At 68.1% G+C, this 55,798-nt stretch carries 64 protein-coding genes (2 of these 64 only partly in view); 31 read left to right on the forward strand and 33 right to left on the reverse strand.

What is annotated here, in order from left to right:
* The 5 genes from SK571_RS24510 to SK571_RS24530 all read left to right on the forward strand — a co-directional run.
* On the forward strand, window positions 1-725 hold the 3' portion of the coding sequence (locus tag SK571_RS24510; RefSeq protein ID WP_319986614.1) for a glycosyltransferase. The gene continues 598 nt to the left of window position 1, outside the view; only the last 725 of its 1,323 coding nucleotides appear in the window; its start codon lies off the left edge, out of view; it ends in the stop codon at window positions 723-725.
* Between the two features lie 99 nt (window positions 726-824).
* Window positions 825-1,397, forward strand: a complete 573-nt coding sequence (locus tag SK571_RS24515) for a biotin transporter BioY (protein ID WP_319986429.1) — start codon at window positions 825-827, stop codon at window positions 1,395-1,397.
* 94 nt (window positions 1,398-1,491) lie between these two features.
* Complete coding sequence (locus SK571_RS24520; RefSeq protein ID WP_319986430.1) at window positions 1,492-2,070, forward strand: hypothetical protein; 579 nt, start codon at window positions 1,492-1,494, stop codon at window positions 2,068-2,070.
* Between the two features lie 22 nt (window positions 2,071-2,092).
* Window positions 2,093-2,881 (forward strand): TIGR04222 domain-containing membrane protein, encoded by a 789-nt coding sequence (locus SK571_RS24525; protein ID WP_319986431.1) that lies wholly within the window; start codon window positions 2,093-2,095, stop codon window positions 2,879-2,881.
* A gap of 45 nt (window positions 2,882-2,926) precedes the next feature.
* Entirely contained in the window at window positions 2,927-4,930 is a 2,004-nt protein-coding gene (locus SK571_RS24530; protein WP_319986432.1) for an ATP-dependent DNA helicase, read from the forward strand.
* On the opposite strand, the gene SK571_RS24535 is transcribed toward SK571_RS24530, so the two are convergent.
* The 6 genes from SK571_RS24535 to ctaD all read right to left on the reverse strand — a co-directional run bounded on the left by SK571_RS24535 (window position 4,899) and on the right by ctaD (window position 11,352).
* A complete protein-coding gene (locus tag SK571_RS24535; RefSeq protein WP_319986433.1) occupies window positions 4,899-5,495 on the reverse strand; it encodes a VOC family protein in 597 nt (198 codons plus the stop codon). The two genes, SK571_RS24530 and SK571_RS24535, sit on opposite strands and share 32 nt — an antisense overlap.
* Before the next feature lie 67 nt (window positions 5,496-5,562).
* Window positions 5,563-6,135 (reverse strand): VOC family protein, encoded by a 573-nt coding sequence (locus SK571_RS24540; protein WP_319986434.1) that lies wholly within the window; start codon window positions 6,133-6,135, stop codon window positions 5,563-5,565.
* 22 nt (window positions 6,136-6,157) lie between these two features.
* The gene (locus SK571_RS24545) at window positions 6,158-7,468 is read right to left on the reverse strand and encodes a phospholipase D-like domain-containing protein (RefSeq protein WP_319986435.1); all 1,311 of its coding nucleotides are present in this window, start codon (window positions 7,466-7,468) and stop codon (window positions 6,158-6,160) included.
* Between the two features lie 108 nt (window positions 7,469-7,576).
* Complete coding sequence (locus tag SK571_RS24550) at window positions 7,577-8,269, reverse strand: peptidyl-tRNA hydrolase (RefSeq protein ID WP_319986436.1); 693 nt, start codon at window positions 8,267-8,269, stop codon at window positions 7,577-7,579.
* Window positions 8,269-9,483 (reverse strand): phosphoserine phosphatase SerB, encoded by a 1,215-nt coding sequence (serB, locus tag SK571_RS24555; protein WP_319986437.1) that lies wholly within the window; start codon window positions 9,481-9,483, stop codon window positions 8,269-8,271. Before serB ends, SK571_RS24550 begins: the two co-directional genes overlap by 1 nt.
* Before the next feature lie 81 nt (window positions 9,484-9,564).
* Entirely contained in the window at window positions 9,565-11,352 is a 1,788-nt protein-coding gene (gene ctaD / locus SK571_RS24560; protein WP_319986438.1) for an aa3-type cytochrome oxidase subunit I, read from the reverse strand.
* A 133-nt stretch (window positions 11,353-11,485) separates the two neighbouring features.
* Here ctaD and SK571_RS24565 point away from each other — a divergent pair, with 133 nt between their 5' ends.
* The gene (locus SK571_RS24565) at window positions 11,486-12,001 is read left to right on the forward strand and encodes a DUF305 domain-containing protein (protein ID WP_319986439.1); all 516 of its coding nucleotides are present in this window, start codon (window positions 11,486-11,488) and stop codon (window positions 11,999-12,001) included.
* A 16-nt stretch (window positions 12,002-12,017) separates the two neighbouring features.
* Window positions 12,018-12,797: a phosphotransferase gene (locus tag SK571_RS24570; protein ID WP_319986440.1), complete on the forward strand. Its 780-nt coding sequence runs from the start codon at window positions 12,018-12,020 to the stop codon at window positions 12,795-12,797.
* Here the strand turns inward: SK571_RS24570 and SK571_RS24575 are convergent.
* The 6 genes from SK571_RS24575 to SK571_RS24600 form a co-directional block, all read right to left on the reverse strand.
* Window positions 12,794-13,528: an LPXTG cell wall anchor domain-containing protein gene (locus SK571_RS24575; RefSeq protein ID WP_319986441.1), complete on the reverse strand. Its 735-nt coding sequence runs from the start codon at window positions 13,526-13,528 to the stop codon at window positions 12,794-12,796. The genes SK571_RS24570 and SK571_RS24575 overlap by 4 nt on opposite strands.
* A gap of 193 nt (window positions 13,529-13,721) precedes the next feature.
* The gene (locus tag SK571_RS24580) at window positions 13,722-14,438 is read right to left on the reverse strand and encodes an LPXTG cell wall anchor domain-containing protein (protein ID WP_319986442.1); all 717 of its coding nucleotides are present in this window, start codon (window positions 14,436-14,438) and stop codon (window positions 13,722-13,724) included.
* 198 nt (window positions 14,439-14,636) lie between these two features.
* The gene (locus tag SK571_RS24585; protein WP_319986443.1) at window positions 14,637-14,825 is read right to left on the reverse strand and encodes a hypothetical protein; all 189 of its coding nucleotides are present in this window, start codon (window positions 14,823-14,825) and stop codon (window positions 14,637-14,639) included.
* A 474-nt stretch (window positions 14,826-15,299) separates the two neighbouring features.
* Window positions 15,300-15,470, reverse strand: a complete 171-nt coding sequence (locus SK571_RS24590) for a hypothetical protein (protein ID WP_319986444.1) — start codon at window positions 15,468-15,470, stop codon at window positions 15,300-15,302.
* A gap of 23 nt (window positions 15,471-15,493) precedes the next feature.
* Complete coding sequence (locus tag SK571_RS24595) at window positions 15,494-16,774, reverse strand: aKG-HExxH-type peptide beta-hydroxylase (RefSeq protein ID WP_319986445.1); 1,281 nt, start codon at window positions 16,772-16,774, stop codon at window positions 15,494-15,496.
* Window positions 16,775-16,897: 123 nt separating this feature from the next.
* Window positions 16,898-17,050 (reverse strand): hypothetical protein, encoded by a 153-nt coding sequence (locus SK571_RS24600; RefSeq protein WP_169746011.1) that lies wholly within the window; start codon window positions 17,048-17,050, stop codon window positions 16,898-16,900.
* 156 nt (window positions 17,051-17,206) lie between these two features.
* On the opposite strand from SK571_RS24600, the gene SK571_RS24605 reads away from it, so the two are divergent.
* Together SK571_RS24605 and SK571_RS24610 are read left to right on the forward strand one after the other, a co-directional pair.
* A complete protein-coding gene (locus tag SK571_RS24605) occupies window positions 17,207-18,004 on the forward strand; it encodes a FadR/GntR family transcriptional regulator (protein ID WP_319986446.1) in 798 nt (265 codons plus the stop codon).
* Between the two features lie 91 nt (window positions 18,005-18,095).
* Window positions 18,096-19,229: a hypothetical protein gene (locus SK571_RS24610; RefSeq protein ID WP_319986447.1), complete on the forward strand. Its 1,134-nt coding sequence runs from the start codon at window positions 18,096-18,098 to the stop codon at window positions 19,227-19,229.
* A 1-nt stretch (window position 19,230) separates the two neighbouring features.
* Here the strand turns inward: SK571_RS24610 and SK571_RS24615 are convergent, their stop codons facing one another.
* The gene (locus tag SK571_RS24615) at window positions 19,231-20,352 is read right to left on the reverse strand and encodes a hypothetical protein (RefSeq protein ID WP_319986448.1); all 1,122 of its coding nucleotides are present in this window, start codon (window positions 20,350-20,352) and stop codon (window positions 19,231-19,233) included.
* A gap of 200 nt (window positions 20,353-20,552) precedes the next feature.
* Between SK571_RS24615 and SK571_RS24620 the strand changes: the two genes are divergently transcribed.
* The 5 genes from SK571_RS24620 (at window position 20,553) to SK571_RS24640 (ending at window position 26,164) form a co-directional block, all read left to right on the forward strand.
* On the forward strand, window positions 20,553-21,536 hold the full coding sequence (locus SK571_RS24620; protein ID WP_319986449.1) for a LacI family DNA-binding transcriptional regulator: 984 nt from the start codon (window positions 20,553-20,555) through the stop codon (window positions 21,534-21,536).
* A gap of 109 nt (window positions 21,537-21,645) precedes the next feature.
* Window positions 21,646-22,983, forward strand: coding sequence for an ABC transporter substrate-binding protein (locus tag SK571_RS24625; protein WP_319986450.1), 1,338 nt, complete (start codon window positions 21,646-21,648; stop codon window positions 22,981-22,983).
* On the forward strand, window positions 22,984-23,841 hold the full coding sequence (locus tag SK571_RS24630) for a carbohydrate ABC transporter permease (RefSeq protein ID WP_319986451.1): 858 nt from the start codon (window positions 22,984-22,986) through the stop codon (window positions 23,839-23,841).
* Window positions 23,838-24,671: a carbohydrate ABC transporter permease gene (locus tag SK571_RS24635; RefSeq protein WP_319986452.1), complete on the forward strand. Its 834-nt coding sequence runs from the start codon at window positions 23,838-23,840 to the stop codon at window positions 24,669-24,671. The genes SK571_RS24630 and SK571_RS24635 overlap by 4 nt, the downstream gene beginning before the upstream one ends.
* Window positions 24,672-24,682: 11 nt before the next feature.
* Entirely contained in the window at window positions 24,683-26,164 is a 1,482-nt protein-coding gene (locus tag SK571_RS24640) for a glycoside hydrolase family 13 protein (RefSeq protein ID WP_319986453.1), read from the forward strand.
* 38 nt (window positions 26,165-26,202) lie between these two features.
* Here the strand turns inward: SK571_RS24640 and SK571_RS24645 are convergent, their stop codons facing one another.
* From SK571_RS24645 to SK571_RS24660, 4 genes are read right to left on the reverse strand one after another with little or no spacing between them, the layout of a single operon-like run.
* On the reverse strand, window positions 26,203-27,078 hold the full coding sequence (locus SK571_RS24645; protein ID WP_319986454.1) for a hypothetical protein: 876 nt from the start codon (window positions 27,076-27,078) through the stop codon (window positions 26,203-26,205).
* Window positions 27,075-27,410, reverse strand: coding sequence for a type VII secretion target (locus SK571_RS24650; protein ID WP_319986455.1), 336 nt, complete (start codon window positions 27,408-27,410; stop codon window positions 27,075-27,077). Before SK571_RS24650 ends, SK571_RS24645 begins: the two co-directional genes overlap by 4 nt.
* Window positions 27,411-27,415: 5 nt before the next feature.
* Entirely contained in the window at window positions 27,416-27,877 is a 462-nt protein-coding gene (locus SK571_RS24655) for a YbaB/EbfC family nucleoid-associated protein (RefSeq protein ID WP_319986456.1), read from the reverse strand.
* Window positions 27,878-28,363, reverse strand: a complete 486-nt coding sequence (locus tag SK571_RS24660) for a DUF6346 domain-containing protein (protein ID WP_319986457.1) — start codon at window positions 28,361-28,363, stop codon at window positions 27,878-27,880. It abuts the gene before it with no gap.
* 276 nt (window positions 28,364-28,639) lie between these two features.
* Between SK571_RS24660 and SK571_RS24665 the strand changes: the two genes are divergently transcribed.
* The 9 genes from SK571_RS24665 (at window position 28,640) to SK571_RS24705 (ending at window position 37,005) form a co-directional block, all read left to right on the forward strand.
* Window positions 28,640-29,401 (forward strand): DeoR/GlpR family DNA-binding transcription regulator, encoded by a 762-nt coding sequence (locus tag SK571_RS24665; protein ID WP_319986458.1) that lies wholly within the window; start codon window positions 28,640-28,642, stop codon window positions 29,399-29,401.
* A 67-nt stretch (window positions 29,402-29,468) separates the two neighbouring features.
* Complete coding sequence (locus SK571_RS24670) at window positions 29,469-30,815, forward strand: ABC transporter substrate-binding protein (protein ID WP_319986459.1); 1,347 nt, start codon at window positions 29,469-29,471, stop codon at window positions 30,813-30,815.
* Window position 30,816: 1 nt separating this feature from the next.
* On the forward strand, window positions 30,817-31,746 hold the full coding sequence (locus SK571_RS24675) for a carbohydrate ABC transporter permease (RefSeq protein ID WP_319986460.1): 930 nt from the start codon (window positions 30,817-30,819) through the stop codon (window positions 31,744-31,746).
* On the forward strand, window positions 31,743-32,558 hold the full coding sequence (locus SK571_RS24680) for a carbohydrate ABC transporter permease (RefSeq protein ID WP_319986461.1): 816 nt from the start codon (window positions 31,743-31,745) through the stop codon (window positions 32,556-32,558). The genes SK571_RS24675 and SK571_RS24680 overlap by 4 nt, the downstream gene beginning before the upstream one ends.
* Entirely contained in the window at window positions 32,555-33,544 is a 990-nt protein-coding gene (locus SK571_RS24685) for a zinc-dependent alcohol dehydrogenase family protein (protein ID WP_319986462.1), read from the forward strand. The genes SK571_RS24680 and SK571_RS24685 overlap by 4 nt, the downstream gene beginning before the upstream one ends.
* A gap of 119 nt (window positions 33,545-33,663) precedes the next feature.
* Window positions 33,664-33,888, forward strand: a complete 225-nt coding sequence (locus SK571_RS24690; RefSeq protein WP_319986463.1) for a hypothetical protein — start codon at window positions 33,664-33,666, stop codon at window positions 33,886-33,888.
* 53 nt (window positions 33,889-33,941) lie between these two features.
* Entirely contained in the window at window positions 33,942-35,741 is a 1,800-nt protein-coding gene (locus tag SK571_RS24695; protein ID WP_319986464.1) for a sensor histidine kinase, read from the forward strand.
* A complete protein-coding gene (locus SK571_RS24700) occupies window positions 35,738-36,403 on the forward strand; it encodes a response regulator transcription factor (protein ID WP_319986465.1) in 666 nt (221 codons plus the stop codon). The genes SK571_RS24695 and SK571_RS24700 overlap by 4 nt, the downstream gene beginning before the upstream one ends.
* A 56-nt stretch (window positions 36,404-36,459) precedes the next feature.
* Window positions 36,460-37,005, forward strand: a complete 546-nt coding sequence (locus SK571_RS24705) for a radical SAM protein (RefSeq protein WP_319986466.1) — start codon at window positions 36,460-36,462, stop codon at window positions 37,003-37,005.
* Here SK571_RS24705 and SK571_RS24710 read toward each other — a convergent pair.
* Together SK571_RS24710 and SK571_RS24715 are read right to left on the reverse strand one after the other, a co-directional pair.
* On the reverse strand, window positions 36,992-37,165 hold the full coding sequence (locus SK571_RS24710; RefSeq protein WP_319986467.1) for a DUF397 domain-containing protein: 174 nt from the start codon (window positions 37,163-37,165) through the stop codon (window positions 36,992-36,994). The genes SK571_RS24705 and SK571_RS24710 overlap by 14 nt on opposite strands.
* Window positions 37,140-37,985, reverse strand: coding sequence for a helix-turn-helix domain-containing protein (locus tag SK571_RS24715; RefSeq protein ID WP_319986468.1), 846 nt, complete (start codon window positions 37,983-37,985; stop codon window positions 37,140-37,142). Before SK571_RS24715 ends, SK571_RS24710 begins: the two co-directional genes overlap by 26 nt.
* Window positions 37,986-38,152: 167 nt before the next feature.
* On the opposite strand from SK571_RS24715, the gene SK571_RS24720 reads away from it, so the two are divergent.
* Complete coding sequence (locus tag SK571_RS24720) at window positions 38,153-39,331, forward strand: HNH endonuclease signature motif containing protein (protein ID WP_319986469.1); 1,179 nt, start codon at window positions 38,153-38,155, stop codon at window positions 39,329-39,331.
* 76 nt (window positions 39,332-39,407) lie between these two features.
* On the opposite strand, the gene SK571_RS24725 is transcribed toward SK571_RS24720, so the two are convergent.
* Window positions 39,408-40,343 (reverse strand): asparaginase, encoded by a 936-nt coding sequence (locus SK571_RS24725; protein ID WP_319986470.1) that lies wholly within the window; start codon window positions 40,341-40,343, stop codon window positions 39,408-39,410.
* 80 nt (window positions 40,344-40,423) lie between these two features.
* Here SK571_RS24725 and SK571_RS24730 point away from each other — a divergent pair, with 80 nt between their 5' ends.
* Window positions 40,424-40,897 carry a GNAT family N-acetyltransferase gene (locus SK571_RS24730; RefSeq protein ID WP_319986471.1) on the forward strand — a complete coding sequence of 158 codons (474 nt, stop codon included), beginning with the start codon at window positions 40,424-40,426 and terminating at the stop codon, window positions 40,895-40,897.
* Here the strand turns inward: SK571_RS24730 and SK571_RS24735 are convergent.
* The 6 genes from SK571_RS24735 to SK571_RS24760 form a co-directional block, all read right to left on the reverse strand.
* Entirely contained in the window at window positions 40,878-41,555 is a 678-nt protein-coding gene (locus SK571_RS24735) for a polysaccharide lyase family 7 protein (RefSeq protein WP_319986472.1), read from the reverse strand. The genes SK571_RS24730 and SK571_RS24735 overlap by 20 nt on opposite strands.
* A 110-nt stretch (window positions 41,556-41,665) precedes the next feature.
* Window positions 41,666-42,229 (reverse strand): 1,2-dihydroxy-3-keto-5-methylthiopentene dioxygenase, encoded by a 564-nt coding sequence (locus tag SK571_RS24740; protein ID WP_319986473.1) that lies wholly within the window; start codon window positions 42,227-42,229, stop codon window positions 41,666-41,668.
* Complete coding sequence (mtnB, locus tag SK571_RS24745; RefSeq protein ID WP_319986474.1) at window positions 42,226-42,822, reverse strand: methylthioribulose 1-phosphate dehydratase; 597 nt, start codon at window positions 42,820-42,822, stop codon at window positions 42,226-42,228. Before mtnB ends, SK571_RS24740 begins: the two co-directional genes overlap by 4 nt.
* On the reverse strand, window positions 42,819-43,475 hold the full coding sequence (mtnC, locus tag SK571_RS24750; protein WP_319986475.1) for an acireductone synthase: 657 nt from the start codon (window positions 43,473-43,475) through the stop codon (window positions 42,819-42,821). The genes mtnB and mtnC overlap by 4 nt, the downstream gene beginning before the upstream one ends.
* Entirely contained in the window at window positions 43,472-44,473 is a 1,002-nt protein-coding gene (locus SK571_RS24755) for a s-methyl-5-thioribose-1-phosphate isomerase (protein ID WP_319986476.1), read from the reverse strand. Before SK571_RS24755 ends, mtnC begins: the two co-directional genes overlap by 4 nt.
* Window positions 44,473-45,573: an acyl-CoA dehydrogenase family protein gene (locus SK571_RS24760; RefSeq protein ID WP_319986477.1), complete on the reverse strand. Its 1,101-nt coding sequence runs from the start codon at window positions 45,571-45,573 to the stop codon at window positions 44,473-44,475. The genes SK571_RS24755 and SK571_RS24760 overlap by 1 nt, the downstream gene beginning before the upstream one ends.
* Window positions 45,574-45,713: 140 nt before the next feature.
* Here SK571_RS24760 and SK571_RS24765 point away from each other — a divergent pair, with 140 nt between their 5' ends.
* The 3 genes from SK571_RS24765 to SK571_RS24775 all read left to right on the forward strand — a co-directional run bounded on the left by SK571_RS24765 (window position 45,714) and on the right by SK571_RS24775 (window position 48,492).
* Window positions 45,714-45,917, forward strand: coding sequence for a cold-shock protein (locus SK571_RS24765; RefSeq protein WP_030479286.1), 204 nt, complete (start codon window positions 45,714-45,716; stop codon window positions 45,915-45,917).
* 271 nt (window positions 45,918-46,188) lie between these two features.
* Complete coding sequence (locus SK571_RS24770; protein WP_319986478.1) at window positions 46,189-47,385, forward strand: PI-PLC domain-containing protein; 1,197 nt, start codon at window positions 46,189-46,191, stop codon at window positions 47,383-47,385.
* 30 nt (window positions 47,386-47,415) lie between these two features.
* Window positions 47,416-48,492: an aminotransferase-like domain-containing protein gene (locus tag SK571_RS24775; RefSeq protein ID WP_266039638.1), complete on the forward strand. Its 1,077-nt coding sequence runs from the start codon at window positions 47,416-47,418 to the stop codon at window positions 48,490-48,492.
* On the opposite strand, the gene SK571_RS24780 is transcribed toward SK571_RS24775, so the two are convergent.
* On the reverse strand, window positions 48,458-49,282 hold the full coding sequence (locus tag SK571_RS24780) for a glycosyltransferase family 2 protein (RefSeq protein WP_319986479.1): 825 nt from the start codon (window positions 49,280-49,282) through the stop codon (window positions 48,458-48,460). The genes SK571_RS24775 and SK571_RS24780 overlap by 35 nt on opposite strands.
* Before the next feature lie 104 nt (window positions 49,283-49,386).
* Here SK571_RS24780 and SK571_RS24785 point away from each other — a divergent pair, with 104 nt between their 5' ends.
* Genes SK571_RS24785 through SK571_RS24795 form a run of 3 tightly spaced genes read left to right on the forward strand, consistent with a single transcriptional unit; the run spans window position 49,387 to window position 50,564 of the window.
* Window positions 49,387-49,836 carry a MarR family winged helix-turn-helix transcriptional regulator gene (locus SK571_RS24785; protein ID WP_319986480.1) on the forward strand — a complete coding sequence of 150 codons (450 nt, stop codon included), beginning with the start codon at window positions 49,387-49,389 and terminating at the stop codon, window positions 49,834-49,836.
* Complete coding sequence (locus tag SK571_RS24790; RefSeq protein ID WP_319986481.1) at window positions 49,833-50,228, forward strand: DUF5313 family protein; 396 nt, start codon at window positions 49,833-49,835, stop codon at window positions 50,226-50,228. Before SK571_RS24785 ends, SK571_RS24790 begins: the two co-directional genes overlap by 4 nt.
* 12 nt (window positions 50,229-50,240) lie before the next feature.
* A complete protein-coding gene (locus SK571_RS24795) occupies window positions 50,241-50,564 on the forward strand; it encodes a hypothetical protein (RefSeq protein WP_319986482.1) in 324 nt (107 codons plus the stop codon).
* Here SK571_RS24795 and surE read toward each other — a convergent pair.
* The 6 genes from surE to SK571_RS24825 all read right to left on the reverse strand — a co-directional run.
* Window positions 50,527-51,282 (reverse strand): 5'/3'-nucleotidase SurE, encoded by a 756-nt coding sequence (gene surE / locus SK571_RS24800; protein WP_319986483.1) that lies wholly within the window; start codon window positions 51,280-51,282, stop codon window positions 50,527-50,529. The genes SK571_RS24795 and surE overlap by 38 nt on opposite strands.
* Window positions 51,283-51,286: 4 nt before the next feature.
* Window positions 51,287-52,192 carry a 1-phosphofructokinase family hexose kinase gene (locus SK571_RS24805; protein ID WP_319986484.1) on the reverse strand — a complete coding sequence of 302 codons (906 nt, stop codon included), beginning with the start codon at window positions 52,190-52,192 and terminating at the stop codon, window positions 51,287-51,289.
* 58 nt (window positions 52,193-52,250) lie between these two features.
* A complete protein-coding gene (locus SK571_RS24810; protein ID WP_319986485.1) occupies window positions 52,251-52,436 on the reverse strand; it encodes a hypothetical protein in 186 nt (61 codons plus the stop codon).
* Window positions 52,437-52,459: 23 nt separating this feature from the next.
* Window positions 52,460-54,187: a family 20 glycosylhydrolase gene (locus tag SK571_RS24815; RefSeq protein ID WP_406602025.1), complete on the reverse strand. Its 1,728-nt coding sequence runs from the start codon at window positions 54,185-54,187 to the stop codon at window positions 52,460-52,462.
* A 98-nt stretch (window positions 54,188-54,285) separates the two neighbouring features.
* On the reverse strand, window positions 54,286-55,374 hold the full coding sequence (locus SK571_RS24820; RefSeq protein ID WP_319986486.1) for an FAD-dependent monooxygenase: 1,089 nt from the start codon (window positions 55,372-55,374) through the stop codon (window positions 54,286-54,288).
* Window positions 55,375-55,457: 83 nt separating this feature from the next.
* Window positions 55,458-55,798, reverse strand: partial view of an SAM-dependent methyltransferase gene (locus SK571_RS24825; protein WP_319986487.1) — the final stretch only. 472 nt of this gene lie beyond the right edge of the window; only the last 341 of its 813 coding nucleotides appear in the window; its start codon lies off the right edge, out of view; its stop codon occupies window positions 55,458-55,460.

Raw genomic sequence — 55,798 nt, forward strand, 5'->3', positions numbered from 1 at the left:
TCGCGGCGATCCAGATGTCCCGCGGCGCCACCGGCACGATCTCCATGGGCGGCAACGGGCAGTTCACCCGTCTGTCCGCTTTGGACTCCATCGCCGGGCCGACCGGAAGCCCGTGGCGCGGGTCGTTGCTGGAGGACTTCGAGCTCGGCGTGCACCTGCTGACGGCGGGCTGGCACACAGGCTTCTCGTTGGACACTCACGTGAACCAGGAGGCGCTCTACTCGTTGCGGCGGTTCCTGGCGCAACGCACGCGGTGGGGCCAGGGCACCATGCAGTGCATGCGCTATCTGCGGCGCATCTGGGACTCCGACCACCTGACCACGCTGGGCGCGGCCGAGATGATGTACTACCTCGCGCAACCGTGGATGCAGTTGCTGGGCACGCTGATCTACCCGATTCCGATGGCGATGATGGCGTACCGGTTCGCGGTGTCGCCCTCTGACGTCGTGACGTGGTTCTTCGACGGCGCCTGGATCTTGTTCACCGTGTACGGCGCGTTCGGGTTGCTGCCGTTCGTCCTGTGGGGACCGGTGTACCGCGCACGCTGTGAACCCGTCGGCTTCTGGAAGTCCGTTGCGTACGGGTTCGGCTACGCGCTGTACATCTACACCTTCTACATCACGTCGTGGCGGGCGTTGATCCGTTTGGTGCGCGGCAACAACGGTTGGACCAAAACGCGTCGCAACGAGGAGCGGGTGGCGGGCAAGGTCGCCCTCGACGTCTGATCCGCATGTGTGACCGGTCACTTTGTGGAGATCGAACAAAGACGTTCTCGAGCCCGCGTGGTTAACCTCGGTTCACTCGATTCCGTCTGGGAGGGAACCGTGACTCTCGCACTCGCGCCTCGTCGCACCGTGCTCGCCGACTTCGTGCCGGGCGCCGTGGCCCGTGACCTCGCGCTCGTCGTCGCCGGTGCCGCCTTCACCGGTCTCGCCGCTCAGGTGGCGCTGCCGATTCCCGGCAGCCCGGTTCCGCTGACGGGCCAGACGTTCGCCGCCCTGCTCGTCGGCGCCTCGCTCGGCTGGCAGCGCGGAGCGACCTCGATGCTGCTGTACCTGATCGCCGGAGTCGCGGGCGTGCCGTGGTTCCAGGGCGGCTCGTCCGGTGTGCCGGTCTCGCTCGGCTACGTCGTCGGCTTCGTGTTCGCCGGTGCTCTCGTGGGCTACCTGGCCGGCCGAGGTGGCGACCGCACGCCGTTGCGGACCCTGGGCACGATGGCGCTGGGCAACCTCGCGATCTACTCGGTCGGCGTGCCGTGGCTGATGGCGATGACCGGGATGTCGCTCGGCAAGGCCCTGGCCGTGGGCGTGCTGCCGTTCCTGATCGGTGACGCGCTGAAGATCGCGCTCGCCGCCGGCGTGCTGCCGGGAGCCTGGGCACTCGTCCGCCGCCGGTAGCTTGGACCGGGTGGTGACACCTGGGGAATACCTCTCGTTCTTGGATGCGCGCCTGCCCGGTCTCGTGGCAGGCGCGCATGTTCATGGGTCGCGAGTGCTCGACGACGTCGTGCACGACTCCGACCTGGACATCGTGATCGAGCTTTCGGCGCCCGCCGACGTGCCCGCCTTCGAGGGAGCCGACGTCGCGGTCGTGCCGGCCGGTTCGCTGGAGAAGCCGGTGTTCGACGTGACGCCGCTGGCCGGCGAGATCACTCCCGTGCTGTGGCAACAACTGCGGACCGTCGGTCAGACCGTGCGCGGCACACGACCCACCTGTCCGGGCACTGCCGCTGACGTCGAGGCCTACTGCCGCGACAACCTCGTCAGCTACTGGAAGCTGGACTTCGACCGCCTCCGCGAGGTGCTGCCGTCCCTCGACCTCGGAGCGGCGATTCCGCGCGACTCGCTGCTGTGGGTCGGCCTCGGCCCGGCCCGGCTGTGGCACACGATCCGGACCGGTGAGATCGTCAGCAAGTCGCGCGCCGGCGAACTGGCCGCCGCCCGCTGGCCGGACCTGCCGATCCTGGACCTCGTGGCGTCCCGGCAGGGCGCGGACGTGCCGCTGACGGTCGCGCACGCCGCGGCCTCGCTCGAACTGTTCGACCGGATCATGGCCGACGTAACGACGTGAGGTCCGCGGCCGAGAAATCCGCGTGACCACGCATACCCCCGAAGAGCTGGGCTGCCTGGCCGGCGGCCCGGCCCGCGCGGCCGAGGTGGCCCTGGCCCGCCTGATCCAGGCCGGCCTGGTCAGGGTCTCGCGCGAGGGCGTGCTGAGCGCCGTCCACGTGCCCGGCGCACGCCCGGCGACCCCGCTGGAGGCGCAGATCCTGAGCGGCCTGCGCCACGGCCGCCACCTGAACGACGTCATCCACGGTGCGTTCAGCTCGGCCGAGGCGGCAGGCCTGCGCGCCCACCTGATCAATCGCAAGTTGCTACGGCGCCGCCGCTCCCTGCGACCCCGCCTGTACCCGTGGCTGTTCATGCTGGCGCCCCTGCTCGTCGTGGCGGGGTTCGTCAATCTGGTGTGGCCGGATCTCCCGCAGGAACTCCTGCCGCAGCTGGGCGAGTTCCCGTTCTGGTACTTCTTCGTGGCCGGAGGGCTCGCGTTCGTCCTCGGCTCGGTGCTGGCCGTGCGGGACCCGGGCCGGCTGCGCACCAGGGCCGGCTACGTCCTGATGAAACGGGCGCAGCGCCGGGTGAGCCCGCACGACCCGGTCCGCGCGGTCGCCGTGCACGGGCTGCGCGGGCGGATCGGCGGGCTTGCGATCGCCGGGATGTTCGGGCTCAGCGCGGTCGTGGTCGGGACGCTGCCCGGACGTGACACGACGGGCAGCAGCAGCTGCGGCGGTGGCTGTTCGTCGAGTTCGTGCGGCAGTGACGGCGGGGGTGACGGCGGAAGCAGCTGCGGCGGTGGGTGCGGCGGCGGTGGCGGCGACTGAGCGGGTCTGACGGGACTGTCGGACCCTCCGGGTACGGTCTGTCCCGTGCCTGAAGTTCCCCCCACCCTGAGCCTGCTCGAAACCGCCGTCCACGCCGTCGGTGGCGCGGAGCGTCCTGGTCAGGTGGAGATGGCCGAGGCCGTCGACCACTCGATCCGCACGGGCGAGCACCTCGCGGTGCAGGCGGGCACGGGTACCGGCAAGTCGCTGGCGTACCTGGTGCCGTCGATCCGGCACGCGGTGGCCGAGGACGAGACGGTGGTGGTCTCGACGGCCACCATCGCGTTGCAGCGGCAGCTGGTGGACCGGGATCTGCCTCGGCTCTCCAAGGCGCTCAAGAAGGACCTGGGGCGTGAGCCCACGTTCGCGATCCTCAAGGGCCGCAGGAACTACCTGTGCATGCACCGCGTGCACAACGGCGCGCCGGACGAGCCGGAGGAGGACGCGCTGTTCGACCCGTTCGCGGTGTCGAAGCTCGGGCGCGAGGTGAAGCGGCTGCACGAGTGGTCGTCGGACACCGAGACCGGGGATCGCGACGAGCTCGTGCCCGGTGTCAGCGAGCAGGCGTGGCGGCAGGTCAGCGTCACGGCTCGGGAGTGCCTCGGCGTGTCGAAGTGCCCGATCGGGTCCGACTGCTTCGCGGAACGGGCGCGGGCCGAGGCGGGCAAGGCGGACGTGGTGGTCACGAACCACGCGATGCTCGCCATCGACGCGCTGGAGGGCTACCAGGTCCTGCCCGACCACGACGTGGTGGTGATCGACGAGGCGCACGACCTGGTCGACCGCATCACCTCGGTGGCCACGGAGGAGCTGAGCGGGGCGTCCGTGGGCATGGCCGCGCGACGGTGCGGGCGGCTCATCGACCAGGACATCGCGGACCGGCTGGCCGAGGCGAGCGACGGGCTCGCGATGATCCTGGAGGACATGCCGTCCGGCCGGCTGGACGCGCTGCCCAGGGCTCTCGCGGGTGCGCTGGCGGCGACGCGCGACGCGGCGCACAACTGCATGTCGGCCATGGGGTCGGAGCGCAAGGAGGACCCGGACGGGGCGACGGCGCGCAAGCTCGCGCTGGCGTTGCTGGAAGAGGTCCACGACTGCGCGGTGCGGGTGCTGGAGGCGTTCGACGAGGAACGCGACGTCGTGTGGGTCTCGGGCGACTTCAACCAGAAAGCGCCCTCTCTGCGGGTGGCTCCGCTCGGTGTCGGCGGGTTGCTGCGGGAGCGGCTGTTCGCCAAGCGCACCACCGTTCTGACGTCCGCGACGCTGACCCTGGGCGGCGCCTTCGACACGATGGCGCGCCAGTGGGGCCTGCCGCCGTCGGAGAAGGTCCGCAAGATCGAGGGCGCGGCGACCGAGAAGGACATCGACGGTCCCAAGTGGAGCGGTCTCGACGTGGGCTCGCCGTTCCAGCACGGCACCAGCGGAATCCTCTACGTGGCAAGGCATCTGCCGGCGCCGGGCCGTGACGGCCTGCCGCCGGAGTACCTCGACGAGATCGAGGGCCTGGTGAACGCGGCGGGTGGCCGCGCGCTCGGCCTGTTCTCCTCGATGCGGGCGGCCAAGGCCGCCACCGAGGCGCTGCGGGACAAGCTCGAGTACCCGATCCTGTGCCAGGGCGACGACGCGACGGGCCTGCTGGTCAAGAAGTTCTCCGAGGACGAGCGCTCGTGCCTGTTCGGCACGCTGTCGCTGTGGCAGGGCGTCGACGTGCCGGGGCCCAGCCTCCAGCTCGTGATCATGGACCGCATCCCGTTCCCGCGCCCGGACGACCCGCTGGCCTCCGCCCGCCAGAAGGCGGTGAGCTCACGCGGCGGCAACGGCTTCCTGACCGTCGCCGCCACGCACGCCGCGCTGCTGATGGCTCAGGGCGCCGGCAGGTTGCTGCGCTCGATGTCGGACAAGGGCGTGGTGGCCGTCCTCGATCCGCGCATCGCGACCGCTCGCTACGGCGGCTTCATCAGGGCCTCACTCCCCCCGTTCTGGACGACCTACGACCCGGAAGTGGTGCGCGGCGCTCTCAAGCGCCTGGACGAGGCTCAGACCCCTTGATCCGCTCGACGAGCTCGTCGCGGTAGGCCTGGGCCTCCGCCAGTTCCGGTTCGGAGCCGTCGGCCCGGGCGAGCGCGCCTTCGAGGATCTTCAACCCCTGCCGCTCGTCCCCCTTCGCGTCCGCCTGTCGTGCCGCGTTCTCCATGGCCTTCGCGAGTTTGGTGCGCGCTTCGGGTTCCTGCACGGCCTTGCTGATCCGGATCCAGTTGCCACCCGGATCGACGACGGCGAACCCGGTGTAGCGGTCGTTGCGCAGCCGCGGCCGGGTCATCCGCGGAATGCCGGAGATGAGCACCTTCCCGTGCACGGCGCGCATTCCCGCCGCGAACGCCTCGTACAACGGACCGGTGTCCTCGACGATGACCGCGCACGTGCTGTGCGACTGCTCCGGAACGTGCCCGTCCAACCCGTAGAAGTGCAGGTTGATGTCTTCAAGCCGCAAGCAGACGTACGGGTTCGGGCGCGTCTGCTGGTAGGTGATGGAGAAGCCGAGCATCTCGTAGAAAGCCGACATCTCGTCGATGTCGACGCAGGGCAGGAGCGGGATTGTCAGTTCGTTCGCCACCGCCCGAAGCTAAGCCCGGCCCTGCCGAAACGACACGGAGCTATTTGCTCAAGCGAACGACAATCAACTACCTGCGTAGATCAAGCCGTTCAAGCAGCTCTTCGCGGAACTCCAGCGCCGAGGCCCGCTCCTCCTCCGAAGCGTGCACCTCCCGCGCCAGCGCCTCTTCGATGATCTTCAACGCCCGCCGCTCGGCCGCGTGCGACCCGGCCAGCGTCACCGCGCTGTTCAACGCCCGCGACAGCCCGTTGCGCCCGTTCTCCCGTTCCCGCACCGCGGGCACGACCCGGATCCAGTTGCCGCCGGGGTCGACGAACAGGAACCCGTCCCGCCGGGGCCGAGTCATCCGCGGAATGCCCGTGATCAGCACCTGCCCGTACACGCCGCGCATCCCCGCCGCGAACGCGTCGTGCAGCTCACGCGGGTCCTCGACCTGGATCAGGCACGAGCTGTACGACTGCTCGGCCTGGTAGCCGGGGATGCCGAAGAAGTGGAGGTTGATCTCCTCCCGCCGCACCGACAGGTACGCGTTCGGCCGGTGCTGCCGGTACGTGACCGTGAAGCCGAGCATCACGTAGAACTCGGCCACCTCGTCGATGGAGGCGCACGGCAGCAGCGGGATCGTCACCTCGTTGGCCACGTCGCCAAACTAGACCCGGAGATCAGCCGTCGACCAGCAATCCGCGTAACGGTCCTTGCAATCTTCCGGCACGGCGGGACACACCGGGCAGCGACGTCACCCGCGCCGGACGTTCCAGGGCCGGGCGCCACATCGTGTCCACCACCTCGTGCACAGGACCGGACACGTCCCCCTCCAGCCCGTCCAGGTGCTCCGCCCACAGCTTCAGCCGAGTCGCCCGCACGACCGCGGCGTCGTCGGTCACCACGTTGACCTCGGTGTCGTTGAACAACGAGTGCTCGTTCAGGTTCGCCGAGCCGACGGACATCCACTTGTCGTCCACAATGCACAGTTTGGCGTGCACGTAGACCGGCGCATCCCCGTGCGAGACAAGGGTTGCGGCGAGAACCCGCTTGCCGGGATCGGCGTCGAGCATCCGGCCGAGCTGTCCGCGGGTGGTGTCGGCGCCGTTGCTCGGCTTCTGCGGCAACACCAGCACCAGCCGGAAGTCCGGTGACGGCGGGTTCTTCAGCTTCTCCAGCAGCACCTCGGTGATCTCCGGCGACCACAGGAACTGGTTCTCCACGTACACGAACGACTCCGCCGCCCGCAGCGCCCGCAGGTACGAGTCGAGCAGGCTGAAGTCGCCGTGCGGCGAGAAGTCGTAGGTCTTCTCCGGAATCGTGCGGACGAGCTGCACCGACGACGACCCGGCCTCTGGCGGCACCTCGGGCGAGGGCAGCGTCTCCCCCGCGATCTCCAGCCAGCGCGCGGCGAAGTGCGAGGCCACCTCCGCGACGACCGGGCCCTCCAGCTTCGCGATGTGGTCGTGCCAGCCGAGGTCGCGCGGCGGGTGGTCCGGCGAGTCGTGGCGGTCTCCCTCCACCGCCGTCATGTCGAGGCCGCCGACGAACGCCACGTCGTCGACGATCACGATCTTCTCGTGGTGGCAGTGCAGGGTGCGTTCGCGCGCGTCGAGCTCGCAGCGGATCGCTCCGCACTCCAGGAAGGCCTTCTGCGCCGCGGCGGCCCGCTTCCGCGTCGGTTCGAAGAACGGCACGGGCGGGCCCGCCCACAACAGGACGCGCACCGGCACCCGTTCCGCTGCCGCCGACAGCAGTTCGCGCAACTGCGGCGCACCGGGTTCCCGGGTCAGCTGGAAATCGGGTGACGCGTGCCAGTTCGCGATGTGGATGTACTTCTGCGCACCCTCGATCGCCTTCGCGATGGCGGGGAACGCGTTGGCCCCGTCGACCAGGACCTCGATGTTGTTGCCGTGCTGCACAGGCCGGCGCGGGGTGAACCATCCCGCGCCGTCGCCTTCGAGCACGTCGCCCCATCCCAGGTTCCGCAATCTTCGCGTGTGATGGGAGCACAGCAAGTTCTCCAGCCCGTCTCCGAGCCGGGCGTCAAGAACGTCGAGTAAGCCCACGAAAGGCGGATTTACCCGTTTCAAGCGCTTCTAAACGGCGAGCACCGTCGTCGTGCCCGGCTCGACCTCCGTGAAACCCGCGTCCCGCACCGCCACGACGTCGCCGCGGTGGATCAGCGAGTCCCACTCCGCCACGGACGGCGTCCGCACGGCACACCGGTAGTCCAGGTCCGCCCACGCCTTGAGCTCGACCGCGGAGAGGTGCGGCGCCAGCAGCATCGACGCGTGGCCGACCTGGGCTGCGAGCTTGCCGGCGGACATCTCGACGCGCGGGTTCACGTAGAGCAGCCGCGCGCCCTCAGGCACGGGTCCGGGCTCGTCGACAGGCAGGTCGGAGCCGGAGATCTGCAGTTTGGCGACCTCCCGCGGCGTCTCGGACACCAGCACGGGCAGCAGCGAACGGACCGACGCGCCGTCGACCGTCACGGTCACCCCCGGTAGCTCCTGCACGGCGTCCCACTGCACGCCGCGGGCCCGCCGCGACACCTTGCGAATGCGCCCGGCCACCCACGCCCGCACGGCCTCGTGCCACTCGCCGTCGACATCGGCACGCGGGTCGAGGCACACCGCGACCGCCGAAGCGGCCGCGGCCTCCAGCAGCGCCGTCCTGGACGGCGGGTCGACGCGTTCGATGCGCAACACCATCGGCATCGCGCGGACTTCGGACTCTCCCAGATCAAATGCGGCTGCGTAGTTCGGCGAGGCGATCAGGTCGAGGATCATCACAGCCGGGTCAGCTCCAGGCCGTCCGCGGCGTCCGCGGCCTCCACCTCGGCCCGCGTCACACCGAGGATGAACAGCACCGCGTCCAGGAACGGGTGCGACAGCGCCGTGTCGGCCACCTCGCGCAGCGCGGGCTTGGCGTTGAACGCGATGCCGAGGCCCGCCGCGTTCAGCATGTCGATGTCGTTCGCGCCGTCACCGACCGCCACGCACTGCGCCAGCGACACACCGACCTCCTCGGCGAACCGCCGCAGCGCCACGGCCTTGCCCGGCCGGTCGACGATCTCCCCGACGACCTGCCCGGTCAGCTTGCCGTCCACGACCTCCAGCGTGTTCGCCGCGCAGAAGTCCAGCTGCAGCTCGTCCGCGAGACCCGTGATCACCGACGTGAACCCGCCGGACACCACGCCGCAGTAGAAGCCGAGGCGCTTCAGCGTCCGGATCGTCGTGCGCGCGCCGGCCGTGAGCTCAAGCGAGGACCCGACCTCCTCCAGCACCTTCTCGTCGAGGCCTTCCAGCAACGCCACCCGGCGCCGCAGCGACTCCGCGAAGTCGAGCTCGCCGCGCATCGCGGCCTCGGTGATCTCGCGCACCTGCTCCTCGCACCCGACGTGCGCGGCCAGCATCTCGATCACCTCGCCCTGGATCAGCGTGGAGTCGACGTCGAACACCACCAGGCGCTTGGCCCTGCGGGTCAGCCCGGCGCGTTCGACCGCGATGTCGAGGCCCACCCTGACCGACACGTCGGCGAGCGCCGACCGCAGCGCCGCGTCGTTCTCCATCGTGTCGTCCGCGACCGAAACGCGCAGCTCAAGGCCCGTGACGGGGTAGTCGGCGACACCGCGGATCGCGTCGATGTTCACGCCGAGCGACGCCAGCCGGCGCGCGACCTCGGTGAACGCCTTCGCGGTGACCGGGCGGCCCAGCACGATCAGCACGTGCGAGGACTCCAGGCGGGCGGTGCGCTTCGAGTCCGCGCCGATCTCGATCTCCACGTGCATGGAGACGGTGGCCATGGCCTGCTCGACCGACTCCTGCAGGCCCTCGGGGTCGTGTTCGGTCGTGACCAGCGCGCCGAGCACCAGCCTGCCCCTGATCACGACCTGTTCCACGTCGAGCACCTCGACGCCGTGCCGGGTCAGCACGGCGAACAGCACCGAGGAGACGCCGGGCTTGTCGGGGCCGGTCACGGTGATGAGCACGGGCGTTTTCACGTCGTCGTCTCCTCGTAGACGCGAAGAGCCCCGACCGCGTGGAAGCAGCCGGGGCTCGTCGTTGAACCTGTTACTCGCAGGTTACTTGTGGTCGTCGTCATCCTTCTCGGAGGCCGTACCCGACTTGATCGCGGACGCGGCCATCTCCGACAGCGCCGGCTTGGCGTCCTTGTGCTGGATCGTCTTGCCGGTGAAGGTCACGTGGCCCTCGTTCCGGATCCGCTCGATCATGTGCGGGTAGTGCAGCTCGAACGCCGGGCGCTCCGAACGGATCCGGGGCAGCTCGGTGAAGTTGTGCCGCGGCGGCGGGGACGAGGTGGCCCACTCGAGCGAGTTGCCGTAGCCCCACGGGTCGTCCGCCGTGACGACCTCACCGAAGCGGTAGCTGCGGAAGACGTTCCAGATGAACGGCAGCGTCGACGCGCCCAGGATGTAGGCACCGATCGTCGAGATCATGTTCAGCGTCGTGAAGCCGTCGGACGCGAGGTAGTCGGCGTACCGGCGCGGCATGCCCTCGTTGCCCAGCCAGTGCTGGACGAGGAACGTCGCGTGGAAGCCGAGGAACGTCGTCCAGAAGTGCAGCTTGCCGAGCGGCTCGTCCATGAAGCGGCCGGTGATCTTCGGGAACCAGAAGTAGATACCCGCGAAGGTCGCGAACACGATCGTGCCGTAGAGCACGTAGTGGAAGTGCGCGACGACGAAGTACGTGTCGGACACGTGGAAGTCGATCGCGGGCGCCGCCAGCAGGATACCGGACAGACCACCGAAGAGGAACGTCACGATGAAGCCGATGCTGAACAGCATGGGCGTCTCGAACGTCAGCTGCCCCTTCCACATCGTGCCGATCCAGTTGAAGAACTTCACACCGGTCGGGACCGCGATGAGGAACGTCATGAAGGCGAAGAACGGCAGCAGCACGGCGCCGGTCGCGTACATGTGGTGCGCCCACACGGCGACGGACAGGGCCGCGATGCCGAGCGTCGCGTAGACCAGGCCGTTGTAACCGAAGATCGGCTTGCGGCTGAACACCGGGAAGATCTCCGACACGATGCCGAAGAACGGCAAGGCGACGATGTAGACCTCCGGGTGCCCGAAGAACCAGAAGAGGTGCTGCCACAGGATCACGCCGCCGTTGGCGGGGTCGAACACGTGGGCACCGAGATGGCGGTCGGCCAGCAGGCCGAGCAGCGCGGCGGTGAGGATCGGGAACGCGAGCAGCACCAGCACCGACGTCACCAGGATGTTCCAGGTGAAGATCGGCATCCGGAACATCGTCATGCCGGGCGCGCGCAGGCAGACCACGGTGGTGATCATGTTCACCGCGCCGAGGATGGTGCCGAGACCACCGACCACCAGGCCGGAGATCCACAGGTCGGCACCCGCGCCGGGCGAGTGGATGGCGCTCGACAGCGGCGTGTACGCGAACCAGCCGAAGTCAGCCGCGCCACCGGGGGTGACGAAGCCCGCCATCACGATCAGGCCACCGAAGAGGTAGAGCCAGTACGAGAAGGCGTTGAGCCGCGGGAACGCCACGTCGGGCGAGCCGATCTGCAGCGGGAGCACGAAGTTCGCGAAGCCGAAGACGATCGGCGTCGCGTAGAGCAGCAGCATCACGGTGCCGTGCATCGTGAAGAGCTGGTTGAACTGCTCCTGGCTCAGGAACTGCATGCCGGGACGGGCCAGCTCGGTCCGCATCAGCATGGCCATCGCGCCGCCGACCATGAAGAAGGCGAACGAGGTGACCAGGTACATGATGCCGATTTGCTTGTGGTCCGTGGTGCGGAACATCCGCAGCAGGAAGGACCCCTTGACCGCAGTGCGCGTCGGGTAAGGACGCGTTGCGATCGGCTGCGGGGCTACGGCCGTCACGGTACCTCCAGGCCTTGGTGGGACCAGTAGTTCGGGAAACTCCCCGGATATTAGACGGAGCCGATCAGCTCCATTCGGGTGGGCCATGGCCGGTGGCCAGCGGCGTAGCGCACGTCACACGTATCCTGCCGCCGTGCTCCGATTGCTCGCTGTCGCTTCTGTCCTGTTGCTGGCCGCCTGTGGCTCTCCGGCCACGCACAACTCCGCGGACGTCTCGTTCGCCCGGGGAATGGTGCCGCACCACGAGCAGGCGCTGGAGATGTCCGGGCTCGTCGCGTCCCGGACGGAGAACCCCAGGGTGATCGATCTGGCGAAGCGCATCGCGGACGCCCAGAAGCCCGAGATCGACCGCATGAACGGCTGGCTTCGCGCGTGGAACGCGCCCGTGCAGGCGTCGTCGCACACCTCGCACGGCCACGCGGAGAACCACGGCATGGTCGAACTGGGCAACCTCGCCGACCTGGACGGCACCGAGTTCGACCGCCAGTGGCTGTCGCTGATGATCCAGCACCACAGGGGCGCCGTGGAGATGGCGCAGAAGCACCTGGGGGCCGGCACCGACCCGGAGACGCGCAAGCTCGCTCAGGAGGTCGTGAGCCACCAGGAGAAGGAGATCGCGGAAATGGAGTCGCTCCTCCCTCAGGGCTGATGCCAGCCTTCTGGCCGTGAGCGCTCTAGCAGCCGCCGTGTCTCTCGCGGCCTCGCACGGCGTGGTCTGTTCCGACCCCGTCGTGCTCAAACAGGGCAGCAACCTCCTCGTGCACCTGCGCCCGGCCCCGGTCGTGGCCCGGGTCGCCGCGCGCACGGCCCTGGTGAGGCCTTCAGTCGCGGATCACTTCGCCCGCGACCTGTCGGTGTCGTCGTTCCTGGCAGGACGCGGCGTGCCCGTCGTGACGCCCTCGGCGGAGCTCCCCGCCGGGCCTCACGTGTCCGATGGCTTCGTGCTCTCGTTCAGCACGTACGTCCCGCACGACCCCACGGCGCGACTGCCCAGGCAGGACGTCCTGAAGCTCCTGCCCGACCTGCACGCCGAACTGAGGCTCTACGAGGGCCGGCTGCCCACGCGCGGCCCGCTGGACGACGTGGACAACGTCCTGGCCTACCTGGACGTCCTGGGCGTACCTGACCTGGCCAGGTTCCGGAAGTGGCGCGACGACCTGCTCGCCGCCTGGCCCGCGCACCACAACGGCGTCCAGCCGCTGCACGGCGACTCACACCCCGGCAACCTGCTGATGACTCCGTCAGGCCCGGTCTGGAACGACTTCGAGGACACCTGGCACGGCCCGCTCGCCTGGGACCTGGCGTGTTCCGCGGACAAAGAAGAAGCCGCCCAACGCACCGTGGAGATCTACGGCGGCGGGGCGGCTCCTTCAGACGTGGAGTTCCACGCGGAGACACGACGCATGTTCGGCACGCTCTGGGGCGTGCTCATGCAGTGGTCTTAGACGCGACGCCTGCGCATCACGAGCACCATCGCGGCACCAGCGGCCACGAGCGCGGCACCAAGGCCGAGCATCCACGCGGACCCGAACCCGGTGGCAGCGAGGTCGTCCACCTCGGCGACGGGTACAGGCGCGACGGTGGTCGTCGTCGTGGGCGCGACCTCAGCGGAAGAAGACGACGTGGTCGGCTCGGAGCTAGAAGTGGACGTCGGCGTCGACGAGTGGGTCACGGTCGACTCGGACGTGGTGGTGGTCGTCGTGGTCGTCGTGGTCGTGGTCGTCGTGGTGCTGGTGGGCGGCTGCTCGACAGCGACACCGCAGCCGAACCACTGACCGATCTCCGGAAGGTTTCCGCCGTCGACGACCGGAGCGCGCAGTTCGTTCCACGGCGCTTCGCCGAGCTTGTCGGCCAGGTAGACGTTGAACACGTCCCCGGCCTTCACGAGCATGCCCGTGACCTCCACGTCCTCGGGCAACCCGGTGATGTTCAGGTGCTGCTGGTTGTCGCCGCCGGTGTAGACGAACTTCCCGGGCAGGACCACGTTCCCGCTGAGCCCGCCCACGGTGCAGGCCTCAGGGTGGTTGACGTCGATGAACTGGGAGAACGGCTGCGCGCGCGGGTCGTCCGTGGTCACCTCGTCGGCGAACGCACTGGTCGCCAGCACGAGCGAGGCCACAGCGGCCAGGGCGGCCGAAGCGAGCAGGCCGGAACGTCTCAGGGGCGTCAAACGCATCGGGTCACTCCGTGGGGGTCGGCGGATGCCGCGATCTAAGACGATCGACGTCCCCCGAACGGGTTAGGTGACGATCAACAGTGCACCCTGTGGCCGAGTTGTTATTGCTCCGTGAGGTGCAACCCCAAACGAAAAAGCCGCCCACGCGCCGTAGTGATCTACGGCGGCGGGGCGGCTCCTTCAAAGCGTGGTCTTAGGCGCGACGCCTGCGCATCACGAGCAGCACAGCGGCGCCACCGGCGACGAGCGCGGCACCGAGGCCGAGCAGCCAGGCGGACCCGAATCCGGTCGAGGCCAGGTCGTCCTCGTTGGCGACCGGCACAGGCGCGACCGTCGTGGTCGTGGTCGGCGCGACCTCACCGGAGGTGGTGGTCGTCGTCGTGGTGCTCGTGGTCGAGCTCGGGGACGACGACTGCGTGACCGTCGACGTGGAAGTCGTCGTGGCCGTGGTCGAGATCGTCGTCGTGGTCGTGTCCTTGATGCCGCAGCCGTACCAGTGGCTGATGGCCGGGACGTTGTCGTTCTTGTCGGGCGACCGCAGGTCGTTCCACGGCAACGCACCGAGCTTGGGGGCGAGGTAGACGTTGTAGGCGTCCCCGCCCTTCACCACGATGCCGGTGACCGTCACGCCCGTGGGGCCGGCGGTGATGTCCAGGTCCTGCTTGTCGACACCGCCGGTGAAGGTGAACTCGCCGGGCGCGATCGGGGTGCCGGTCAGCCCGCCGACGGTGCAGGCGTCCTTGTGTTCGATGTCGACGTTGCCCGCGTACGCGACCGCACGGTCGTCACCAGACACCGGAGCCGGCTTGTCGGGCTGCGCGAACGCGGTGGTCACCAGGGCGAGCGTGGCCACGGCAGCCACGGCGGTGGCACCGAGCAGGCCGGATCTTCTCAGAGGCGTCAGGCGCATCGGGTTACTCCGTGAGGGTTGTCGGATTCGGCGATCTAAGACGATCGACGTCCCCCGAACGGTCTAGATGACGATCAACTGCGGCCTTGTGGCCGAGTTGTTACACGTCTGTGAGGTCGCATCCCCAAACGACCAAATGCCAAAGGGGCCTGCCCGACGGCAGACCCCCTTTGAAAGCACACAGGCGCGGAACGACTCTCAGTCGTTCTGCGCCACCTCGGCGGGCTTGAGGAACACCGTGCCACCGTTCGGCATTCGCCGGAACCAGTCAACGGGAGTGACGGGCTGGCCGAGCACCGGACCCGCACCAGTGGGGAGGTGGGGAACGGGAACGCCGGCACCAAGGGGGATCTGGGGCCGACCGAGAGGCTGGTTCGGGGTGGTCATGGTTCCTTCTCGACGGATGGGGTCGGGGCCTGCGCGACAACTCCGGATAACCGGGATGCCCTCAACCACGACTCGTTACAACACGATGTCGAGCTTGTGATACCCGGTTCGCCTGAGTGTGACCTCGCACGATATTCATCGCCTATCGTGACGACGCACGCCGGAAAACGACTGGTGACGGCGTCGAACGCGTAGGGGTTTGTGGCACACCGGGTGAACCGGATGCGGAAGTCTACAACGCCCCGCAAGGAGCCTCACCTGCATCTTCGCCGCTTAGGACACGAAAGTGTGAGGGCCTGCCGTTCAGCCCGTACGCGCAGGACAACGGGCAGGACCACGATGGGCCGTGCGGCGGAACAACTGCTCCCGGCGGCCATCCTAGACGTGACCCGCTCGGCCAGAAATAGAAGAAATGAACACATTTCTCATTCGACGCGGAAATACCTGCGGCCGTTGCCGACGCCACCAACAAGATCATCGGGGCGGGCGGAGGTAGACCGTGCCGCCGTTCGGCATGCGCCGGAACCACTCGATCGGCACCACGGACCGCCTCTCCGGCACGCCCGCGCCGAGAGGCAGCCGTGGCAGCCGCACTCCCACAGCCGGAGGGAACTGCTGACGGACAACCCGGTTCGCGGTGGTCATGGTTCCTTCTCGGAAGATTTGAGTCAGTCACTCGCTTCGATGATCGAGAACACGTGCAACGACCCCAGAGCGGCTGTCAGGCGCCGCCGCGCCTCGGGCACGCCGGTCCGCCAGTGCTCGGCGGCGTTCCCGAGCAACGTCCCGAACGGTGCCGGCGCCCGGCAGCACTCGTTCAGCACCCAGCCGGCGTCGGGGTCGAGCCAGAAGATCTCCGGCCGTTCCCCCAGGCGACCCACCACGGCGCGACCGCTCTTCGCGCGCCGGTAGGCCACGTCCGGCAGCACTCGGAAGTTCCCGTCCTCGCGGATGCCGGTGGCGAGCAGGGACACATCAGCAGTGGACACCCCTTCGGCCGCACCGGCCACTCGGCCCGCGAGGGCGTGCAGCAACCATCGCGCGTCCGGCAGCAGGTCGTGCTCGTGCGCCAGCAACCAGTCGCCGATCTCCCCGGCCCGCTCCCGCGCCTTGGGCAGCAAGGAGTGCGGGCCGAGTTGTTCCGACTCGGACAACAGGAAGAACTGGCTCAGGCAGGTGTAGGCGTGCCAAGCCGCGAAGGTCTGCTCCAGGGGCCATCGGGCCTTGGACCAGGAGTTCTCGAAGTACTCCGCGTCTTCGGCGTGCGCGTCGAGGAACTCCCGCGTGATGGCGAAGTCGAAGAACTTCTCATGCGCACCCTCGTGCACGAGCGCCTCAGCCACCTCCATCGGGCCCACCGGCTCGTCGATCAGCACGATTCCAGGCACGTATCGCGACGACGCGGAGACCACTCCCCCGGACGTCTCCGTCTTGAGCACCGCGAGCATCGGCACGTGGGCCAGCAGGTCATCGGCCATCGCGGGTGCGAGTCGCCGGAACAGGTCGACCCCTTCAGCGACGATCTTCATCGCCGTCTCGAACCTCTCCCCGTCCGCCTCGGTGAGCGGCCGCGGCGCCTGACCGGGTGGGGCGATGATGCGCAACGGCGCTTCGAGCTGCTCGGCTGCCGCCGGATCGGACGCCACCGCGATGCCGGCGTCCCGCACGCCCATCGCGGCGACCTCGCGCAGCGCGTCCGGGTCCACACCGCCGTGCCCCGCCAGGGCACGACCGAGCTCGTAGCGCACGATGGGATGGTCGAGGAGGTTGTCTGATATCTCCGTGCCGGGCGCGAACAGTTCGACGGCGAGGCGGTAGAGCGCACGTCGCTCGTCGACCAGCACGTCCGCGGGCGCGAGCCGCGCGTGCAGTGCAGGTGCTGATGGAGAACCCAACATCGAAGACCCCGTGTTCACGTACCCGGCGGCGCGGAGCCGGCGCTTGACCACCGGAAGCTCCCTGTCGCGGGAAGATAGCGACCTGCGTCACCGGCGCGAAACCGGGATCCCCCAGACGACCGGTGCCCGGCCTGCGCCTGGGGACGCTGACCGGGCACCGGTTGGTTCTGTTCATCAGCCGAACATGATGCTGGTGACGTTCACGAAGCCGACGACGGCCAGTGCGATGACCGAGACGGCGATCATCGTGATCACGGTGCGCCAGCCGATCGCGGTGACGGCGACTGCGACGGCGGCGGCGATTCCGAGTGCACTCCCTGCGGACATCTCGTTCCTCCCGACTAGGCGAGCACGTGCTCCCAGGTGTGGGCGGTCCTAGGCGCCTCGCCTGACAAAAGGGTCTCGCGTTGTAGGTTGTCTGTCAACGGTCGCCGGGTTGCCAGACAAGTTGCAACCCGGAGGCAACACGCCTAAGCTGGACCAATGCCCGCCGACGACGTTCATCTCGGCGAGAGCTGGTCGCTCTCGCCTGATTCGCGACGGCCCCTCCCGGAGCTCATCGAGCAAAAGCTCCGCGAGCAGATCATCGGCGGCACCCTCAAAGCCGGCGACCGCCTCCCCACGGAGCCGGAACTCGCCCGCAAACTGGATGTCGCGAGGTCGTCGCTGCGCACCGCACTGCAACGGCTGCAACTCCAGGGCATCGTCGAGGTCCGCCGCGGGCTGGGCTGGTACGTCCGCCGCACGGACCTCGCCGCCGTCGAGGAGCACATCGAGGGAAGACTCGCCGCGAAGCAGTTCTCCCAGACCGACCTGCTGGAAGTCCGGATCGCGCTGGAGACCACCGCCGCGTCGCTGGCCGCGGTGCGCGCGGGCGACGGCGAACTGGACGAGTTGGCCAAGCTGAACCACCGCTACCAGCGAGCACAGGTCGAGGACGCGCAGGAGGTGATCGAGTCGGACGAGGAGTTCCACTCGGCACTGATCCGCGCGTCGCACAACGAACTGCTGGAGCAGATGTACCAGGTGCTCGTGCCGGGCCTGCAGGACTGCAAGCGCCACGCGCACCCGTCGCGGGAGGTGCACAACCGTTCCGCGAACGAGCACGAGCAGGTGATCTGGTTCCTCCGCCGCCACGACGAGGTGGGCGCGAAGAGCGCGATGACCACCCACCTGCTCGGGCTGTACAACGACGTGGCCACGGACGACACGCAGCCCAAAGCGACCCTCAGCACGTACGTCGGGGTGTCGGACAACCCGATCTGGGGCAAGTCGCGCTGATACGGCAGTGACCGAAAGGGGCTGGCGCTGACCTCTCCCCACTCCCACCATGTACGGACGGCCGGTGGAGTGAGGGGGCGGCGACCAGGTGGTGGCGGCGCGCAAGCACAAACAAGCGCTGGCCGTCGCGATCCTGTTGATCGCCGTCGCGGCCGCGGATCTGGCGGCGATACTGCTGTGGCAGCCCACTTCGCGAAGCGTGCTACACGACGCGTTGGTCGTGTTCTGGCCGTTGCCGGCGCTCGCTGGATTCCTGCTCGGCTCCTACGAGCTGTTCCTGCACAAGCGCCTCGTCGCGGAGTTCGGCCGGATCTCCGGACCCGGCATCGTCGAACACCTGCTTCCTTCCGAGGTGCTGCGCACGTTCCTCTCGTCCGTGTACGGCCCGAACGACGCGAACGACGACGTGGTGGCGGGTGTGCTCGGCGGTGACGGCATGCGCCCGCGCGGCGACGACCTGACGATCAGCACCAGCACCACTGTGAAGCTGGAACTGCAGGGCATCGACACCAAGACGTACCACCTGATGACGACGCAGCGGTACCAGTTCCGCAACCACGTCCCCACCGAACGCTTCGTCATCTTCGCCACCTCGAACGCGACGCTGCGGGACAGCATCAGCGCCGCCTGCCGCCACCCGTTGTTCGAGCTGTACTTCATCCCGGACCCGTCGCTGTTCCTCGACTCAGTCGACGACCTGCGCCACTCCACCCAGATCGCCATCGACTACCTCGACCACGAAGGACAGCGCCGCTCGGCGGAACCCAGCCAGATCCCGCCGGTCGAGGTGCGGTTCGACCAGTGGGCCAACTACCTGACGTTCTTCCGCGAGTCCACAGGTCCGCTGGGCAAGCTCAGCCCGGTCGACCACATGAGTGATCTGCGGATCCTCGAGTGCGACCTCAGCCGCATCGCGGACGACCACGTGGTGCGCGCGATCCGCGAGCTCACCGTGTGGTCGCGGACGTTGCAGCGCACCAACGACGGCTTCTGCTACTGGCAGTCGCCCTATCCGTCCTTTGTGGACACGATCAGCTTCGACGCGACCGGGCTGGCCGTCGAACAGTCTCCCAAGCACGAGTTCCGGGTCATGCCCTTCACCTTCCGATCGGCGACGGCGGCCGCGCGCTGGCTGGAGGCCGGTGAGCTCGAGGACCTGGACGTCCGGTCGTGGCTTCTGCCGGGGCACGGGGTGGCTCTGTTGTGGCGAGAGGCAACAGGCTGAGTCACCAGATCGCGGTGACGCCGTGTCCTTGAACGACCCACCGGTTGAGCCTGAGCGAGAGGTAGCCCTCGGCAGCGTCCAACATCAACGACTCGACACCACCGAGATGGGCCTGCACCCACACCTCCCTGTACCGCTCCCGCATCGTTTCCCGCACGTCCACGGTGAGGCCGCTGATGAACATCGGCCTGTCGGCGTACCAGTAGATGAAGTGCTCGTCGAGCTTCTGCGTCCAGCGGAAGTGGTGTCGCACGCGGATGAGATCTGTCTTCTCCTGGCTCAGATCGGCGGCGAAGAGCGCGATGTCGGACGCGGCTATTCCGACCGGCGGCGAGAGGTACCGGTGCAACTCGTTCGTCGGCACCTTGCGGAAGTCGACTCTTCTGGCTCCGCCGTTCGGTGGCGTCACGTAGCACTCAAGCTGCTTGCCGAACGCTTTGACGGCCTCGATGAACGGCGTCGACCTGGGCAGGGCGGTGACCTCGAACAGCTCAGGACAAGCAGCCGACAGCGCAGCCGATTGCGGCGGAGACGTCGTGGCTGCGATCAGGATCGGGCCGCGTCGCATCGTCACTTCGAAGCGGTTGCTGACGTGCACTGTCTCCCCGTCCACGCGGTCGACCCGCAGTGCGACCGAAACGTTGTCGTAAACCGGCCTCTGCGACAGGACCATCGCGACGAACGACGTCTTGTCGGCGGTGCGCGGCGCATGTCGGTCCAGTGCCTGTGCCACGAGCTCTTCGGGCGTCGTGCTGTCGAGAACGAGCTTCCTCGTGGATGGCGCGGTCACCGATTTGGCGTCCTCACGCATCTCGTCGATCTTCAGATCGACGCTGTGCAGCAACTCGCCCTGGCTCTTGTTCCGCGCCCACTCGAAGTAGATCGATACCAGCAGCACCAGAACGAGGTCCCTTGTGACGGGGCTGAGGCTTCGAGCGACCACCTCACCCGCCTCCGGGTTCAGCACCGCGGACACGATGATCTTCGGCGCCGACGTGTTGATCAGTGCGATCGCGGCGAGCACGCTGCCGAGGTAGATCAGCAAACGCGACCGCATCGCCGTCCTCAGTCCGCCGGCCGCGTGTATACGGTCGCGCCGCCGTTCGGCATACGCCGGAACCAATCGACCCGGGTCACCAGCTGACCGGGAGCAGGGGGCACAGGTGGCGGTGACTCAGGCACGGGCTGTTCAGGGTGGGAGCTCATGGTGTTCTCCTCCCTTGCCGGTCGTTCGACCCTATCCAAGGAGCCGCCATCCGGGCGACGACCAGGCGGGTGGCGTGGCGCTGCAAGCGAGCGCAAGAAATTGCGTACACTTGCGACATGACGCAACGGAGGCTGGCCGAGGTCGCGGCCAAGGTCGGGGTCAGCGAGGCCACCGTCAGCCGGGTGCTGAACGGCAAGCCGGGTGTCTCCGACGCCACGCGCAGTGCCGTCCTCACCGCGCTTGACGTGCTGGGTTACGAGAGGCCGACGCAGCTCAGGGGTGAACGCGCGCGGCTGGTCGGGCTGGTGCTGCCCGAGTTGCAGAACCCGATCTTCCCCGCGTTCGCGGACGTGGTCGGGAACGCGCTGGCGCAGCGGGGCTTCACGCCTGTTCTCTGCACGAGGACGGCCGGTGGGGTGACTGAGGCGGAGTACCTGGAGCTGCTGCTGGAGCAGCACGTCAGCGGGATCGTGTTCGCCGGCGGGCTGTACGCGCAGAAGGACGCGAGTCACGGCCACTACCAGCAGATGATGTCCCGCAAACTGCCTACGGTGCTGGTCAACGCGGCTATAGACGATCTGGCGTTTCCGCGGGTGTCGTGTGATGACGCGGTGGCCGTCGAGCAGGCGTACGGGCATCTGACGTCGCTGGGGCACAAGCGGATCGGGGCCGTGCTCGGGCCGCCGGACCACGTGCCCAGTCTGCGCAAGCTGCAGGCGATCGACAAGTGCGGCGGGGCCGATGTCGAGCACGCGATGTTCAGCCTCGAGGGCGGGCAGGCGGCGGCTACCAAGCTCGTGCAGCGCGGGGTCACGGCGATCATCTGCGCCAGTGACCCGCTGGCGCTTGGCGCGATCAGGGCCGTGCGGCGTGCGGGGCTGGACGTGCCCAAGGACGTGTCGATCATCGGGTACGACGATTCCGCCTTCATGACCTGCACTGATCCGCCGCTGACCACGGTTCGGCAGCCGATCGAGGCGATGGGGCGGGCGGCCGTCGAGCTGCTGGCCAACCAGATCTCCGGCAACGCGGTCGCGCCGGACGAGTTGCTGTTCGAGCCGGAGTTGGTGGTGCGGGCGTCCAGTGCGCCGGTGAGGTAACAAGCGCAGTCGTCTTCTTGCGAGTTTTCGTCTGGATATTGCGTTCAGATGTAACGGCGCCTTATGGTCGCCGTCACATCGACGCGCTCGCGAGAAGGGCGGCCCCACCATGAAGAAGTCCGCTGCCGTGCTGATTGGCGGTGTCCTGGCCCTAAGCTCAGTCGGCTGTGGGAGCGGTTCCACGACCGAGCCCGGCGGCAAGGTCCAGATCAACATCAACGGTCAGCCGCCGCAGACCCAGGCGTTCGACCGCAAGGTCTTCGACGAGGACGTCGCGGAGTTCGAGACAGCGAACCCCGACATCGACCTCGTGCCGCACGAGGGGTTCATGGACCCGAAGACGTTCAGCGCCAAGCTCGCCGGTGGTCAGCTGGAGGACGTCTTCTACGTCTACTTCACCGATCCCGCGGCGCTCATCGCCCGCAAGCAGGCCGCCGACCTCACGGACTACGTCAAGGACGTCCCGCACTACGGCGACCTGAAGCAGGAGCTCAAGGACGTCTTCACGGCCGGCGGCAAGGTCTACGGCCTGCCCACCGCCAACTACACGATGGGCCTGCTCTACAGCCGCACCAACTTCACCAAGGCGGGCCTGGACCCCGACTCGCCGCCGAAGACGTGGGACGAGGTCCGCGCCGCGGCCAAGAAGCTCAAGGACGCCGGCGTCACCGGGTTCGCCGAGTACAGCAAGAGCAACCAGGGCGGCTGGCACTTCACCACGTGGATGAAGTCCGTCGGCGGTGACATCGCCCGCAAGGACGGCGACACCTACAAGGCCGACTTCAACAACGACAAGGGCAAGGAAGTCCTGCGCAGGCTCAAGGAGATGCGCTGGGACGACAACTCCATGGGCGACAAGCAGCTCCTGGAGATCGGCGACGTGCAGAACATGATGGGCGCCGGGCAGCTCGGCATGTACCTGGCCGCGCCGGACAACGTCGCCGCGATCGTCAACCAGTTCAAGGGCAAGTACGACGACTACGGCCTGGCCGCGATCCCGGAGCAGAAGGGCACCCTGCTCGGCGGCGAGGGTTACATGATCAACCCGAAGGCCACGCCGGAGAAGATCAAGGCCGGTCTGAAGTGGATCCAGTGGAAGTACCTGAACCCGGACCGGCTCGAGGGCAACCTGCAGAAGTACAAGGACCGCGGCCAGCCCGTCGGCCTGCCGATCCCGCCGATCGCCGACATCTGGACCGGTGAGCCGCGCAAGAAGCAGGAAGACCTGAAGGCCAAGTACGCCACCATGCCGGTGAAGAACTTCCAGGCCTACGTGGACGGTTCGGAGAAGACCAAGGGCTCGCTCGAACCGCCGCAGGCGCAGCAGGTCTACGCGATCCTCGACAGCGTGGTGCAGGCGACTCTGACGAACTCCGACGCCGACCACTCGGCACTGCTGAAGGATGCGGAGACCAAGGTCAACGCCGTTCTGGCGCAGGTGAAGTAGGTGCGGCGCCACGTCACCGCGTACGGCTTTCTGAGTGCCGCGCTGGTCGTCTTCGCGGTGTTCTCCTGGTACCCGATCGTGCGCGGGGTGGTCCTGAGCTTCCAGCAGGTCAACTTCGTCACGAGTCCCGACTGGGTGGGCTGGGAGAACTTCGAGCGGCTGTTCGCGGACCCGCTGTTCGGGGTGGCGTGGCGCAACACCTTGTACTTCACGCTCTTGGCACTGCTGCTGGGTTTCGGTGTCCCGTTCCTGACCGCGGTGGTGCTCAACGAACTGCGGCACGCCAAGGGCTACTTCCGCCTGCTGGTCTACCTGCCGGTGATGTTGCCGCCGGTCGTGACGGCTCTGCTGTGGAAGTGGTTCTACGACCCGGGTCCGGGCCTCTTCAACTCCGTCCTCAGAGGACTGGGGCTGCCGACGTCGCAGTGGCTCGACTCCGCGGACACCAGCATGATCAGCCTCGTCCTGGTGATCACCTGGGCGAACATGGGCTCGGCGACGCTGATCTACCTGGCCGCGCTGCAGACCATCCCCGGTGAGCTGTACGAGGCCGCCGACCTGGACGGCGCCGGGATCGTCAGGAAGGTCTGGCACGTCACGATCCCGCAGACCAAGTTCGTGATCCTGATGCTGTTGCTGCTGCAGGTCGTCGCGACCATGCAGGTCTTCACCGAGCCGTTCATCATGACCGGCGGCGGCCCGGAGGAGTCCACGGTCACCGTGCTGCTCCTGCTGTACCGCTACGCCTTCTACTACAACGACTTCGGCACCGCGAGCGCGCTGAGCCTCATCCTCTTCGCGGTGCTGGGCGTCTTCTCCTTCCTCTACCTCAGAATCACGAAGAAGGCCGACGCATGAGGACTCTCACCAGGGGAACGGGCCCGGCGTACTGGATCGTCCTGGCCGGCACGCTGGTGCTGTTCACGGCGGCGTTCCTGCTCCCGCTGGTCTGGGTGCTGCTCGGCGCGTTCAAGCCGCCGGCGGAACTGGCACAGCAACCGCCGACGATCCTGCCTCAGACTTGGGAACCGGGCGCGTACGTCGACGCCTGGAACTACATGGACCTGGGGCGGTTCTTCCTCAACACGTTCGTCGTCGCGATCGGCGCGTGGGCGGTGCAGATGGCCGTGATCGTCCCCGCGGCCTACGCCCTGTCCAAGCTCCGGCCGATCTTCGGCAACGTGGTCATGGGCCTGATGCTGGCGACGCTGATGTTGCCCTCGACGGCCGTGCTGGTCCCGGTCTACCTCACGCTCACCGACCTCGGCCTGCTCAACAACCCGGCGGGCATCTGGTTGCCGGCCGCGGCGAACGCGCTGAACGTGTACCTGCTCAAGCGCTTCTTCGACCAGATCCCGGAAGAGCTCCTCGAAGCGGCCAGGATCGACGGCGCGAACACCTGGACGACCCTCGTCCGCATCGTGCTGCCGATCTCACGCCCCATCCTCGCCGTCGTCTCGATCTTCGCGGTCGTGGCGGCGTGGAAGGACTTCATCTGGCCGCTGCTCGTGTTCCCCGACCCGGCGAAGCAGACGCTCAGTGTCGCGCTTCAGCGCTTCGCTCCGGACACCCCGATCAACCTCCTGCTCGCGGGCCTCGTGCTGGCGAGCCTGCCGATGGTGGCGCTCTTCCTGGCGTTCCAGCGGCACATCCTCGCGGGGCTCACCGCGGGCGGCGTAAAAGGCTGAAAGGACACCAGATGAGTTGGTGGCGCAACGCATCCATCTACCAGGTCTACCTGCGCAGCTTCGCGGACGGCAACGGTGACGGCATCGGCGACCTGGCCGGCCTCCGCGCCAAGCTCCAGCACATCGCGAGCCTCGGCTTCGACGCGATCTGGCTCAACCCGTGGTACCCGAGCCCGCTCGCGGACGGCGGCTACGACGTGGCGGACTACCGCGACATCGAGCCGGTCTTCGGGTCGCTCGCCGATGCCGAGAAGCTCATCGCGGACGCGCACGGCCTGGGCATCCGGATCATCATCGACCTCGTCCCGAACCACTGCAGCGACCAGCACCCGTGGTTCAAGGACGGCCTGTGGGACCGCTTCCACATCCGCGACACCGAGGAGATCCCGAACGACTGGCAGTCGCGCTTCGGCGGCTCGGCGTGGAGCAGGCTTCCGGACGGCCGCTGGTACCTGCACCTCTACGCCGCCGAACAGCCGGACTTCAACTGGGAGAACCAGGTCGTCCACGACGAGTTCGAGGACATCCTGCGGTTCTGGCTCGACCGCGGTGTCGACGGCTTCCGCATCGACGTGGCCGACGGTCTGGTCAAGGACTTCAGCAAACCGGACGCCGACCTGCCCTACTCCGACCAGGACGGCGTGCACGAGATCTACCGCAGGTGGCGGCAGATCGTCGACTCCTACGACGGCGACCGCATCCTCGTCGGCGAGATGTGGCTGCCGGACCCGGTCAGGTTCGCCCGGTACCTCCGCCAGGACGAGATGCACAGCGCGTTCAACTTCGACTTCCTCTGCTGCCCGTGGAACGCCGACGAACTGCGCAAGGTCGTCGACAGCACGCTGGCCGCGCACGAACCTGTAGGCGCGCCACCGACCTGGGTGCTCTCCAACCACGACGTCACCCGGCACGTGACCCGCTACGGCCGCGAGAAGACGGGATTCTCCTTCGCGGACAGGCAGCACGGCGCCCCGACCGACTTCGAACTGGGCACCCGCCGCGCCCGTGCGGCGATCATGCTCACCGCGGCACTGCCCGGCGGCGTTTACGTCTACCAGGGCGAGGAGCTGGGTCTCTGGGAGGTCGAGGACCTGCCGGACGAGCTGCGCGAGGACCCGGTGTGGCACCGCTCCGGCTTCACCGACCGGGGCCGCGACGGCTGTCGCGTGCCACTCCCCTGGTCCGCGGAGGACGGTCCGAGCTGGTTGCCGCAACCCGAGAACTGGCAGGACTTCTCGGTCGCGGTCCAGTCGGAGGACCCTGAGTCGATGCTCGCCCTGTACCGCGAGGTGTTCGCGCAACGCCGCGGCATCGACGGCGACCTGGAGTGGCTCGACCTGGGTGAGAACGTGCTGGCGTTCCAGCGCGGCGACCACACCTGCGTGGTCAACCTGTCCGACGGACCGGTCGATCTGCCGGGGGTGCCAACGTTGTCAAGCGTCCCGCTCACCAACGGGCAGCTGCCGCCCGACGCCGCGGCCTGGCTGAAGTAGACGGGGGGTCGGGGGTGGCCACGAGCCACCCCCGGGCCTCACCTCGTCGCGTACGGCGAGTCGTCGGCCTTCGCCGCCTCGGTCGGCAGGTTCTTCACGATGCCGATCGCGGTCGTGTCCACGACGGCGGCCGCAGCCGCCTTCGGCATGATCGCCTCCAGCCCGCCCTTGCACTTCTCCAGGATCTCGAAGATCTTGTTGACGACCTTCGACAGGTTGCGGATCGTCGTGATCACCTTGTCGAGCCAGTCCGAGACCTTCTTGGCCCATTTCATGATCAGGCGGATGCCGTCGGCGACGATGCCCGGGGTGGCGAGGCCGACCGTGAGCAACGCGGCCGCCGCCCACCGGATCAACGCCTGCACGAGCTCGCTCATCGCCATCGAGATCAGGTCGCGCACGATGGTGCGGACGGTGGCGACGGCGACGCCCGCGCCGGTCAACGCCGCTCCAACACCTTCTGCGGCAAGACCTGCGGCCTTCACACCGGTGGCCTCCGCCTTCGCCACCGCCGTGTACGCGGTGACCGCGGCACCCCGCCACGCGCTGGTGTCGGCGTCGACGACGCGCGCCATCTCCTCGCCGGCCTTCTTGAGGTGATCGCCCACGTTGCCCCAGGTGGCGGCGTTCTGGTTGATCACCCCGGGATTGCCCGCGAGCGAGTCGAGCATCGACTTCAACGGTTCGACGTGCTCGATGAACCACGCGAACGCCGACGACAGCAGCGTGCCGAACGGGTCGGTCAGGAAGCCCAGCGCGTCGATGCCGGCGCCGAGCACGTTGATGCCCGCCTCCGCCCAGTCGCCGCGCTGGACCGCGGAGACCGCGTCCGCCGCGGGCTCGACCAGGTTGAGGCCCGCACTCCAAGCGGTGGGACCGGGGCCGTTTGCCACCAACGGGTTCGGTGCGGTCATGACGTCAGCTCCCCGAGCTTCTCGACGATCTTCTTGAAGTTGCCGCCGAGCTTCTGGTCGACGGTGTCGTAGACGTCGGCCATGCCGTTCACACCGTCCACAGTGGCGTCGACGACGCCGTGCGCGGTGTTGACCGCACCGGTACCGGCGGCCTCGATGGTGCCCATGATCGGCTCCAGCAACGGGCTGCAGAGGATCCCGTACGCGTTGGCGCCGTTGATGCTCGCCTGCCCGATGGCCTGCTGCGCGGTCTCGATCTGCCGCACGATGCCGTCCAGCCGCTTGGCGTGCTCACGCATCGCCTCCGTCTGGACGTTGAACGATCCGGTCATGCCGCTCACCAGCCCTTGTTGTCGCGGGCGAAGTTGTGCCCGCCGAAGTCGTCGTCATCGGAGGGGCCGGTGGGACGCGGCGGCGTGGGATCGACCGGCGGGGGCTCGGGGAAGCGTTCCTGGTAGCCGCCCATCAGCGCGTCCATGGTCGCGGAGTCGTCACCGATGATCGGCGCCATGACCTCCTGCATCTTGGCCGCGATCTGCGCCTGCGCGGTCCGCATCGCGCCGAGGATCTCGGCCGACAGCTGCGCGGGCTGCTTGCGCAACGCCGCGTCGGTCAGGTCCAGTGCCGAGACGACACCGTTCTGGTCGACCGTGACGGACACAGAGCCGTCAGTGGAACGCTGCGTCACCGACACCGCGTTCGCGACCTGCTTCATCTCGTCAGCCTGCCGAAGCTTGGCCTGGATCTGCTCGTTCCACCGACGCATCATCGCGTCGGGGTCAGCTGCTGCCGGGTTCATCTAGTAGTCCCTCTCCTGTGCCTTCTTGCGACGGGACGCCAAGCTGCCGATCACGGCCAGCGCCCCGGTTCCACCGATTCCCATGCCCCCGAGCACCGAGCCGAGACCCAGCACGACGCTCGGCTCGAAATCGGCGCGGTACACCGGCGGGTTGTCAGGTCCGTTGCGGACCTTGCCCTCGCCGCGCTGCACCACCGGTACCTCGGTGCCCTTGTCGGACGGCGTGAGCTGGTCCGGTTCGGCCGTCACCCGCGTCTGCCGCCCGCTCTCCCACACGACGTCGGCCTGGCAGCTCCACCAGGTGCCGTAGCCGCGAATGCTGACCGGCCCCACGCTCGTGCAGTCGGACACGCGTGCGACACCCCGGTCCGTGACCGGCCTGGAGTTCGTCCCGGCGGTGGGATCGAACTTCGTGAAGCCCGTCAGTCCCAGCAGGACGCCGGCGCCCAAGATCGCCAGTGCGAACAGCCCCGCGATCCACTTCATGCGTCTCGTCCCCTCGTAGACCCCTGTTCGACTTCGGGTCGATCCGCCCGGTTCCACCGAATTCACCAACGATCTGGAGGCCATCCGGGCACGCCGCCACGGCAGTTCGGGCGTGCCCATTCTGGTCGACCTGCGTGAACGCGCCGTCACACACGGCGAACCGGGCAGAAATCGGGCAGGATCTCACCCAGTTGTGGCACCCACCACAATGTTTCGAGGGTGTTTCATCTATGCACGGCCCGAACGGGCAACTCATGAGCCGAATGGGCAGGTGACATGCGAGCCGAGGAACGCAAGCGGCGCATCCTGGCCAGGGCCCGCGCCGACGGCCGCGTCGACGTGGTGGAGATGGCGCAGGAACTGCGCGTGGCGCCCGAAACGGTCAGGCGCGACCTGCGCGTGCTCGACGAGCACGGCCTGGTGCGGCGAACGCACGGTGGCGGTGTGCCGGTCGAGAGCGCCGGCTTCGAGACGGGGCTCCGGTTCCGCGCCGGGTCGCACGTCCCGGAGAAGCGGCGCATCGCGAAGGCGGCCGCCGAACGCCTCGACGACGCCGAGACCGTCTTCATCGACGAGGGCTACACGCCGCAGCTCGTCGCGGAGGCGTTGCCCACGACCAACCCGCTCACGATCATCACCGCGTCGTTGCCGACCGCGGCGGCGATGTCCGAGCACCCGTCGTGCACCGTCCTGCTGCTGGGCGGCCGCGTCAGGGGCCACACACTGGCCACTGTGGACCACTGGACCACCAGGATGCTCGGCGAGATGGTCATCGACCTCGCCTACATCGGCGCGAACGGCATCTCCCGCGAGCACGGCCTGACCACGCCCGACCCGGCGGTCGGCGCGGTGAAGGCCAAGGCGCTCAGCGCTTCCCGGCGGAAGATCTTCGTCGGGACGCACACGAAGTTCGGCGTCTCCAGCTTCCACCGGTTCGCCGAGGTCTCCGATCTGGAGGCGGTCGTCACCGACAGCGGCCTCTCCGCCCACGAGGCCCACCGCTACACGCTGCTCGGCCCCAAAGTCATCAGAGCCTGAACGACCCTCGCCTTTGGGTGCATCCCCCTTCTTCGACGCGCCCAAAAACCCTTGAAAGGAACCGACGATGCCGTCGATTCGCACACCACTTCGCACATTCGGGGCCGCCACCGCCGTGTTGCTGCTCGCGTCCGCCTGTTCGGGTGCCGGTGGCGGGGGTGGTGGTGAGAACTCGGTGAACGTCCTGATGGTGAACAACCCGCAGATGCAGGACCTGCAGAAGCTCACCGCGGACAACTTCACGAAGGACACCGGCATCAAGGTGAACTTCACCGTGCTGCCGGAGAACGACGTCCGCGACAAGATCAGCCAGGACTTCTCCAGCCAGGCCGGGCAGTACGACGTCGCGACGATCTCCAACTACGAGACGCCGATGTACGCCAAGAACGGCTGGCTCGCGCCGATGGACGACTTCGTGTCCAAGGACAGCGGGTTCGACCAGGCCGACATCCTGGAGCCGATCAGGCAGTCGCTGACCGCGGCGGACGGCAAGGTCTACGCGCAGCCGTTCTACGGCGAGTCGTCGTTCCTCATGTACCGCAAGGACATCTTCGAGGCCAAGGGCGTGACGCTGCCCGAGAAGCCGACCTGGCAGCAGGTCGCGGAAGCGGCGCAGAAGGTCGCGACGCCCGAGGTGCGCGGCATCTGCCTGCGCGGCCAGCCGGGCTGGGGCCAGGTCATGGCACCGCTCACGACGGTCGTGAACACCTTCGGCGGCACGTGGTTCACCAAGGACTGGCAGGCGCAGGTCAACGCGCCGGAGTTCAAGGAGGCCACCAAGTTCTACGTGGACCTGGTGCGCAACCACGGCGAAGCGGGCGCTCCGCAGGCCGGGTTCGCCGAGTGCCTCAACAACATGACGCAGGGCAAGGTCGCGATGTGGTACGACGCCACGGTCGCCGCCGGCCTGCTCGAAGCCGCCGACTCCCCCATCAAGGGCAAGCTCGGCTTCACCCAGGCACCGGTCGTGAAGACCGACAGCTCCGGCTGGCTCTACACGTGGGCGTTCGGCATCCAGAAGGCCTCGAAGAAGCAGGACGCCGCCTGGAAGTTCATCTCGTGGGCGTCCGGCAAGGGCTACGAGGAGCTCGTCGGCAAGAACCTCGGCTGGTCGAAGCTCCCCGACGGCAAGCGCTCGTCGACCTACCAGCGTCCCGAGTACAAGCAGTCCTCCGGCAGCTTCTCCGCGATGGCCGAGGCCGCGATCAAGGGCGCGAAGCCGCTCAACCCCGGTGTGCAGGAACGCCCGGCGCCCGGCATCCAGTTCGTCGGCATCCCCGAGTTCACCGACCTCGGCACCCAGGTGTCGCAGCAGATCAGCTCCGCGATCGCGGGTGCGGTGACGGTGGACGACGCGCTGAACAACGGTCAGGGACTCGCCGAGAAGGTCGCCGCGAAGTACAAGGGACAGTGACATGGCTGTCATGACGAAGGAGCGGCCGGTCGTGGACCGGCCGCCTCCCGTCCCCCGCAAGGGTTACTCGAAGTGGGCGCGGCGGGCACCCCTGCTGCCCGCGCTCATCTTCCTGATCATCGTGACGCAGCTGCCGTTCCTGGCGACGCTGGTCATCTCGTTCATGAAGTGGAACTCGCTCGACCCCACCAACCGCGGGTTCGCCGGGTTCGACAACTACGTCAACGTCTTCACCGACCCCGATCTGCGCTCGTCGGTCGTCAACACGATCGTGCTGACCGCGTCGGTGGTGCTGATCAGCCTGGTCCTCGGGCTGGGCCTCGCGTTGCTGCTGGACAAGAAGTTCCGCGGCCGCGGGTTCGTGCGCACCATGCTGATCGCGCCGTTCCTCGTGGTCCCGGTGGCGGCGGCGCTGATCTGGAAGCACGTGCTCTACAACCCGGAGTACGGCCTGTTCAACGGAATCCTGAACTGGCTGGGCTTCGACGCCCAGCCGGACTGGATCAGCACCATGCCGATGAGCGCCGTCGTGCTGTCGCTGGTGTGGCAGTGGACGCCGTTCATGATGCTGATCCTGCTGGCGGGCCTGCAGTCGAAGCCCGTCGAACCCGTCGAGGCCGCCACGATCGACGGCGCGTCGTCGTTCCAGATCTTCCGGTACCTGACGTTCCCGCACCTGCGCCAGTACCTGGAGCTCGGCGGGCTGCTCGGGTCGATCTACATCGTGCAGAACTTCGACGCGGTCTTCACGATCACGTCCGGTGGTCTGGGCACGGCGAACCTGCCGTACATGATCTACCAGACCTTCTACCAGGCCCACGAGTACGGCGAGGCCTCCGCGGCCGGCGTGATCGTGGTGGCGGGGTCGATCATCATCGCGACGTTCGCGCTGCGCGTGGTGTCCTCGCTGTTCAAGGAGGAGAAGCGATGAGCCCCAAGTGGATGGGACACGGTTGGGGTGTGCTCGCCTGGTTCGCCGGGATCGTGTTCTTCGCTCCGGTGGCCTGGATGTTCCTGACCTCATTGCACAGCGAGTCGGACGCGGCCACGAACCCGCCTTCCCTCGCGGCGCCGCTGACGCTGGACGGCTACGCGGAGTTCTTCGACTCCGGCGCGTGGCCTCCGCTGATCAACTCGTTCAGCGCCTCGATCGGATCGACGATCATCGTGCTGCTGCTGGCGATCCCGGCCGCGTACGCGTTGTCGATCAAGCCGGTGGAGAAGTGGACGGACGTCCTGTTCTTCTTCCTGTCCACCAAGATGATGCCGGTCGTCGCGGCGCTGCTGCCGATCTACCTGATCGCGCAGTTCTCCGGGATGCTCGACAACATCTCGTTCCTCACGCTGCTGTACTGCTCGATGAACCTGCCGATCGCGGTGTGGCTCATGCGCTCGTTCCTGTCCGAGGTGCCGAAGGAGATCCTGGAGGCGGCCTCGATCGACGGCGCCGGCCTGATCACGACGCTGCGCCGGGTGGTGGCGCCCATCGCGATGCCCGGCATCGCGGCGACGGCGCTGATCTGCTTCATCTTCAGCTGGAACGAGCTGCTCTTCGCACGGGTGCTCACCGGTGTCGTCGCCGGTACCGCGCCCGTGTACCTCACCGGGTTCGTCACCTCCCAGGGCCTGTTCCTGGCCAAGGTGTGCGCGGCCGCGGTCGTGGTGTCTCTGCCGGTGCTCATCGCCGGGTTCGCCGCCCAGGACAAGCTCGTCCAGGGCCTTTCGTTGGGAGCGGTCAAGTGAAAGCAGCAGTGATCACCGGCGTCGGGTCCGTCGAAGTGACCACTGTGGACGATCCCAGGTGCGGTCCCCGCGACGTGGTCGTCGACGTGGCGGCCTGCGGGCTGTGCGGCACGGACCTGCACATCCTGCAGGGCGAGTTCGCTCCCACCCTGCCGGTCGTGCCGGGCCACGAGTTCGCCGGCACGATCGTCGAGATCGGTTCCCAGGTGAACGAGCTGAAGGTCGGCGACCGCGTGGCCGTCGACCCGTCGCTCTACTGCCACGAGTGCCGGATGTGCCGCTCGGGCAAGAACAACCTCTGCGAGCGCTGGGCGGCCATCGGTGTCACCACGGCCGGTGGCGCGGCGGAGTTCGCGGTGGCGCCCGTGGCGAACTGCGTGAAGCTGCCGGACCACGTGCGGACCGAGGACGCGGCGCTGATCGAGCCGCTGTCGTGCGCGGTGCGCGGCTACGACGTGCTGCGGTCGCAGATGGCGTCCCGGGTGCTGATCTACGGCTCGGGCACGATGGGCCTGATGATGCTGCAGCTCGGCAAGCTGACCGGCGCGTCGTCGATCGAGGTCGTGGACCTCAACGAGGAGCGCCTGAAGACCGCCGTCCAGCTCGGCGTCACGGGCGTGGCGTCCTCGGCGGACGAACTGGACCGGCCGCAGGGCTGGGACGTCGTCATCGACGCCACCGGCAACGAGAAGGCCATCCAGGACGGTCTCGGCCGGGTCGCGAAGGGAGGCACGTTCCTCCAGTTCGGTGTCTCCGACTACTCGGCGCGCGTGACCATCGAGCCGTACCGGATCTACAACCAGGAGATCACCATCACCGGCTCGATGGCGGTGCTGCACTCGTTCGAACGGGCGGCGGACCTGTTCGCGACCGGAGTGCTCGACCCCGAGATCTTCATCAGTGACCGGGTGCCGCTGGACGACTACGCCAAGGCGTTGGACCAGTTCAAGGCCGGTGTCGGTCGCAAGATCCAGGTCCTGCCGTGAGCTGATCCGAGAAAGTTCTCAGAAGTTCGTGGGCACTCGTGTATCCAGACGAGTGCCCACGACTCCTTCCAGGCATGTCGAAGTCCGGGCAGAAAGTAACGCCGCCGTACTTTTCGCACATGTCCGACGAAGAGCTCCTCGCCTGGTACGCGGAGCTTCAGGTGCGCGCGATGCACGCGCCACCTGGGGACGTCGATTTCGATCACACCCACAAGCCCGCCGAACCCAGGACCGTGGAAGAACTTCGCCACCGGATCATGACCTTCCAGGGCTGGCCCGGAGGTCTCTCCACGCTGGACTCCGGTTCTCCGTTCCACAACCTGTGGCACTGGCTCAGCGACTGACTCGGCGCGAGGTAACGCTCGCCCGAGTCGTCGGCGCGGTGGTGGCCGCCTGTGTGCTCTTCGCCGTCGTGCACACAGCGGTCACCGGCGCCGTCTCACATCCGCGGAACTGGCTGGTCGCGTTCGCCTGCACCCTGCTCGGGGTGCGGGTGATCGGCCACGTCCGCAGGTCGTCCGTCGGGTGGTTGCTGCTGGCGATGGGCGTGTTCGGCGCGATCGCCGTCGCGGTCGCGGGTCAGCCCGCCGACCACCCCGCCCGATGGGTCGAGGCGTGGGTCTGGTGGCCCACGTACGCGTTGCTGCCCGCTGTGGCACTGGTCTTCCCCAACGGCAAGCCCTTGAGCAACCGCTGGTGGATCGCCATCGGCGCGTCGCTGTTCAGTGCTGTCGTCGGCACCATCGGGATCGCCTGGGCGTCGTGGGGTGATCCTGCCTCGTTCTGGCAGAGCAGCGGGGGCGGGCTCGCGAAGACGATCACGTTGATCGCCGTTCTCGCGGCCGGGGTGTCCGTGCTCGCGGCCGTGGTGTCCTTGGCTCTGCGGTGGCGGAGGGCCGAAGGGGACGAACGCCGGTTGCTCGTGTGGGCGTTCGCGCTGCTGACGCTGGCCGGCGTGGCGACCGTGGTGGAGACGACGGACGGGCACATCGCGTGGATCGTCGGTGTGCTGGCGTTCCCGGCCGCCGCGGTCATCGCGATCCTGCGGTACGGCCTGTACGACATCAGCCTGCTGATCCACCGGTCGTTGCTCTACGGCTCGCTGACCGTGGTGCTGCTGCTGGTCTACCTCGGTGTGATGGTCGGGGCGGGCCAGCTGTTCGCGAAGGACGCCGAGGTGATCGGGGTCGTGGCCGCGGGACTGGTGTTCGCGCCGATCCGCAGCTGGGTGCAGCGCAAGCTCGACCGGTGGCTGTACGGCGAGCGCTCCGATCCTTATGCGACGTTGTCCACGTTGAGCGAGAAGCTCGAACAGTCGCAGGACGTGCTTGCGACCGTGGCTCAGACGGTCGCCGAGTCGTTGAAGCTGCCGTACGTGGCGATCCGGGGTGGGTCGGTGCTGGCCGAGCACGGACGCAGCCGCGGCTGGCCGCAGCTGCGCTTCCCCATGACGTACCGGGGTTCCTCGGTCGGCGATCTCGTGGTCGAGCCGCGTGCTCCCGACGAGCGGTTGAGCGATCGTGAACTGAGCCTGCTCGTCGACCTCGCCCGGTCCACGGCTCCGGCCGCGCAGTCGATCAAGCTGACCGCCGATCTGCAACTCGCCCGCGAACGGCTGGTGCGCGCCCGCGAGGAGGAACGGCTGCGGCTGCGGCGCGACCTGCACGACGGCGTGGGGCCGGCACTGGTCGGGATCCGGTTGCAGCTCAAGGCGTTGCGCCGCTCGCTGGGCGACGTGCTGGACCCGGTGCTGGCCGACGTCGACACGACCGCCGTCGAGGTGCGCAGCCTCGTGGACGGGCTGCGGCCGCCGATCCTCGACCAGGGCCTGGCACTGGCCGTGCGCGACGAGGCCGCCCGCTTCGGCGGTGACCTGCGCGTCGAGGTGCAGGCCGAGCAGATCGACGGGCTGTCCGCCGCCGTCGAGGTCGCGGCCTACCGGATCGTCGCGGAGGCGTTGACCAACACCGCACGCCACTCCGGAGCGTCGACCTGCGTGATCACCGTGCGGGCCGACCGCGACCTGGTCGTGGAGATCGTGGACGACGGACGCGGGGTCGCGGCCGACGCCAAGCCGGGTGTGGGGCTCGATTCGATGCGAGAACGGTGCGCGGAGCTGGGTGGATCGTGCACAGTGGGACCCGCGGAACCACACGGAACTCGGGTGGTGGCGCGGATCCCGTTGGAGGCCCAGTGACGCGGGTTGTGATCGCAGACGACCACCCGGTGTTCCGGCGCGGCTTGAAGGCGTTGCTGGACGGCGAGGACGGTCTCGAGGTCGTCGGTGATGCCGCCGACGGGCAGGAGGCCGTGCAGGTCGTCCTGGACCTCGCACCGGACGTCGTCGTGATGGACCTGCACATGCCCGTCCTGGGCGGTGTCGAGGCCGCGAAGCAGATCCAGGAGGCCCTGCCGCACGTCGGCGTCCTCGTGCTGACGATGCACGAGGACGACGAGCTCGTGTTCGCGGCGATGAAGGCCGGCGCGCGCGGTTACCTGGTCAAGACGACGGACGACGACGAGATCGTGCGCGCGGTGCAGGCGATAGGAGCCGGCGAGGCGATCTTCAGCGCCACCATCGCCCAGCGCATGATGGGCTACTTCACCGCGATCTCGTCGTCCAAGGCGGTGCTGTTCCCGCAGCTCACGGATCGGGAGCGAGACGTGCTGGAACTGATGGCGTCCGGCTTGGACAACCCGTCGATCGCGCACCGGCTGACGCTGTCGGGCAAGACCGTCCGCAACCGGGTCTCCGCGATCTTCACCAAGCTGCAGGTGGCCGATCGCGCGCAGGCCATCGTGCGGGCCCGCGAGGCCGGCCTGGGAAGTCCCTCCCAGATGGGGACACAGGTCACCTGACGACGGGACAGGTCCCTGGATTGGATCGGCGTATCCGCCGAAGGGGGCCCGATCGCATGGACATCACCTGGGACGTCGCACACGCGCGGCTCAGCCACGACCGAATGCTGCACATCGCACAGGCGCTCATCTCGATGCGCCCCGAGACCGTCACGCTGGGCGGCGGCGAACCGCTGGGAGTACCCGGCCTGTTCGAGATCGTCGAACTGTTCCGCGCCGCCGGCATCGACGTCGTCCTGCGCACGTCCGGCAAGTCACTGCACCCGTCGATGGTGCGGACGTTGCTGCTGTCGTGCTCACGCATCGAGGTGTGCGCAATGGCGTTCAACCACGCCATGCACGCGTTGCACCTGCTCGACATCGGCGCCGCCAAGCTCGACCGGCACGCCGTGTTCGGCCTCGACGCCACCGGCATCCGGCGCGGCTTCGACCGCCTGGAGGACTTCTGCGCCACCACCGCGTTCGAACTGCCCCGGCTGGGGTTCATCGCGTTCAGCGACACGCTCGGCTCGGACCACGCGCAGTACCTGCAGTCGCTCGCCCCTCAGACCGTGCGGGTGACGGTCGAGACCGCGAACACGTCGGTGGTCAGAGCGAGTTGATCAGGGCGCGCCAGGCAGAGGTGGAGAACGCGAGTACGTCACCGCTCGCGTTCTTCGTGTCCCGCACCAGCGCGTCCTGGGCCAGCGACACCTCCACGCAGTTGCCCGAGCCGCTGCCACCGCTGTAGCTGCTCTTACGCCAAGTCCGTTCCTGGAACATCTGAGTCCTCTCGCAGGCCGCTGATGTACTCCATCAGCTTGCTCCGCGATTGTTCCTCATCCAGAGCGACACCATCCAGCCGCTGAAAGAGCCTCCTCGCCCGCGCGACAGCGGTCTTGTCCTGCGCGAACACCTTGGCCATGTCGGTTTCGCAGTACACGACCGAAGGTGCCTTCTCGAACTCGTACAGCACACACGGAGATCGGAAGGCCGTGATGTGCGCTGGCACGATCCGGAGGATGTGGGTGTTGAAGAGGAGACGCAGGTACTGATCTTCACGGAGTGAGGCGCTGCCCAGCCGCATCCGCAGTGCCAACTCGTGCACGTAGAACAGGCACTCCGGACGACTCGGCCGCCTCAAGATCGCCTGTCGCTCCATGCGCGCCCGGACGAACTTCTCGATGTCTTCGGGCGCCTCGATGTGGGAGTCGACGAACAGCTCCCGCGCGTAGTCCTCCACCTGCACAAGGCCGGGCACCGTCATGATGTCGAGGCTGATGATCTTCGAGGCCATCGCTTCGGTCATCGCGAGTGTGCGCAGGTCGTCCGGCACCTGAGCGAAGTAGAGGTCGAAGGCGTTGTAGTAGCGGCTGCGGAACTCGTTGACGAACTCGATGTCCTTGCCGCACGTCGCGATGTACTGCACGAGATCGACCTCGCTCGCGCGGACCTTGCCGAGTTCGATGTCGGACACCTTGCTCGGATCCCAGCCCAACTGGATGGCCATCGCGCGGCCGTGGAACTCGGTGCACGACTCCCTCAAGCGACGTAGCTCGTCGCCGAGATCCCGGCTGTACGGGGTGGAAATGATCGCGGTCATGCCCAACGACGGTATGGCTTGGGTTTAATCCATGCCACGGGCTCGTTCGGGTGAAAACGTCGGACCCTATGGCGTCGTGCGTCGCACACGGCGCCATAGGGTCTGACCTGCGCGTTCACCTGATTGTGGAATGGAATTCGAACACCTGTTCATGCCACGATGAACGCATGCCAGCACTCGCGCTCTCCTCTCCGCTTGAGCTCCTCGACGAGCTCAAGCGGAAAGTCCGCGCGCTGCAACGGCTTCAGTTCCAGGTGCTGGAGATCATCGGCTCGCTCGACCAGCAGGGCGCGGCGGAAACGCTGGGGTACAAGGATCTCGTCGAGGTCTTCAAGCACACGTTGCGGTGGGATCCCAAGGTGTCCCGCCGCAGGATCAAGCAGGCGCAGGCGTTGTGCCCCACGGTGACGCCGACCGGTTCGCTGATCGGGCCGGCCCTGCCCGGTGTCGCGGCCGCGATGGCCGAGGGAGAGCTGTCCGAGGACCACGTGGAGGTGCTGGCCGAGGCGATGGCCGCGCTGCCCTCCGTCGCGGAGGAGCACGTGGTCGAGTACGCGCGGCAGAACGAACCTCGCTCCGCCAAGGCGTTCTGCAAGGCACTGGCCTACCGCCTCGACCAGGACGGCCCGGAGCCCAGGGACTCAGACCCGGTGCCGCGGAAGAACGTCCTGCGTCGCCAGTGGAGGGGCGGCCGGTACCTGCTGTCCGCCGACCTCGACGCCGAGACCGGCGCGAAGCTCGACGCGCTGATCGACCCGCTGGCCAAGCCGGAGCCCCACGACCAGCGGTTCGCGCCGGAACGAGAGGGCGACGCGCTGTGCGAGGTCGTCGACCTGGCGCTGCGCGCCGGCGGCGCCAGGATCCACGGCGGCGAGCGCGTCCAGCTGACGGTCACGGTCGACTACGACAAGCTCCGCGAGGGCATCGGCACCGCCCTGCTGGACAACGGCGAGCACCTCCCGATGAGCCAGGTCCGCAAGATGGCCTGCGACGCGGGCATCATCCCCACCCTGCTGGGCAGCCGCTCCCAGATCCACGACGTGGGCCGCAAGACCAGGGCGATCAACGCGGGCCTGCGCCGTGTCCTGGTGGCCCGCGACAAGGGCTGTGCCTTCCCTGGCTGCACCCGCCCACCGAAACACTGCGAAGCCCACCACATCAGGTTCTGGTCGGAGGGCGGCAAGACCAACGCCGACAACCTGGTCCTGCTCTGCCGCCGCCACCACGACCTGGTCCACCACTCGGAGTGGCAGATCGAGATGGCCGACGGCCTCCCGACCTTCCGCCCACCCGCGTTCATAGACCCGCACCGAAGACCGAGGACCAACCCGATCCACGCCGCCTGAGGCGCCGCGCCCACCAGCCACCCACGGGCGCGGCGCACCACGCCCGCCAAGCACGGTCGGGCAGCCGCCCGAGCGCTCAGAAAACTCCCCCGCGGACCGCGAACACGTCCTCGACCGGGCTCTCCGAGCCCAGCGCGAGCCGCAGCAACACGCGGGCCTTGCGCGGGCACAACCAGCCCGCCATGATCGCGCCGCGCTGGATCAGGTCCGACTCGGAGCCGGTGAAGCCGTAGGTGTTGCGGAACGTCGTGCCCGCGCCGGTCCGCGACGCCACCACCACCGGGAACCGGGCGCGGGAGATCGCCTCGGCCATCCCCTGCGACACGTGCCCGGCGCCGGTGGCCGCGACCACGACGCCCTGGACGTCGAGCCAGTCGAGGATGGCACCGTCATCGTCCACTGTGGCCTCGATGAGCGGAACCGCTGGTGCTTCGAGAGGTCGCGGCAGTGCCTGCAACCGGTGCGCGGGGTGGAAGTACCGCGGCGCGCCCTCGACCTGGAGTCCGAGCGCGCCGGGGAACGACGCGAACGCGTTCATCAGGCTGCTGTGCGTCTTGCGGACCCAGCGGGCGGCGTGGATCTCGTCGTTGAGGACGAGCAACGCCCCGCGTCCACGTGAGTTCGCTGCCGCCGCGACAGCCACGGCGGCGGCGAGGTTGGCCGGGCCGTCCGCGCCGGGCAGGCCAGGGTGGCGCATGGCGCCGGTGACGACGACCGGTTCGTCGTGCGGCCACAGGCAGTCGAAGAAGTACGCGGTCTCTTCCAGCGTGTCGGTGCCCTGGATGATCACCACGCCGGCGGCACCTCGCGAGATCTGCTGGTCGGCCCAGTCGAAGGTCTCCAGCAGAGTCGCGAACGTGAGCGAGGCGCCGGGGATCGTCGCCAGGGTGGCGATCTCGCCGACCTCCAGGCCTCCGACCAGGTCCTGCGCGCCGAGTGTCGGTGCCACCGCGCCGGAGCCCGTCATCGTGATCGTGCCGCCGAGCGATGCAACCGCCACCCGTGAGTCCATGGCTTCACTCTAGGGTCGATCGCCTGACCGGACTTGGATCAGTCGACTGGCCACCGACCGCGATCAGGACCGAACGGCTCGTGCTGCGTGCGTCCGAGGCGGGCGACCGTCGGGCGTTCGTCGAGCTGTTCTCGTCGCCGGAGGTGGGCACCTACGTCGGTGGTGCACGGCCGCGGAACGAGGTCGAACGCTCGGCGCCCGAGGTGCCGGGCCGGCGCACGGGCTTCTTCGTCGTCGCTCTCGGCGGCGCGATGATCGGCATGGTCAGTTTCGACCCGCACCCCGAGTCCGGTGAAGCCCAGCTGGGGTACCAGTTCCTGCCGGAGTTCTGGGGGCAGGGTTACGCCTACGAGGCGTGTGCGGCGGCGCTCGACTGGTTCGCCGCCGCACGTCCCGGTCAGCAGGTGGTGACCACCACGCAGACGGCCAACCTGGCCTCGATGCGGCTCGCGGCGAAGCTGGGCTTCACCGAGGTGAGGCGCTTCGAGGGATGGGGCGCCGAGCAGTGGTCAGGTGTGTGGACGCCCCGGGATGTCACTGGCGCCAGTAGGTGATGTTGCGGAAACGGGCCTCCGCGCGGCCGCTGCCGTGGTGGTAGACGCCGTTCTTGAAATAGCGCGTCGCCGGGCCCTCGTCCTGGTGCGTGAGTTTGAGGGCGCCGTTGTAATAGGTCCTCACGGTGCCGCGGCCGCCCGACACCGCGGTGTGTTCGACGCGGATCTTGAACCATTTGTTGTAGATGCCGGTGGCGACGACCTGGTTGCTGTCCTTGCGCAGGGTGCCGCCGTTGATGTTCGCGACGTTGAGCATCACGTCGGTGGCGCGGGTGCCGTCGGGACGGCTGCCGCGCAGGATCTGCACGACGGTGGGGCCGCTGACGCCGGCCGGGATGTAGATCTCGCCCTCCCAGGCGCGGGAGCCGCTGGAGTACTCCTGGTTGAAGCGCATCTCGGTGCGCGGATCGGTTGGGCTGCCTTGAGTGTGCGGCTGGTCGTAGTCGTACACCCACATCGTGTGGACGCCGCCCTCGAACTTGTAGCGGCTGCTCAGCGCGAGGTTGTACGGCTTCTGGACGGTGTAGGTGTACGGCGCTGACGCCCACTGCGCGGACGGCGGCTGAGCGAGGGCCTGAGCCGCCGGTGCCACGAGCAGGGGTGCGGTCAACGCGAGGGCGAGCACGGATCGTCGTGTGTGGAGTGCAGGGGTTTCCACGTTGAATCCCTCCGACCTTGATAAGTGGTCTGTACCACTGTGAGGTCATAGGGCAGAGGGAATCAATACCTCGTTCAAATTCCGGAACAACGTTCAGGTAGGCGAACTTTTCACATTCCTGAACGCAGCTCGTCGAAGGTCGGGAACTTCGTCGCGATGTCGCTGCCGGTGAAGTTCCCGATCCAGCCGTCGTCGTCGTGGAAGAACCGGATCGACACGTAGTCCGGCGTCGTGCCCATGTCGAACCAGTGCGTCGTGTTCGCCGGAACGCTCAGCAGGTCGCCCGCCTCGCAGAACACCGCGTACACCTTGTCGCCGATGTGCAGGTAGAAAACGCCTGCGCCACGGGCGAAGTAGCGGTCCTCGTCGTCGTCATGGGTGTGCTCGGCGAGGAACTTGTCGCGGAACTCGACGGCCTTGGCGCGGTACTCGTCCGTGTCGGCCGGGGTCATCTCCATCGCGTCGACGTAGCCGTAGCGCTCCGTCTCGCTGACGCGGGCGACCTCGTCCTTGTAGATCTCCAGGGCGTTCTCGGCGGTCACACCGTCCACAACGGACCAGCGGCTGAAGCGCACGCCGTGCTCCTTGAGCGCGGTGGTGATCTCCTCGGCGTCGGTGGTGCGCAGGACGGTCTCCTCGGGGCCGGTTTCCGGCCACACCGTCAGCAGCGTCATGAGTGCCTCCCCGTAAAGATGTCTCGCGTCTCCACCTTGAAGCGCAGCAGCCACTCCAGGCATTCCAGGCGGTGCCGTGCCTGCACGAGGTCGTCGCCCCACACGTACACGCCGTGCCGTGCGACGAGCAGTGCCGGCACCTTCGGGTCGAAGCCCTTCTCGAAGGCGTCGCCCAGTTCGAGCATGTCCTGCGAGTTGCGGACGACCGGGATCACGACCTCCTCGTGGTCGTACCGGCCGAAGCCCTTGAGCATCTCCAGGTCCTTCAGCACCACGCCGCCGGGCCAGTGCTCCGCCGCGACGACGGTGGCGAGCGCGTGGACGTGCACGACGGCGCCCGCTCCCGCGACCCTGGCGATCCTGGCGTGCAGGCCCGCTTCGGCGGACGGGACCTTCGGCGAGTCGACGGCGTTGCCGTTCTCGTCGACGACCACGCTGTCCTCCGCGGTGATCTCGCCCTTGTCGACGCCGCTGACCGTGACCGCGAGCCGGAGCGGATCACGTTGCAGGACAACGGAGAGGTTGCCGCTGGTGCCGCGCATCCAGCCCATCTGCGCGAACCGGACGCACTCGCGGGCGAGCTCGGCGGTCACGAGAGCTCCCAGACCGTCGGGTGGGGCGAGAAGTCGGCGTTGCCGTACGGCTCACCGGCGCGCGCGACGCCGACCGTCTTCCAGCCCGCCTCCTGCGCGGCGTGCAGCTCGGCCGGAACGTCGCTGTAGAAGGTGATGTCGTCGCTCTTCAGCACCGAGGCGATCTTGCGGTACGACTCGGCTTCGCGCTTCGGACCGGCGTTGACCGTGTCGAAGTGGTGCTCCAGCAACGGGGTCAGGTCGCCATCGGTGGTGTGCCGGAAGAACGCGACCTGACCCGCGACCGAGCCGGAGCTGAAGATCGCGAGCTTCACGCCGTCGCCGTGCCACTTGCGGATCGCGGGGACGACATCCGGGAAGAACTCCGCCACCAGGTCGCCCTGCGCGTAGCCCTGCTGCCAGATGAGGCCCTGCAACGTCTTGAGGGGCGTGACCTTCTGGTCGGCGTCCATCCAGTCGTGCAGCGCCTTGACAACGTCGTCGTGGCCGCTGAGCTCCTTGATCTGCTTCACGGCGTCGGCGACCACCGGGTCGTCACCGTGCTGCTCGATCCACGGACCGAGCCTGGGACGGGCGTAGTCGTAGAGGACGACCAGCACCTGGTCCGTCGCGCTCAGCGTGCCCTCGATGTCGAGCACGACCCACTTGCTCACCGCTGTTCTCCCTCGTAGTACTTGTCGAGCTCGCCGGCCTGGTAGACACCCCGGTCGGTCACCACCGTCGTGACGAAGCGCGGCGGCGTCACGTCGAACGCCGGGTAGTGGCCCTTCACCCTCGGCGTGGCACTCGGCCTGCCCAGCACCTGCAGCACTTCGGCACCGTCGCGGTACTCGATCTCCACGTGGTCCGTCGTGGGCGCCAGCAGATCGGGTGCCTGCACTTGGGCGTGGAACGGTACTCCGAACGCGTGCGCGGCCACGGCCAGACCCAGTGTGCCGACCTTGTTCACGACGTGCCCGTCCATGGTGACCCGGTCGGCCGCCGTCACCAACGCGTCGACCTCGCCGCTTTGCAGCACCGCGGCGCCCATGCCGTCCGTGATGAGCGTGGTGTCGACGCCCATCTCGATCAACGTCTCCGCGGTGAGCCTGGCTCCCTGCAGGTACGGCCTGGTCTCGGTGCAGAAGAAGCGCAACGTCTTCTGCCGGCGCTGGGCCGCCCTGACCGTCTCCGTCAGGTACAGGTCGGCCCAGCAGTGCGTCATGACGGTGGCGTTGTCCGGCAACAGGTTCGCCGTGTGCTCACCCAGCGCCTGGCTCTTCGCCCGGTACCTGCGGTCGCCCTCCTCGGCGCCCGCGAGCGCGTGCGTGACGTCCCGCGCGGCGTCCACGTGGTCGAGGACGACCTCGGTGGCCTTGCGCAGGGCGTTGTTGGTGCGCCTGGTGTTCTCGAGCATCCGCGCGGTCTCCGCCAGCTGTGCGCGGGCCTGCTCGAACGGCAGTGCTTCGAGGGTGCGTGCCTTCAACACCATGGCGAACAGCACCGCGAAGTACGGGCCGGAGGACTGGGTGACCATGTCCTCGATGGCCCGCCCGACGTCTTCGGCGGTGCGGCACAGCACCCAGTTCCGCTCGAACGGGAACTGCCGGCGGTCTAGGATCAGCACGCCGTCATCGGTGAGCCGCACCGAGTCGGCGAGCACCGGCTGCATCAGCTGTACCCGGTGTGGGCGGGACGCGCGCCGGTCAGGAAGTGCTCGCCGACCTCGCGGGCCTTGTAGACGACCGGGTCGTGCAGCGTGAGCGTGCGGGCGTTGCGCCAGAAGCGGTCCACGCCGTACTTGGCCGCGGTGCCGCGTGCGCCTACCTGCTCGAAGATGCGGCTGGTGACCTCGTTGACGAGCTTGGTGCTGACGACCTTCGCCTCGGAGATCGTCACCGCGACCTCGCCGCGCTTGGCGGGCGTGAGGTTGCGGCCGAACTCGGAAGCCTCCCAGAGCTGGCGGGCGGCCTCGTCCGCGAGCAGCCCGGCGGCCCTGGTCTGGGACACCATCTCGCCATACGCCGCGACGATGTACGGGTCCTCGGTCGCGGCCTCGACGCCGCTGACGAACCACGGGCGGGTCTTGGTGCGGGTGTAGTCGGCGGCCTCGGCGAGCGCGCCTTCCGCGATGGCCACGTAGAGCTGGGCGAGCACGAGCTGGAAGCCGATCGCGGCGAGGCTGACGCGCGGGTCCTCGGTGGGCGGCTGGACCCCGAGCACCTCCGTCACCTGGACGTTCTCGAAGTTCACCCCGCCGGACGCCGTGAGGCGCTGACCGATGTTGTCCCAATCGTCCAAGTAGGTGATTCCGGTCGCTTTCCCGTCGAGCAGGAACGTGAGCTTCTCGCCGTTGTCCGTGCGGGTCGCGCTGACCACGAGGCGGTCGGCGACGGCGGCTCCGGTGGCGAAGGTCTTGCGACCGTTCAGGACGAAACCGTTTTCGGCGGGCGTCAGTTCGAGCGCAGCGTCGAGCGGGTTGCTGACACCGGCCCAGAACTGGTCGGGCTGGACGCTGAACTGGGCGTCGAACAGCCCGCTGCGCCAGATCTGCAGGTAGTGGTAGCCGAGGAGGTGCCCGACGTTGGCGTCGGCCGCACCGATGATCCGGCCGATCCGCTGCTGCTGCGTCCAGTCCCGGACGTTCAGCAGTCCGCTCTGCCGGAGCAGTTCCACCTCTTTGGCGGGCGGCTGGTTGGCCCGGTCCCTGTCCGCCGCGTCGGACCTGAGCGTCGCCGCAACCTCGTGCGCGACGTCCAGCCAGTTCGACATCCCTGCTCCTCTCGGTGGTACCCGGTTCAACTTACTTCGTCACACCACCGGGCTAACCACGATGTGAGAGAGACCGTCGCCTGGCAGACTGCGCGCGAACCTCGCTCTGGCGGGGGTCCAACATCTAGGGAGCAATCGGTATGGCGCAGGGCACCGTGAAGTGGTTCAACGGCGAGAAGGGCTTCGGATTCATCGCGCAGGACGGCGGCGGTCCGGACGTGTTCGTCCACTACTCGCAGATTTCCGGCTCGGGCTTCAAGTCGCTTGAAGAGCAGCAGCGCGTGGAGTTCGAGATCGGCCAGGGTCAGAAGGGGCCGCAGGCGCAGGACGTCCGCGCCATCTGATTGAGCTCTTCCGAAGCCCGCTCGGCCGTGTGCCGGGCGGGCTTTCTGCTGTTCGGGGACGGATCTGGTGGCAACCGAGGGAGTCGAACCCTGCGCGGCTTGTGAAGGCGGCGCCCGAGTACCGGCCCTAACCCTTCGGTTGGGCGACGGCTGCCTTGGAGTTGTACTGGCCTCTAAGAGGGCTCTACGGCACGTGGGATACCCACAGTGTTAAACGTCCAAACGCTTGAAGACGTTTCATGTTTCACGCAGGTACGTGACTCTGGTCACCGTGCGATACCTCCCTGCCATCGCGGCCCTGCTCCTACTTCCTCTGGTACCCGCCACCGCCGACGCGGCTCCCGCGGGCACGTTCTACGTCACCAGTGTCCGGACCGGCCTCAACGTCGCCCAGAGCGGCAGTGGACTGGCACTGCACCGCCCGAAGGGCAACGAAGACCACCAGCAGTGGCGGCTGAGCGACGGGAGGTTCGAGAACACCGACTCGCCGGGCCAGTGCATCACCCGCCAGCTCACCATGGGTTCGTGCTCACAGGGGGATGCGGTTCACGAGCCGCGTCAGTTCGGTGATCAGTGGGAGTTCTTCAGCCTCGGCGGTGAGTCGCGCTGGTACCTGACGCCGGTCGCCGCCCGGACCAGCCCGATGCCGGCGGATCCGCGGCTCGACCAGATGACGTTCCTGACCGCCCACAACGCCTATGCGAACGGGGTGGACGGCGGGTTCGCGCCGCCGTTCGTCAACCTCGCCAAGAACCAGACGCGCGGGATCGTCCAACAGCTCAACGACGGCGTCCGCGGGTTCATGCTGGACATCCACCAGACCCCGGACGGCGCGATCCTGTGCCACAACAGCTGCACCCTCGTCAGCAAGCCGGTGGCGCTCAACGTCGACGTCCAGCGGATCGTGGACTTCCTGCGCGCCAACCGCAGCGAGATCGTCACGGTCTTCCTGGAGGACTACGTCGACGCGAACACGCTGCGCGCCGAGCTCCGCAAGGTGCAGGGGCTGAACGACGTCCTGTACCGGGCCGAAGGCGTGCAGCAGAACGGCTGGCCCACGCGCGGCCAGATGCAGAGCAGCGGCAAGCGGCTGCTCATCTTCACCGACCACGGCAAGGACGGGCGCGAGGACTCCGGTGTGCTGTACCAGAAGGACTGGACCGTCGAGAACTACTGGTCGATGGGTTCGGGCCTCGGCAGTTCCGACTGGTCCTGTTACAGCCGATGGGATGAAAAACCGCTCACCGCGACCGGCGCCTTCCAGCCCTTGTTCGTCATGAACCACTTCCGCGACGTCCCGTTCACGAGCACCGCGACGACGGACAACGGCAAGCTCGCGAACCGGGCGCAGCAGTTCTGCCAGCCCGCGGCCAGGAAGAAGCCGAACTTCCTGGCGGTCGATCTCTACCACCTCGGGAACGCGCAGGCAGCGGTCAGCCGGCTGAGCTCATACGTATATGGGCCGTAGCCCAGATTGTGGGAGTTGTACGCTCCGCGCATGGCCTCGATCCTGTTCACGCGCGGAGCGCCCTCTCTCGACATCATCGACCAGGAAGGCCTGCGCGAAGCAGCGCAGAAAGCCTTCACGGACGACCCCGGCGGCACCTTCGCGTACGGCACGAGCGTCGGCTACGTCCCGCTGCGCACCTGGCTCGCGGAGCAGCACGGCGTCGCGCCGGAGCAGGTGCTCGTCACCAACGGCTCGATGCAGGCCGACGCGTTCCTGTTCGAACTGCTCGTCGGGCAGGGCGACGACGTGGTGGTCGAGGCGCCGACCTACGACCGCACGCTGCTGAACCTGCGCCAGCGCGGCGCCAAGATCCACGCGATCGAGCTGGAGACCGACGGCATCAACGTCGACGCGCTCGAGGAGCTGCTGGAGAGCGGGGTGCGCCCGAAGCTCGCGCACATCATCCCGAACTTCCACAACCCGGCCGGCTACACGCTGTCCGAGGCGAAGCGCGCGCGTCTGCTCGACCTCGCGGCCAAGTACGACTTCGTGCTGTTCGAGGACGACCCGTACGTCAAGGTGCGGTTCGAGGGCGAGACGCTGCCGACGATGCTGTCGCAGGACAAGAACGAGAAGGTCGTCTACGCGTCGTCGTTCTCGAAGACCATGGCACCCGGCATCCGCTGCGGTTACCTGGTGGGCCCGAAGGCCGTCATCAAGTCCATCCAGGACATCGCCACCACCACGTACATCTCGCCGAACATGGTGGCGCAGTCGATCGTGAACTCGTACTGCCGCTCCGGCCGTCTCGAGGAGTCGGTCGCGAACGTCCGCACCGCGCTGCGCGCCCGCAAGGACGCCCTGGTCGCCGCGCTCCAGCGCGAGCTGCCGGAGGCGGTCTTCACCGCGCCGCAGGGCGGCTACTTCATGTGGGTCGAGCTGCCGGGCGTGTCGATCGACAAGCTGGTGCCGGTCGCGAAGGAGCACGGCGTCGAGTTCGTGAAGGGCTCCGACTTCCTGCTGGAGGGCGGCGACAACGCCATCCGGCTCGCGTTCTCGGGCGTCACGCCGGAGCAGATCGACGAGGGCATCACGCGTCTCGCGGCTGCTGTGCGATCGCTCTGATCTGCGCTTCCAGGTGTTCCGGCAGCTCACGTCGCTGCCGGAGCGCCTGACGCAGCCGGGGTAAGGCCGCCCGGAACGCCTTCGGGTCCTTCAGCGACGCCGCCAGGGCTCTGGCCAGCGGCCGTCGCATCCACGCGGCCAGCAGTGCGTTGCGCCGCTCGACGACGTCCTCGCCCGGTGCCCGGCCCGCCGCCGGGTGGTGGTGCGCCACCACGTCGTCGACGTAGCAGAGCGCCCACCCCGCCGCCGCGAGGTCCCACGACAGCAACGTCTCCTCGCCGCGGAAGAACAACACCGGGCTGAAGCCGCCCACATCCAGGAACGCCTGCCGCCGCACGATGGCCGAGCAGGCCAGGAACCCGAGCACCGCGGGCCCCGCGACACCTTCGCCCAACGGGCTGTCGCGCAGCAGCGGCGTGATCGGGTCGGGTTTCTCCTCCGGCCCCACCAGCGTGCGCGCGACGATCACCGCCAGGTCCGGGTGCTCGTCGAAGATCGGCTCCGCTCGCTCGATCGCGTCGGGCGCCCACCACGAGTCGTCGTCGGCGAAGGCGACGAACGGTGTCCGTGCCGCCTGCACACCGAGGTTGCGCGCCACCGCGCCGCGGTTCACCGCCGACTCCAGCAGAAGAACGTTCGGGAACTCGTTGCGCACACGGGAAACCGTGTCGTCCGCGGACGCGTTGTCGACCAGGATCACCGGTACCGCGAGTTCGCTGAGGCGTGACAGCGTGCGCAACAGGCTGTCCGCGCGGTTCCGCGAGGCGATGACGACGGTGGTTCGAGCCATGTCAGTCGTCTACCCCGTCGTCCGCCGCCGACACGTCAGCCACGTCTGAGCACTGCGCCACACCTCTTGGACTCGAGCGCGACCGCGAGTTAGTGTGTACACCAATGATTAGTACACCAAGTATTCCGGAGAACCCGCTCGAACTGGAGCGGCAGGTCTGCTTCGCGCTGGCCGTGGCCAGCCGGACGGTGATCGCGGTCTACCGCCCGATCCTGGAGCCGCTGAACCTCACGCATCCCCAGTACCTGGTGATGCTGGCGCTCTGGGAGCGGTCGCCGCGCACCGTCAAGGACCTGAGCAACGTCCTGCAGCTCGACCCCGGCACCCTCAGCCCGCTGCTCAAGCGGCTGGAGGCGATCGGATACGTCGAGCGCCAGCGGGACAAGGCCGACGAACGCGCGCTCGCGCTGACCCTCACCGAGAAGGGCACCGAGCTGCGCAAGGAAGCGCTCAAGATTCCCTTCAAGGTCGTGGAGCAGCTCGACATGACGTTCGAAGAGCTCGCGCAGCTGAACCAGGTGCTGCACAAGGTGATCGCCAAGGCGACCCGGTGAACCCCGCGCTGAAGGCCTGGTACTACGCGGGCGGGCGGGTACCGCAGAAGTACCGGGAGTTCGTCTACGACGACGTGACCGGTCCGAAGTGGTTGCTGCGCTTCACGGTGCGCAGTCTTGTGCAGGTCACGCCCCTGACCACGGCCATCACGCTCGCGCTGGTCTTCGGGCTCGGTTCGCCGTGGCCGCTGGCGATCGCGTGCGGTGCGCTCGGATTCGTTGTAGGACTGTACTTCGCGCTGTCCTACGCACCGGAAAGTGTGGATTACCGCCTCACGAAGTACGGGTATCCACGAGGGTCGGCGACTCGAGGTCGCCGGGAACGCAACGCCGTGAAGGATCGCGAACGACAGGCGAACTACGACGCGGTCTGGCGGCGATCCGAGGGGTAGGGACCTATGGCCTTGTCGAGCGATCAGTTCCAGTTCACGAGGCCGCAGGCGCTCACACTCACCGCGGGCGTGTTGCAGCTCGCTTTCGGATGGCTGGACCTGTTCGGCCTGGATCCCAACTACCGCGTCGTTCAGCTCGGCGTCGGGGTGATGGGCATCGTGATGGCGTGGCGGCTCGGCCTCGCACGGATGTACGGACTCCTCCTGCTGCTGGGGTTCGGCATGCTGGCGTTGTCGCTCGACGACGTCACGACCGAGGGCTTCCTCGGGGTGCGGACAGCGCTGCTCGGGCTCGTGATCACGCTGGCCAGGCCGGCAAAGCGGGCTCCGAGCTGACGTCGCGGTCGACCGAGCGCAACGCCGTCACGGTCGCGAAACCGTCCGCCAGCAACGCCGTGTCCGTGCCCGGCACGAGCGACTCCTCGGCGTAGACGTGCACGAGCTCGACCTCGTTGTCGCCCACGTCGTCCACCCGGCTCTGCACGGTGCCGAACCGCGCCAGCTCCGCCCAGCGAAGTCCTTGCACGTCAACGACGTTCGGCACGTTCACCGACAGCACCGTGGCCGCGGGCATCTCCTGCAACACCGGCAGCACGACGCGCACGACCTCGCCCGCCTTGTCCCACAACGGTTCGGGTTCGTCCAATCCCACGTCGAGCGACACCGCCATCGCCGTGACGTCGTTCAGGTGGGCGGTCAGCGCCGCGCCGACGGTGCCGGAGTGCAGGATCGCGCGGCCCACGTTCGCGCCCAGGTTCACGCCGGACAGGACCACGTCGGGCTTGCCACCGAAACCGCCCCTGCACGCGATCAGCGAGATCAGGCCCGGATGCGCCGCGACGGCGTAGGCCTCGACGTCGAGGCCGGGCAGGGTGCGGCGCTCGCTCGCCACCCGGCCGTTCCCTCCCACCGCCGCGACCGAGGCGCTGGTGCCGCTGGCCTGCGTCGTCGGCGCCGCCACCACCACTTCGAGGCCGCACTCGGCAGCGGCGGACGCCAGGGTCCACAGGCCGGGAGAGTCGATTCCGTCGTCGTTCGTGATCAGCGCGCGCATCCGCTCATTCCTCGATCGGCTCCAGTTCCACGCGTTTGCTCAGCTCGCGCACGGCTTCTCCCCCACCACTGCCGAGGCCGTGCCGCGTCACGTTGACCGCTCCTGCGGCCGCGCCGAGCTTCACCGCGTCCGTCAACGACATACCCAGCGCGAGGCCTGCCGAAATCCCCGCGGTCATGGAGTCGCCGGCGCCACGCGTGTCGACGGGCTCCAGCTGCGGCATCCGCACGAGGTAGAGCTGGTCTTCCAGCAGCGCCAACGCCGGTTCGTCGGCGCGGGACACCACCACGCCGTGCACGCCGGAAGAAGCGATCTCCCGGGCCTTCTGGATGAGCTTGGTCAGCTCTTCCTCGCCCAGTTCCTCGTGCGACACCTTGACGACGTCCGGGCCGCCGCGCACCGCTTCGGCGAGCCGGTCGCCCGCGAGGTCGACGATCACGCGGCAGCCGTTGCCGGTCAGGTCCGAGGTGAGGCGGAAGTACGTGTCGTGGGGCAGCACCCGGTCGTCGGACGGCCCGCTCAGCACGGCCGTGCCCGCGCGGATGCCCTCCACCAGTGCCGACTCGTAGACGTCGTCGAGCTCGTGGCGGGACAACGCGTCCGGGAGCATCTCGACCATCTCGTCCCGGCTGCCGTCGCGGCGGTCGTGCACGTAGGCGCCGTTGCGGGCGGCGACGTCGCGCGCCTTCAGGTCGACGTGCTCGCCTTCCAGCAGAGTGCGCAGCACACGGCCGGTCTCACCGCCGAACGTCGCGCACACGACGGCTTCGACGCCCAAAGCGGCGATCATCCTGGACTGCCAGAAACCCTGGCCGCCGGCGTGCAGGTGCACGTCCGGCTCACCGTCGAGGTCCTCGACGGTGATGGTCAGTTGAGGGGACGGGGCAAATACGGCAACTCGGGCATCCACGACGTTCTGGTACCCGGTGCGGGCGCTCGGTACTCGCCCGCACCGGATGAATCAGACATCACGCGCCGGAACCGCCGGTTGGGTCCTCCCCTTCCCGCGGCGCGGGCGCGCCGTCCGGTCCCATCTTCTCGTCAGCGCGCCACTCACCCGGCTGCGTCATGTCGCGGTACTCGTCGACCTCCTGCGGTGTCGGGTCGACACCGGCCTCTTCGGCGAACTCTTCGGCCACTTCGGGATCCGTCATGGCCGACGAGTACCCAGGAGGAGTCAGCAAACGCCTCCGTCGCGCCAGACACCCCACTGACCGGTGGTGCCGGGCTCCTCACCTCGCGTCCACCACTGCGCGGTCCACTTGTGGCCGTTGTGCGAGACCACGTTGCCGCCGGTGTAGACCTTGTCGCGCTCCCACGCCGGCTGTGTGCACGGGCCGGGTCCAGGGCCGCCGGTGTCCCACGGCACCTGGGTGGACTGGTAGAAGTTGATGCCCATGGTCGTCCAGCGCGGGCCCTGGTTGCCCAGGCGCACCTTGAACTGGTCCCAGTTGTGCGTGGACCACGGCGACCACGCCAGCTCGGCGATCGCGGCGAGCCTCGGGAACGCCATGAACTCGATGTCGCGGCCGGTCACGATCGTCTCGCTCCACAGTGGAGCCTCGACGCCGCGGACCGCGGACTCCGGGACACCGCTCAGGTGCGTGCCGGGGTTCCACTCGTAGGCGGTCTGGACCTCGATCAGACCGGCCCACGACAGGCCCAAAGGCGTGCTGGAGTTGTACTTCATGTCCAGGTAGGCCTTGTTCGCGGGCGACATGATGACCTTCTGGCCGCGTGCCGCCGCTGCCTGCACCGTGGCGTTGGACGTCGTGGTGCCCCAGTACTGCGGCACGGCCGTGGTGTCGGTCGTGGTCTTCACGAACTCGTGCCAGCCGAGCACGGTCTTGCCGTACTTCTTCACGATCGGCAGGGCCCGGTCCATGAACGCCTGGTAGTCGGCGTCGGAGGTCGCGTGCGCCTCGTCGCCGCCGATGTGGAAGTACGGGCCGGGCGTGAGCGCCGCGATCTCGCGCACCACGTCGTCGACGAACTGGTAGGTGATGTCCTTGTTCACGCACAGCGAGGAGTAGCCGACCTCGATGTCCGTGCGCAGCGGCGGAGCCTGGCCGTTGCAGTTGAGCTCCGCGTACGAGGCCTGCGCGGCGTTGGTGTGGCCCGGCATGTCGATCTCGGGGATCACCGTGATCTTGCGCGACGCCGCGTACTGGACGATCTCGCTGTACTGCGCCTTGGTGTAGTAACCGCCGGGGCCGCCGCCGACCTGCGTGCTGCCGCCGTACGTCGCGAGGCGCGGCCAGCTGTCGATGACGATCCGCCAGCCCTGGTCGTCGCTCAGGTGCAGGTGGAAGTAATTGATCTTGTAGAGCGCGAGCTGGTCGATGTAGCGCTTGACCGTGGACACCGGGTGGAAGTGGCGGGCCACGTCGAGCATCGCGCCGCGGTAGGAGAACCGCGGGTGGTCGACGATCAGCGCGCCCGGCACGGTCCACGGACCGGCCTGCGCGGTCGTGCTCTCGACCTTGGCCGGCAACAGCTGCCGCAGCGTCTGCACGCCGGCGAACAGGCCTTCGGACGTGGCGGCGCGCAGGACGATGGAGCTCGCCGCGACGTCGAGCTGGTAGCCCTGCTGGCCGACCGTGCCCGGTGCGCCCGTGAGCAGCAACGAGATGCCGTCGGACGGCGTTGTGGTCGTGTCGGACACCGGGAACGCGTAGCCGGTCGAGGGCCGCAGGACGCCGGCGAGGAAGTCGCCGACGTCACGCGCGGCAGGGGCGGTGTAGATCTTCGTGGCTGCCGTCAGCGCGTGCGTGACACCGCTTCTGGCCTGCACCGAGACAGGGACCGGCACGAGGCTCTGCAGTGGTTCCGCGGCTTGCGACTGCGCGCTCACGGACAGCGCTGCGGTGACAGCGACGACCGCGGCGAGAACGCGAGTTCTCACGACTCCTCCTCACGAGGCGGGGGCGGCGACCCTGTCTCCAGCGTGCGCAGACATCCCTTTTGCCGTCAATGGTCTGAGCCAATTCTTTGTCAGAGATGTCAGTAGACCGGCAGCGTGAGGCTGTTGACGATCTCGGCGAAGTCGTCGCCGGGCGCCCCGCCCGTCTCCATGTTCCGCAGCGCCATGTCCTGGTTGGCGGTCACGTACGGCCGCAGGACCTCCTCGTAGCGCTGGAAAGCGGCCGACGGGTCCTTCGCGAGCTCACCGGCCAGCACGTACGCGCCGACCAGGGCCATGCCGGTGCCCTGCCCGGACATCGGCGAACCGCAGTACCCGGCGTCACCGAGCAGCACGACGTTGCCGCGCGACCACGAGTCCATCCGGATCTGGCTCATCGAGTCGAAGTGGAAGTCCGGCGCCTCCCACATGTGCTTCAGCGCCGTCGGCCACACCCAGCCCGCGCCGTCGAACTTCTCGGCGACCAACCGGCGCTGGGCGTCGACGTCGCGGTGGTCGAACGACACCTCGTCGTTGAAACCCATGTAGACGCGGCATTCCGCGTTGGCGCGGGCGCTCATGACGCCGCCACCGACGGCCCCGCCCTGCTGGAACGTCTGCCAGTGGTCGAGGCCGAGGAAGTTCGGCGCAGTGAAGACGGCGAGGTTCATGCCCAGGTGGGTGATGAACCGCGACTCGGGCCCGAACACGAGCCGGCGGACGTTGGAGTGCAGGCCGTCGGCGCCGACGACGACGTCGAAGTCGCGCGGGGCGGCGTTCTCGAACGTGACGCGGGTGCCGTCGATCGAGGTGATGGTGTCGTCGAAGAGGTACTCGACGCCGTCCGCCGCGTCGAACAGCATCCGGGCGAGGTCGTCGCGCAGCAGTTCGACGTCGGGACTCGCCAGGTCACCGCCGCTCAGCGTGTGCGTGGTGGAGCGGAACAGCTCGTTGCCGTCGGCGTCGACCATGCTCATGCCGCGCATGTCGGTGCTGAACGACCGCAGCCGTTCGCCGAGACCCATGCGCTCCACGACCTCCAGCGCCGGGCCGCGCACGTCGACGGCCTGGCCGCCGGGCCGCGGGCCGCGCGCCCGCTCCACGACGGTGACGCGGAAACCGTGGTGGCGCAACCAGTACGCGAGCGCGGGCCCGCCGATGCTGGCGCCGGAGATCAGGACGTTCTTCACGGTGTTGCCCCCTGTGGGTCGGTGTTGCCCACAAGGTGCCGAGCGGCGCTGACCGTCCACTGACCGAACGCGGTCAGCGGTGGTCAGGGTTTGACGGCGACCCCGGCGAACGGGACCTCGTTGATCTCCGGGTTGGCCGCGAAGTCGCCCTCGCCGTCGGGCCGCCACGACGGGCAGCCGACGAGCCCCGGCTCGACCAGGTCGAACCCGCCGAAGAACGCGAGCACCTCGTCGTGCGTGCGCGGGAAGGCCTGGTTCGCCGAGCTCCTGACGTTGTAGGTCTGGACGGCCTCGTCCATCCCGGAGGGCTTCGCCTCGGCCGACGCGTGCGACAACGCGAGGAAGCTGCCGGGCGCGAGCCTGTCCCGGTACTGCCCGACGATCGCCGCCGGGTCCCACTCGTCCGGGACGAAGTGCAGCACCA

It is taken from the genome of Lentzea kristufekii, assembly GCF_033949925.1.
Classification (GTDB): Bacteria; Actinomycetota; Actinomycetes; order Mycobacteriales; family Pseudonocardiaceae; genus Lentzea; species Lentzea kristufekii.

Coding starts and splice junctions, on each gene's coding strand:
- SK571_RS24550 (WP_319986436.1), bottom strand. CDS start 8,269: ATGATCCTCGACCTGATCGCCTCGCCGAACTACGCAGCCGCATTTGAT.
- SK571_RS24575 (WP_319986441.1), bottom strand. CDS start 13,528: ATGCGTTTGACGCCCCTGAGACGTTCCGGCCTGCTCGCTTCGGCCGCC.
- SK571_RS24580 (WP_319986442.1), bottom strand. CDS start 14,438: ATGCGCCTGACGCCTCTGAGAAGATCCGGCCTGCTCGGTGCCACCGCC.
- SK571_RS24585 (WP_319986443.1), bottom strand. CDS start 14,825: ATGACCACCCCGAACCAGCCTCTCGGTCGGCCCCAGATCCCCCTTGGT.
- SK571_RS24590 (WP_319986444.1), bottom strand. CDS start 15,470: ATGACCACCGCGAACCGGGTTGTCCGTCAGCAGTTCCCTCCGGCTGTG.
- SK571_RS24600 (WP_169746011.1), bottom strand. CDS start 17,050: ATGTCCGCAGGGAGTGCACTCGGAATCGCCGCCGCCGTCGCAGTCGCC.
- SK571_RS24605 (WP_319986446.1), top strand. CDS start 17,207: ATGCCCGCCGACGACGTTCATCTCGGCGAGAGCTGGTCGCTCTCGCCT.
- SK571_RS24620 (WP_319986449.1), top strand. CDS start 20,553: ATGACGCAACGGAGGCTGGCCGAGGTCGCGGCCAAGGTCGGGGTCAGC.
- SK571_RS24625 (WP_319986450.1), top strand. CDS start 21,646: ATGAAGAAGTCCGCTGCCGTGCTGATTGGCGGTGTCCTGGCCCTAAGC.
- SK571_RS24635 (WP_319986452.1), top strand. CDS start 23,838: ATGAGGACTCTCACCAGGGGAACGGGCCCGGCGTACTGGATCGTCCTG.
- SK571_RS24640 (WP_319986453.1), top strand. CDS start 24,683: ATGAGTTGGTGGCGCAACGCATCCATCTACCAGGTCTACCTGCGCAGC.
- SK571_RS24645 (WP_319986454.1), bottom strand. CDS start 27,078: ATGACCGCACCGAACCCGTTGGTGGCAAACGGCCCCGGTCCCACCGCT.
- SK571_RS24650 (WP_319986455.1), bottom strand. CDS start 27,410: ATGACCGGATCGTTCAACGTCCAGACGGAGGCGATGCGTGAGCACGCC.
- SK571_RS24655 (WP_319986456.1), bottom strand. CDS start 27,877: ATGAACCCGGCAGCAGCTGACCCCGACGCGATGATGCGTCGGTGGAAC.
- SK571_RS24660 (WP_319986457.1), bottom strand. CDS start 28,363: ATGAAGTGGATCGCGGGGCTGTTCGCACTGGCGATCTTGGGCGCCGGC.
- SK571_RS24665 (WP_319986458.1), top strand. CDS start 28,640: ATGCGAGCCGAGGAACGCAAGCGGCGCATCCTGGCCAGGGCCCGCGCC.
- SK571_RS24670 (WP_319986459.1), top strand. CDS start 29,469: ATGCCGTCGATTCGCACACCACTTCGCACATTCGGGGCCGCCACCGCC.
- SK571_RS24675 (WP_319986460.1), top strand. CDS start 30,817: ATGGCTGTCATGACGAAGGAGCGGCCGGTCGTGGACCGGCCGCCTCCC.
- SK571_RS24680 (WP_319986461.1), top strand. CDS start 31,743: ATGAGCCCCAAGTGGATGGGACACGGTTGGGGTGTGCTCGCCTGGTTC.
- SK571_RS24690 (WP_319986463.1), top strand. CDS start 33,664: ATGTCCGACGAAGAGCTCCTCGCCTGGTACGCGGAGCTTCAGGTGCGC.
- SK571_RS24705 (WP_319986466.1), top strand. CDS start 36,460: ATGGACATCACCTGGGACGTCGCACACGCGCGGCTCAGCCACGACCGA.
- SK571_RS24710 (WP_319986467.1), bottom strand. CDS start 37,165: ATGTTCCAGGAACGGACTTGGCGTAAGAGCAGCTACAGCGGTGGCAGC.
- SK571_RS24715 (WP_319986468.1), bottom strand. CDS start 37,985: ATGACCGCGATCATTTCCACCCCGTACAGCCGGGATCTCGGCGACGAG.
- SK571_RS24720 (WP_319986469.1), top strand. CDS start 38,153: ATGCCAGCACTCGCGCTCTCCTCTCCGCTTGAGCTCCTCGACGAGCTC.
- SK571_RS24725 (WP_319986470.1), bottom strand. CDS start 40,343: ATGGACTCACGGGTGGCGGTTGCATCGCTCGGCGGCACGATCACGATG.
- SK571_RS24740 (WP_319986473.1), bottom strand. CDS start 42,229: ATGACGCTGCTGACGGTGTGGCCGGAAACCGGCCCCGAGGAGACCGTC.
- SK571_RS24755 (WP_319986476.1), bottom strand. CDS start 44,473: ATGCAGCCGGTGCTCGCCGACTCGGTGCGGCTCACCGATGACGGCGTG.
- SK571_RS24760 (WP_319986477.1), bottom strand. CDS start 45,573: ATGTCGAACTGGCTGGACGTCGCGCACGAGGTTGCGGCGACGCTCAGG.
- SK571_RS24765 (WP_030479286.1), top strand. CDS start 45,714: ATGGCGCAGGGCACCGTGAAGTGGTTCAACGGCGAGAAGGGCTTCGGA.
- SK571_RS24775 (WP_266039638.1), top strand. CDS start 47,416: ATGGCCTCGATCCTGTTCACGCGCGGAGCGCCCTCTCTCGACATCATC.
- SK571_RS24780 (WP_319986479.1), bottom strand. CDS start 49,282: ATGGCTCGAACCACCGTCGTCATCGCCTCGCGGAACCGCGCGGACAGC.
- SK571_RS24785 (WP_319986480.1), top strand. CDS start 49,387: ATGATTAGTACACCAAGTATTCCGGAGAACCCGCTCGAACTGGAGCGG.
- surE (WP_319986483.1), bottom strand. CDS start 51,282: ATGCGCGCGCTGATCACGAACGACGACGGAATCGACTCTCCCGGCCTG.
- SK571_RS24810 (WP_319986485.1), bottom strand. CDS start 52,436: ATGACGGATCCCGAAGTGGCCGAAGAGTTCGCCGAAGAGGCCGGTGTC.